Here is a 57,208-nt window from a genome sequence, read left to right as displayed (position 1 = left end):
CGACCTCGTCCGCAACGACATCGGGCGGGTCTGCGCCACCGGTTCCGTGACCGTCCCGGACCTGTGCGTCGTCGAGAAGCACCCGGGGCTCGTCCACCTCGTATCGACCGTGCGGGGCGAACTCGACGCGGACGCCGGCTGGCCGGAGCTGCTCGCCGCGGCCTTCCCGCCCGGCTCGGTCACCGGCGCACCGAAGTCCAGCGCCCTGCGGATCATCGACGCCCTGGAGACGGCGCCCCGCGGCCCGTACTGCGGGGGCATCGGCTGGGTCGACGCCGACCGGGGCACCGGAGAGCTGGCCGTCGGGATCCGCACCTTCTGGATCGACCGGCCCTCGGGCGAGCTGAGGTTCGGCACCGGCGCCGGCATCACCTGGGGCTCGGACCCCGAGGCGGAGTGGCGGGAGACCGAACTGAAGGCAGCCCGGCTGCTCGCGGTAGCGTCGGGAACGTACGAGGCGAGTGGGAGGACCCTTACGTGAAGATCTGGCTCGACGGCGGACTGCAGGACATCGACTCCGCCCGTGTCTCCGTCCTCGACCACGGGCTGACCGTGGGCGACGGCATCTTCGAGACCGTCAAGACCGTCGACGGGCGGCCGTTCGCGCTCACCCGCCACCTCGACCGGCTCACCCGCTCGGCGCGCGGCCTCGGGCTGCCCGAGCCCGACCACGACGAGGTGCGCCGCGCCTGCTCCGCCGTCCTCGACGCCAACCCGGTGCCGCTCGGCCGGCTGCGCGTCACGTACACCGGCGGTGTCTCCCCGCTCGGCTCCGACCGGGGCGACCACGGCACCACCCTCGTCGTCGCCCTCGGTGAGACCTCCCGGCGCGCCGACTCCACCGCCGTGATCACCGTCCCGTGGACCCGCAACGAGCGCGGCGCCCTCACCGGCCTGAAGACCACCTCGTACGCGGAGAACGTCGTCGCGCTCGCCCGCGCCCACGAACAGGGCGCGAGCGAGGCCCTGTTCGCCAACACGGTCGGGCGGCTCTGCGAGGGCACGGGCTCCAACGTCTTCGTCGTCCTCGACGGCGAGATCCACACCCCGCCGGTCGCCTCCGGCTGCCTCGCCGGCATCACCCGCGCGCTCGTCGTCGAATGGACCGGCGCCCGTGAGACGGACCTCCCGCTGGACGTCCTGGAGAGCGCCGACGAGATCTTCCTGACGTCGAGCCTGCGGGACGTGCAGGGCGTGCACCGCGTCGACGGCCGTGAACTGCCCGGCGCGCCCGGCCCGGTCACCGCCAAGGCCATGCGGATCTTCGACGAGCGGTCCGGGAACGACCTCGATCCGTAGAACCGGGCGATATTCGGCGGACATGGGGCGGTGAGACGGGTAGAACACCCGTGATGACCACCACCCTGCGGCCCATCGAGCCGCTCCAGTACGCAGCCGACGGGTCCCGTTCGCGCCGCTACCAGGTGTGCGTGAACAGCCGTCCCGTCGGCGAAATACACCTCGGCACCCGCCCTGAGCCCAGCTCCTCGGCCGCCCGGATCCTGGACCTGCGGATCGACGAACCGGACCGTCGGCGCGGCCGGGCCACGGTGGCCGCGCTGGCCGCCGAGGAAGTGGCCCGAGGCTGGGGCTGCCGACGGATCGAGGCGTCCGTCCCGGCCGGCGCGGAGCCCGCCCTGCGGCTCGCAGAGACCCTCGGCTACGTCCTGCGCAACCGCCACATGCGCAAGCCCCTCGACGGCGCCCCGCCCGAACTGCCGGAGGGCAGCCGGGCGCGCCCCATGACCGAGGCCGAGTTCGGCCCCTGGAAGGAGGCGGGGCTCGACGGCTACGCGCAGGACCTGGCCACCCACGGGGTGCCCGAGACGGAGGCGTACGCGCGTGCCGCCGAGGGCTACGAGCGGTGCCTGCCCCACGGACCGGCCTCCCCGAACAACGTGTGCAGCGTGCTGGAGCACGAGGGCACCAGGGTCGGCACCCTCTGGGTGTGGCTGACCGCCGACGCCGCCTGGGTCTACGACGTGGAGGCGGACGCCGCGCACCGGGGCAGGGGGCACGGCCGTTCGCTCATGCTGCTGGCCGAGGCCCAGGCCATGGCGGCCGGCCGCACCGTCCTCGTGCTCAACGTCTTCGCGGGGAACGTCCGCGCCGAATGCCTCTACGAGTCCCTCGGCTACGAGACGACCACCTACCACTTGTCCAAGCCGCTGCTCTGAGGAGGGTGCGGGGCGCGCGTTCGCGGGCGGCGGTGCCGGGTCTCAGGCGCTCTCGGCCAGCAGACGGTCGGCGATCTCCTCGACGCGCTCGCGCAGTCCTTCCTGGCTCTTGCCGCCGTCGAGGCGTTCGCCGCCGATGACGTACGTCGGGGTGCCGGTCACACCGATCGCCTTGCCCTCGGCCTGGTCGGCGTCCACGATCAGGATGTGCCGGCCGTCGATCAGTGCGGTGTCGAACTCCTCGGCGTCCAGCCCCAGTTCGCGGGCCGCCTCCACCAGGAACGGCTCACCGGCACGGTCCAGCTGCTCCACCCGGCCCAGTACGGCCTCGACGTACGGCCACGCCTGCCCCTGCTCCGCGGCCTCCTCGGCGGCCTGCGCGGCGGCGAAGGCGTGCTTGTGCTTCTCCAGCGGGAAGTGCCGCAGCCGGATGTCGAGCCGGTCGCCGTAGCGGGCCCGCAGCGCCCGGAGGTCGTCGAGGGCCTGGCGGCAGTCGGGACACTGGAGTTCGCACCAGACGTCCAGGACGACGGACGACGGTACGGGGGAGGAGTCGCTCATGCGATCAGTCTTCCAGCCCGGGACCGCACCGGCCCAATCGACCGTCCTCATGCCGGCTGCCCCACCCGCCGCGCACCGGTCCGTCCGGCCCGGTCGGGCCGCCCTCGCCGGTGGCGACCCCGAGACGACCCGGAGATCTCCCTGAGGTCTCCCCGGACCATGGCATATCGGGCGCGGGGCGGTGCAGGATGGAAGGGACGGACCGATCCGCCCGACCGCGCTGCGCCTTGGAGGACCCGATGATTGCCGAGACAGTTTGCGCCGCCGTCTCAGCGGCCGGCCTGGGCCTCGCCGCGATCACGGCGTACCGGAAGCGATTCCTCAGGGCGACGCGCATCGCGGCCTACGCGCTCGTTCCCATCGGCCTGGTGATGACCGGAGTCGTCGAGTGGGTGGCGGACACCGCGTTCAGCCCGACCGCGTGGGCCGGCTTCGGAGTGCTGGGCGCCGCCTGGTTCCTCTTCATGACCACACGCGCGGTGGAGCGACGCCGGGGCGACACCGGCAAGGACCGCAAGGCGGCCAAGGCGTCCCGCACGGAGGCGATAGCCCCGGCCGCCTCGGCGCCCTCCTTGGGCGGTAGCGCCCGCCCGGCGGGCCGCCCCACCACCGGATCCCGGCCGACGAGCCCCGGCGCGTCCGCCGCGGACGACTTCAGCGACATCGAGGCGATCCTGAAGAAGCACGGCATCTGACCACACGCCCCGCATCAGCCGCCCTTCACCGATACAGAACGCATCGGACTGAAACGACACAGTAGGTCCACCGGTGACGCCGAAGTGATCACGATCGCTCCGGAGGTTGTGGATATTGGCGAACTCTCCGTCATTCCGGGTCGGTTGATCGCGCGGAGGGCCTCCGCTGCGTCATCATCGCCGCGAGATGCTGGATACAACAGAACAGAGCGACACCACCGCCCCGCCCGAGGAGCGGCGAGGTTGTCTCTTCGCGCTTTCCCAGCCGCCGCTGATGATCTTCCTTGCGGTGATCGGCTGCCTGCTGCTCATGGCGTCACTGCACGACCTGCTGATGCTCTGAGCCGTAAACGGAGCCCCTGACGTCACCCGTCGAGGGCTCCGTAAGCCCCAGCAACACCCGTCACGGCCTTGGCCCGCCACAGGTCACTCCCCGGTGTCTCCTCAGCCCGCGGCTTCCTTGCGGCGCGCCCGGTACGCGGCCACGTGCAGGCGGTTACCGCAGGTACGGCTGTCGCAGTAGCGGCGCGAGCGGTTGCGGGAGAGATCGACGAAGGCGCGCCGGCAGTCCGGGGCCTCACAGCGGCGCAGCCGCTCCTCTTCCCCCGCGACGACGAAGAAGGCGAGCGCCATGCCGCAGTCGGCCGCGAGATGGTCGGCGACGGACGCGCCGGGCGCGAAGTAGTGCACATGCCAGTCGTAGCCGTCGTGGTTCGTGAGCCGGGGCGTCGTGCCCGCCGCGGCGACGAGGTCGTTGATGACGGAGGCGGCCGAGCCGGGGTCCGGCGCCGAGAAGACCTCGGCGAACCTGCCGCGTACCTTGCGCACGGCGGCGAGGTCGAACTCCGACAGTGCGCCGACATCGCTGATGTCGTGCTCCTGTACGAAGGCGGCGAGCGACGCGACGTCCGTGAGCCCGTCCGCCGCCGTGTCGTTCTCCGGTGCGGTGTTCACCAGATCCACCACGGTGTCGAGGGCACACCGGGTGTCGTGGGTGATCAACACGTTTCGCTCCCTGGCCTGCGAGGGTCGGGCAGCCGCCCGCCGATGCTGGCCGATGGTAACGGCTCCCCGCGCCGGACGGACCGGACGGACCGGCCCGGAGCCCGGGAAACCGCGGGGGCGTGGTCAGCGGGGGCGCCGGAGCCGAAGTGACCGGAAGGGATGCGCCCGGCGGGTGACCGACCACGCTCCGTCACCCGGCGCATACGGACGCCGCCGCGCGGAGACCCGCTGCGACGGCGTCGATCGGTCGGCCTGAGCCGTATGCGGTTGTCCTGGCCCGAGCCGTCTCCCCGAGTGGACGGCGCCGGGCGGCTCTGTGGGGTCTCGGTCTAGCTCTCCGCCAGGATGTGCGAGAGCTCCTGATCGAGGTCGAAGTGCCGATGTTCCGTGCCGGGTGGCACGGCGGCGTCTGTGCGCTTCAGGAAGGACTCCAGAGCTCGCGCCGGGGCTTCGAGCAGTGCCTCGCCCTCCGGAGAGCTCAGGGCGATGCAGACGACGCCCTGACCGTGACTGCGCGACGGCCAGACACGGACGTCGCCGGTGCCGGTGGGCCGGTGAAGGCCCTCGGCGAGGAGGTCGCGGGCGAACACCCACTCGACCGTTTCCTCCGCTCCGGTGTGGAAGGTGGCGTGCACGGCGTAGGGATCGGCCGTGTCATACCGCAGTCCCGCGGGTACAGGCAGTGAGGACTCGCTCGACACAACGAGGCGCAGGTGCAGCTCGCAGCTGACCGTGGTGTTCATAAGCGCCAAGGCCTTTCGCTCAGTGTGCGCTCGGGGATTCGCACGTCGGCGAAATCGACATGCCACCTACGGTGCCGTTGTAAACCCCTCTGGGAGTTTTGCGTCGCTTTTGGTAGCTCATCCGGCCGAGTCCGACTTCATCCGGTACGGCCATTCCGGTGACCGGTTTCTCTCCGGTAGGGTTTGGCCGTATGGACACGGGGAGTAACGGAACGGGGGAGGTCGCGGTGGCGGCCGACGGATCGAACAGAGAGACGGACGTAGCGAACAGCGAGGCCGATGTGGCCAAGAAGGAAGCGCCGCTCGGGTCCCGTGCGCCGGAATTCGTCAAGGCGCGCCGGATGCTGCACCTCAGCTGGCAGGTGGCCGTCTTCATCATCGGCCTCGCGGTGGTCGTGGCCGGCGTGATCATGCTTCCCCTTCCGGGCCCCGGCTGGGTCGTGATCTTCGGCGGCATGGCGATCTGGGCGACCGAGTTCGTATGGGCCCAGCTGGTGCTCCGCTGGACCAAGCGCAAGGTCACCGAGGCGACCCAGCGCGCCCTCGACCCCCGGGTCCGTCGCCGGAACCTCATCCTGACGTCGATCGGCCTGGTGATCGTGGCCGTTCTCATGGGGGTCTACCTCTGGAAGTTCGGCTTCGAGATGCCCTGGAACATCAAGAACCAGTAGGCGCGGGCCGGACCTTCGCCGAGCGCCGGCACCGCGTCCGAGGCACCCCCTGACATGGGGTAATGTTCTTCCTGCGCCCGGGCGATTAGCTCAGTGGGAGAGCGCTTCGTTCACACCGAAGAGGTCACTGGTTCGAACCCAGTATCGCCCACCAGTCGAAACGACCTGGTCCACGGACACCCCGTGGACCAGGTCGTTTCGCATGTACGGACCAATGCGCGCGTGATGGCGTGGCGCCGCGTGCCGATTGGTTCCAGGGGGGAGGGTCAGTCGGGGGGCAGGGGCAGGGGCAGGGGGCCACAAGCCGCAGGTCCGGGGCCGAGGGGCAGGGGCCACAGGTCAGCAGTCGAGGACCGGAGGCTGCCGGCCAGGGGCGCGGAGGCTGGATGCCTGGACCGGCGACCGTGTCCAGGTGTCCAGGTGTCCAGGTGTCCAGGTGCCCAGGAGGGCCCCGGGCTGGCGGGGAGGCCGGATCCGAGGTCCGGAGCCACGTGCGGCCCCGCCCTCCCCCACTCACCCCACCCCAGCCCTCTCTCACCCCCAACATTTGGCTGTTTTCAGCCCTCCGGCGCCGCCCACTCCCCTCGCCGCCACCCGCCCAACGGCCCTCACCCACAGTCAGATCGCGCAGTCGCCAGGGCCTGAGCCGTCTCTCCCGGCGTGGCGCCGCCTGACTCCTTTCGGCCTGTCTGCGGCTCCGGCCGACAGTCCGTCTCGCGTTCGACGGGTCGGCCGCAACTCGCCGACCTGCACGTTTACTTGACGAGAGGTCACCGCAGCCGCCGCGCGGCCCCGCGCGGCGACCCCTCCGCTTTCCATCAATTCCTGTCCGAATCATTGACGTCTCCTGAGGGGCTCCGTACCTTGTGCCAGCAAGCGCTTACTTGAAACGATTCATGAGGCGGACGCAGCGTCGCGGGGAGGCCCAACCATGCACCAGGACAAGAATGTTGAGAGGCGGACTGTCCTCAAGGCGGCCGGAGTCTCACTGGCCGTCGCGGGGCTCGGGGCGACGGCCACGGCCTGTGGTGGCGGCAGCGGGTCGGGGGACGGGACGGTGACGATCCGTTACGCCTGGTGGGGTGCCGAGGACCGGGCGGAGCGCATCAAGAAGACCATCGCGCTATTCGAGAAGAAGTACCCGAAGATCAAGGTGAAGACCGACTTCCAGGTGTATCCGGACTTCTGGAAGAAGTTCAACACCCAGGCCTCCGGTGGAAATCCGCCGGACGTCTTCCAGAATGCCATCGGCTTTCTGCGGAAATACGATGCGAAGAATGTGCTGCTCGATCTCAACGCACAGGTCGAGGCGGGCAATCTCTCCCTGGACGGCTTCCGGGCCGGCCTGGAGAAGTTCGGCGAGGTCGACGGAAAGCTGCTCGGAGTCCCCGTCGGTTCCAACTCCATGGCCCTGGTGATCGACAAGCCCGTCTACACCAAGTCCGGGGTGAAGCCGGAACAGGGCTGGACCTGGGACGACTTCGACGCGGCGATGAAGAAGATCCACGACAGGACCGGACGGGCCGGCGACAGCGGCATGTACGGCGTCATGTACCTCTACGACCTCTACCTGCGTCAGAACGGCAAGGCGTTCTTCACCGAGGACGGCCTCGGCTTCACCGAGGCGGACCTCAAGGAGTGGTGGACGAAGGCGGAGAAGGGCATCAAGCAGGGCCTCTACGCCGACCCCAAGAAGGTCGCCCAGACCAAGCCCAAGTCGGCGGTCGCCGCGGAGCTCGCCGCCGGTGAGTTCACCTGGGACAACTTCACCGTCCGCTACACCTCCGAGGGCAAGAGCGAGTACGGTCTGGCCCCCATCCCGACCACCGACGGCAAGAAGACCGGCCAGTACCTCGGCTCCCTCATGCTCAGCGCGTCCAAGCGCACCCAGCACCCCAAGGAAGTCGCGCAGTTCATCAACTTCATGGTGCACGAGCCCGAGGTCGCCAAGATCATGGGCTACGACCGGGGCGTGCCGGCGACGCAGGCCCAGTACGACGCGTTCAAGCCGACCGACCCCGTCAACAAGGCCATCGCCGAGTACGAGGAGTCCCTCGTCGCGGCCGGTGTCCTGGAGCCCATCACCCCGCACCCGAACGGCGCGGACATCTGCGAGGCCGGGTTCATGCGCATCGCCGAGGAGCTCGCCCTGGGCAAGCGGTCGGTCGACGACGCCGTCAAGCAGTTCTTCACCGAGTCGAAGACGGCTCTCGGCAGCTGATGGGAACCGCCGTGACACACGCCCCTGCGATGGAGGACCTGACCCAGGACTCCGAGCCGCGGCACCGTCCGGCCAAGTCCCCCCGCCCCGCCGCGCTCAAGCGGCGGGGCCGCCGGGAGACCCTGGCCGGCTATCTCTTCATGTCCCCGTGGATCGCCGGGTTCCTGCTGCTGACCGCGGGCCCGATGGTCGCCTCGCTCTACTTCGCCTTCACCGACTACAACCTGTTCGACGCCCCCCAGTGGATCGGCCTCGACAACTTCTCCGAGATGTTCGCCGACCCGCGCTGGCAGAACTCGGTGAAGGTGACGCTCTGGTACGTCGCCGTCGGTACGCCGATCAAGCTGATCGCCGCCCTCGGAGTGGCGCTGCTGCTCGCCCAGAAGCGACGCGGTCAGGCCTTCTACCGGGCCGCCTTCTACGCACCGTCGCTGATCGGCGCCAGCGTCTCCATCGCGATCGTGTGGAAGGCGATCTTCTCGGACGACGCCATCGTCGACCGTACGCAGAAGCTGTTCGGGATCGACGTCGGTGGCTGGACCGGTGACCCCGACCTGATCATCTACAGCCTCGTGGCGCTCACCGTCTGGCAGTTCGGCGCCCCGATGGTGATCTTCCTCGCCGGTCTCAAGCAGGTCCCGCGCGAGCTGTACGAGGCGGCCGAGGTCGACGGGGCGGGGACGTTCCGGCGGTTCTGGAACATCACCCTGCCGATGATCTCCCCGGTCCTGTTCTTCAACGTCCTGCTGGAGACGATCCACTCCTTCCAGATCTTCAGCTCGGCGTACATCGTCGGCGGCGGCGCCGGCGGCAACGCCTGCGGTCCGGCCGACGGTTCGATGGTCTACACCTGTTATCTGTACGTCCAGGGCTTCGAGAACAGTCGGATGGGCCTGGCCTCCGCCATGGCCTGGGTGCTGCTGGTCGCGGTCGCCCTGGTGACGGCGGTGCTGTTCTGGTCCCAGAAGCGCTGGGTGCACTACGAGGAGGGTGCCTGATGAGTGCGCAGGCCACCGAGATCACCCCGGCGCCGACGGCGAAGGGCGGCGCCCTGCGGCGCAAGCTGCCCGGCTCCCTCGCCTGGCACATCGGCTCCCTGCTGATCCTCGCGGTGATCCTCTACCCGGTGATCTGGGTCGTGGGAGGCTCGTTCAAGAACAGTGACGACATCGTCGGCAGCCTGGACCTGTTCCCGAGCGACCCGATCATCTCCAACTACACACGGCTCTCCGAGGGCATCGCCGACATCCCCATCTCCACGTTCTTCCTGAACTCGCTCACGCTCGCCGTGGGCTCGGTGATCGGGATCCTGGTGTCCTGCTCGCTGACCGCTTACGCCTTCGCGAAGATCAAGTTCGCCGGCCGGAACCTGCTGTTCACGCTGATGATCGGCACGCTCCTGCTGCCGTACCACGTCCTGCTCATCCCGCAGTACGTGCTGTTCCGCAACATGGACATGATCAACACCAATGTCCCGCTGCTGCTGCCGAAGTACCTGGCCACGGAGGCGTTCTTCGTCTTCCTGATGGTGCAGTTCATGCGGAACCTGCCCCGGGAGCTCGACGAGGCGGCCCGGCTCGACGGCTGCGGGCACGTCCGGATCTACTGGTCGATCGTGCTGCCGCTGTCCCGGCCCGCGCTCATCACCAGTGCGATCTTCACCTTCATCAACGCCTGGAACGACTTCATGGGTCCGCTGATCTATCTCAACGACCCCGAGAAGTACACGGTCTCGCTCGGGCTGAAGATGTTCGTGGACCAGGACGCCGTGGCCAACTACGGCGGCATGATCGCGATGTCGCTGGTGGCCCTGCTGCCGGTGCTGGCCTTCTTCCTCGCCTTCCAGCGCTATCTGATCGACGGCATGGCCACGTCCGGCCTGAAGGGCTGAGGTGAACCGACCATGGACCGGGCCCGGACGAAGGCCGCCAAGCCCCGCGGGGAGTCCCCGCTCGCCGAACGGTTCGCGCTGTTCGCCGAGTGTCTGCTCACCGGGGTGTGGATCGCGGTGGCCGCGCTGCCGCTCGTGACGTACCCCGCCGCGTTCGCCGCCGGGTCCCGTCATCTGCGCCGCCGCACCGCTCATGTGGGCGGTGGGCTGCGCGAGTTCGTGGCGGACTTCCGGGCGGCGCTGCGGGGCGGATGGCTCGTCGCGCTCGCCGGCTGGGCCGCACTCGCGGCGGTGTGGGTCGACGTCCAGGCCGTACGCGCCGGGATCCCGGGCGGGCCGCTGGTCGGCGCCGTCGGCGTCCTCGCGCTGATCGGCGCCGCCGTCACGATCCTGCGCGCGGCGGCGGTCTGGCAGCCCGGCGCCGCCTGGCGGGTCCTGCTCGCGGCGGCCGGGCGCCGGACGGTGCTCGATCCCGCCGGGTCCTTCCTCGTCGTCGGCGGGCTGGCCGTGGTCGCCTGCTCCGCCTGGTTCACCGCCCCGCTGGCGGTCCCGGTCCTCGGGGCCGTCGCCGCGGCGGCCCTCGCCGTGGAGGAGCGGTACCGGCGCCGCCGCTGACCCCAGGCGGTGCCTCGCACAAGGTCGGCGCCCCGGGCGCCGCACCTCTCTCTGTCATGCCCCTGACCACCCCGCACGCAAGACTTCCCGTACGGAAAGGAAAGGCCATGTCCCCCATCGACCGCAGGTCCCTGCTCAAGGCGGCCGCCGTCGCCGGAGCCGCCGCGCAGTTCAGCTGGGCGCCAGGGAGTACGGCCGCCCAGGCGGCACCGAGAGCCGAGACCGCGGAGGCGGAACCGGTCACCCTGGACTGGCTGGAGGACGGCGGCCTCGGCGCCGCGCCCGGCTCCACCGTGGGCGTGCCCTGGCCCAGGGGCGCGTACGAGAAGGAACAGTCGTTCTCCTTGAAGGACGAGGACGGCAAGGAGATCCCCGTCCAGTCCTGGCCCATCGGCTACTGGCCCGACGGCTCCCTGAAGTGGACCGCGCACGCGGTCGGCGCGGGCGCCGGCTCCGGCAAGCTCACCCTGACCGCGGGCACCCCCGCCGCCCCGGCGAAGAAGGTCACCGTCCATCAGCGCGTCGGCACCATCGACGTCTCGACCGGCGTCATCACCGCCAAGATCGGCAAGAGCGGCTCCACCCTCGTCAAGTCGGTGCTGCGTGGCTCCACCGAGGTCGCCCGCACCGGCCGCCTCGTCCTGCTGCGCCAGCCCGAGATCGAGGACGGCGACCAGGGCACGGTCAAGTACGAGCGCTTCGAGAGCGTCATCGACGAGGTCGAGGTCGAGCAGGAGGGCCCCGTCCGTGCCGTGGTCCGCATCGACGGCAAGCACCGCAAGGGCGGCCGCAGCCGGCTCCCCTTCTCGATCCGTCTCTACTTCTACGCGGGCGCCGAATCGTTCCGCATGGTCCACACCATCACCTTCGACGGCACCCAGGAGCCCGGGAAGGCCAGCGGCGACTTCATCCGCGGTATCGGCGTCCGCTTCAAGGTCCCGATGCGCGACGCCGCGTACGACCGGCACATCCGCATCGGCGGCGAGGGCACCGGTCTGCTCCGCGAGGCCGTCAAGGGCGTCACCGGACTGCGCCGGGACCCCGGCTCGGCCGTGCGCACCGCCCAGTTCGAGGGCAAGAAGCTGCCGGACCCGTCCACGTGGGACCAGCGGGTCACCACCCGCCTGCAGTACATCCCCGAATGGGGCGACTACACCCTCTCCCAGCTCTCCGCCGACGGCTTCTCGGTCCGCAAGCGGACGAAGAAGGGCCACGGCTGGATCCCGGCGGGCGGCGGCCGGCGGGCCAGCGGCTTCGGGTACGTCGGCGGGGCGAGCGGGGGATTCGCCGTCGGCCTCAGGGACTTCTGGGAGAAGTTCCCCGCGCAGCTCGACATCCGGGACGCCCACACCGACGAGGCCGAGGTCACCATGTGGCTGTGGTCTCCCGAGGCGCAGCCCATGGACCTGCGCTTCTACCACGACGGCATGGGCCAGGACACCTACCCCGAGCAGCTCGAAGGTCTCAACATCACCTACGAGGACTACGAGCCCGGCTTCGGCACCCCCTACGGCATCGCCCGTACCAGCGAACTCCTCTTCTGGGCCCATGAGTCGACGCCCGCCGCCGACGACATGGCCAGGCAGGTCGAGGCCGTCCGCACACCCCCGCAGCTCGCCGCGCCGCCCCAGCAACTCGTCAGGGCCGGTGTCTTCGGCAGGCTGTTCTCCCGGCCGGACCGCTCCACCGCCGCCAAGGCGAAGATCGAGGACCACCTCGACTTCCTCTTCACCTACTACAAGGACCAGGTGGAGATGCGCCGTTGGTACGGCTTCTGGGACTACGGCGACATCATGCACAGCTACGACCCGAGCCGCCACCAGTGGTGCTACGACGTCGGCGGCTACGCCTGGGACAACTCCGAGCTCTCGCCCGACCTGTGGCTGTGGTTCGCGTACATGCGTTCCGGCCGCGCCGACATCTTCCGCTTCGCGGAGGCCATGACCCGCCACACCGGCGAGGTCGACGTCTACCACCTCGGCAAGTGGGCCGGCCTCGGCACCCGCCATGGCGTCCAGCACTACGCCGACAGCGCCAAGCAGCAGCGCATCGCCAACACCACCTACCGCCGCTACTACTATTTCCTCACCGCCGACGAACGCGTCGGCGACCTCATGCACGCCAACGTCGACTCCGACGAGACGTTCCTCGTCCTCGACCCCATCCGCAAGATCCGCACCGAGCCGTACACCCCCGACCGCAACGCCCTGTCGATCGGCTTCGGCACGGACTGGTCGGGCCTGGTCTCCGCGTGGCTGACGGAGTGGGAACGGCGCGGGCCGAAGTGGGAGAAGGCCAGGGCGCGCGTGCTGTCGACCATGGAGACCATCGCCGCCCAGCCCAACGGCTTCGTCCAGGGCACCGGGCTGTACGACCTGGACACCGGGGAGTTCGCGGTCGCGGAGAAGCCGGTCGTCGGGGTCTCGCACCTGTCGGCGATGTTCGGCCTGGTCGAGATGTGCGCGGAACTCATCGACCAGATCGACATGCCCAAGTTCAAGGAGGCATGGCTGGACTACTGCCGCTACTTCAACGCCACGAAGGCCGAGCAGGCCGCCCGCTACGGCTCGAACTTCGGCACGCTGCTCCTCTTCCAGGGGCACTCACGGCAGGACGCCTACGCGGCCGTGCAGTTGGGCGACGACAAGCTCGCCGCCCGCGCGTGGCGGCAGTTCTACAACAGCGCCGACACCTGGGACTACAAGGAGTCCACCGACTGGTCCACGAAGAAGGTCGAGGGGCCGACGGGGCTCGTCCCCGGCAGCGAGGCCGCGTGGGTGTCCACCAACGCGACCGCGCTGTACGGGCTGGCAGCCATCCAGAACCTGGCGCTCGTCGGCGACAAGATGCCGTGACGCTCCGCTGAGGGGCCGGGGGTTACGGGGGCGCCTCGGGGGTGGGGAACTGCGGGTCCGCTGTGGCCGGTCGCGCAGTTCCCCGCGCCCCTGAGGGGCGCGGGGGCTCGGGGATCGTCAGGTCATCTTCCCGAGGGCGTCCCGCACCCGGCGGGCGTCGCTCAGGCGCTGCTCGTACGTGGCGCCCGCCGCCAGCAGGATCAGGCCGGCCAGGGCCGGAGGCGCCCAGCGGGGGAGGGCGTCGACCACCTGGGCGATGTACGGGGCCAGTTCGTGCAGGGTCACCAGCGTGAGGGTGGCGCCGCCGAGCAGGAGCGGGGCCTGGAGACGGTGGCGGGCTCCGACGAAGGTGAGGGCCAGCGCCGCCGTGCCGAGCAGCAGGGGGCGCAGCCAGTGCGCGTCGCCCCAGGCCGCCGCGAGGCTCGGCAGCAGGGTGGCCGCGAGGCCCGGCCCGTACGCCGTCCAGGACGAGGCCGCCGGGTCACGACGGCGCCGGAGGAGGCCGACGGCCAGCGCCGGGACGGTCACCGGGAGCGTGTACGCCTCCGGGGACCCGACCTCCCAGGCCGCCAGCCGCACCCAGCCGGCCAGCACCAGGAGCACGGCGGCCGCGTAGCCGACGTAGCGTCGCTCCTGGCGTACGGCGGTCCCCGCCGCGATGACGCCGCAGAGCGCCAGGGTCAGGGCCAGCATGGGGGCGTCGGTGACGGAGAGGGCGACGGCCAGGAGGCCCGCCGCGGCGCCGGTCGCCTCGACCGGGACGGTCATGGGGGAGGCGCCGAGGCGCGCCGCGAGCAGCGCGGCGATGGCCGGCACCACCAGGACCAGCAGGGCCGTGTGCCGCGGCTCCCAGCCGGCCGACGCGCCGATCGCGCAGGTCAGCGCGGTGCCGTGGACGAGCGCGGCGGGCGCGGTGAGCGGACCGAGGTCCGTGCGCCAGGCGGCCAGGGCGAACAGGACGGTCGAGGCGGCGAGCACCGTGAGCGTCGCGGACTCGGTCGCGAGCGCCGCCGACGCCAGGGCCCCCGACGTGACGAGGGCCAGCAGCGCGGCCGTGAGCGCCGCCGGGTCCTGGAGGCGCTTGCCGGCGGCCGGCCGTACACGGGCCGCCACCATCAGCGCCGCCACCGCCACGGCTCCCTGGGCCACCAGCCCCGCCGTGTACGGGAGTTCGAGTACGGCCGGGAGCACCAGGCCCGTCGCCCAGCCCAGCACGAGCGCGCCCACCAGGGCGGGGGTGCGCCACGCGGTCGCACGCCCGGCCAGGGCCAGCACCCCGGCGAGCACGGCCAGGACGAGGGGGACCGTCGCGGTGAGCGGCGGCCACGGGGCGCCCACCGTCACCACGGCCCGGGCGTCGTCGGGAGCGCCGGACCAGATCCGCTCGACCCAGCCGGCCGGGCCCAGCAAGGTGACGACGACCGTCGGGAAGGCGGTGAGGGCGGCGATGGCCTGGACAACCGCGGAGGACAGGGCGAGACCTCGCCGTACCGGATCGGGGACACGGGTCCGGACGACCGCCAACAGGGCGACACCGCACAGCAGGTAGCCGGGGACCGTCCACACGTCCGGCAGCACGGACCGCAGGACCCCGCCGAGCGCCGCGACCATCAGCAGACCGCCGGTCAGGGCGGTACCGAGGGCCGGGCCCGGCTTCGGCGCGAACCGGGCGACGGCCAGGGCGGTCGCGGCGGCGAGGGCGAGGAGCGCCGCCGCACGGGCGGCGGCGCCCGGACCCGCGGCGGACCACGAGAGCCACCCGGCCGCCAGAACACCCCAGGCGCCCCAGCCGAACGCGCCCACGAGAGCGACGATCCGGACGGGCGTCATCCGCGTCCGGAGCGCGACCGCGCTGTCCGCCGCGGCCGTCACCAGCACGACGGTCGTGACCGTCTCCGCACCCGCGCCCAGCGCCGACACCCAGAGCAGCAGCGGCAGTTGCGCGGCGACCAGGGCGAAGGGCAACGGCAGACGGAGAGCGACACGCAGGGCTCCCGCCCCCGCGACCGCCGAGGGCCTGTCCTCCGCGTCACCGGCGGTCGAACGGTCCTGCGAGCCGTGTACAGCCGGCGGGACCGCCGCGCCCACGGCCAGGCCGTACGCCGCCCAGGTCGCCGCCAGCACCGCCGAGGCGGCCGCCGCGAACCCCGTGCCGCCGGTCCCCGGGAGGACCACCTCGTGCAGGGCGTACGCGTCGAGCACCGTCAGAGCCATGCCGAGGCCGGCCACCGCCTCCGCGGTCGAGCGCAGCCCCCGCCGCAGGAGCGCCACGGGCGTGGCGAGGGCGGCGAGGGTCACCCCACCCAGGACCAGCGAACGGCCGGCGATCCCCATGTGCCCCCAGCTGACCAGAGTGAACGCGATCGCCGCGACGGTCAGCAGGACCCCGCCGAGGACCAGCAGCACATTCTGGACACCGGGTGCCGTCGCCTCGGGGCCCCGGGCCGGCGGACGCGCCGAAGGGTGAGAGGGCCCGGCGGCCTGGGCGTACATCGCGTTGACCAGCCAGGCGCGGCGGGTCAGCAGAACGGCGCGGCGGGCGTCGAGCTGCCGCAACTCTGTGTCGAGGAGGCGCAACTCCTCGGCCGGGGACGGAAAATGCGTCATGTTCCGCAGTGTGGTCCGGGTCACGCGCCGAGGACATGAGCGCACATACTCAGGGCGGTACTCAGATCCAGCCACCATCAGCCCGGTACGAGGTCCACCGGCGGGCACAATCCGAGCATGGACTGGTGCCTCTACCGCTTCCGCAGCCTCTGGCCCCTGCCCGCGCCGCCCTCCACCGTGTACGACGCGCTCCAGCGGGCCGAGGATTATCCGCGCTGGTGGCCCCAGGTGCGCGAGGTGACCCCGGCCGACGACACCAGCGGCACCCTGCGCATCCGCTCCGTCCTGCCGTACGACCTCGTCATCACCGCGCGCGAGGTACGGCGCGATCCGGCCACCGGGATCCTGGAGATCGAGATGAGCGGGGACCTCGACGGCTGGGCCCGCTGGACGCTCACCGCCGACGGGACCGGCACCCTCGCCCGCTACGACCAGGAGGTCGATGTCACCAAGCCCCTGATGCGCCGGCTCGCCGTGCCCGGCCGGCCCCTGTTCCGCGCCAACCACGCGCTGATGATGCGGGCGGGACGCCGAGGGCTCGCCGCGTACCTCGCGGCCGACGGACAAGCGGTTTGAACCAGAGCCGTCTGGACCTGTATTGTTCAGTCCGTTCCCGGGCGATTAGCTCAGTGGGAGAGCGCTTCGTTCACACCGAAGAGGTCACTGGTTCGAACCCAGTATCGCCCACCCGGAAAAGAACCGGTCCGACACAGTCGGGCCGGTTCTTTGTTGTGCCACTGCTTCTCCGCTGTGCCGCCGGCACCGGCGCGCCCTCGGCCGGTGGTTCTGCCGCTCACGCCGCAGCGGCCAGCCCCGGACGCAGGGGCCACGCCGGATCCACCGCCTCCTCCGAGCCGCTGCGCGCGAACCACGCCTGAAGGCCGCGGGCCTGCGCCGCGTGCCACACCGCCTGGAGCGTGTGCAGCTCGGCGGGGGAGAGACGGGCCAGCCTCGTGGCGAAACGACGCCCCACGGCCCGTACGACGTCCATCGCCGCCTGCGCGTCGGCCGCCGCGTCATGCGCGCCGTCCAGCACGACCTCGTAGTGCGCGCACAGATCGGTCAGGGTGCGGCGGCCCTTGCGGTAGCGGTCCAGGTGCTTGTCCAGGACCCGGGGATCGAGCACTCGCAGCGGCGTCGCCTCGAACCACTGGTCGAGCGACGATGCGCGGTGACGCCTCAACTCCCGGTCCAGCAACGTCAGATCGAACGGCGCGTTCATCACCACCAGCGGGCGGCCACGCGACGCCTGCTCGGCCAGCACCCTGGCTATCTCCTCCATCACCGGTGACGGCCAGCGCCCCTCGCGCTGCAACCGCTCGTCCGTCAGCCCGTGCACCGCCGTCGCCCCGGCCGGGACCGGCACCCCCGGATTCACCAGCCACCGGGTCACCCGGGGGCGGGTGCCGGGCGCGTCCTGGACGACGACGGCGGCCGACACGATCCGGTCGGTCTCGACGTCCACACCCGTGGTCTCCGTGTCGAACGCCGCCAAGGGCCCCTCGTACCAACACGTCATGCGTACTCAACTCCTCGTTCACCCGGAGCAGCTGACGCCCCGTCTTCTGCCCGTTTGGTGATACCCGGGCTGTTTGCGCCGTACGCCGGAAGGAGACAACAGAAGTACGGGTCTGCGCAGTTCAGGGGCTCGGCACGGGGAAGGACCTGTAGGGGAAGGCTGTTGGTCATGGCCATAGCGCAGCCCGAGCGGGGCGGGCTGCTGCCCGAGCACGCGGAGTCACACCGCGGCTCCCTCGCCACCACCGCCTGCATGGAGACACTGCAGGTGGGTTATCTGCACGCGGTGGCCGCCGCGGCCGGCTGCTCCCTGTCCCAGCCCTTTCCGGACAACGGCATCGACTGGCACGTCAGCCACGGCTCACCCGGGCACACGGTCGACGACGAGGTCACCATCAAAGTGCAGCTCAAGGCCACCTACCAGGTCGCCCCCAACCCCTCCGGCCGCACCTTCTCCTTCACGCTCGACAACGACCACCTGGCGAAGCTCGCCCGCACACCCGTCACGGTGCACAAGATCCTCGTCGTGATGATCGTCCCGAGATCGCGGGAGCAGTGGCTGCGGGCCGGCCACGACCGCCTCGACCTGCGGCACTGCTGCTACTGGATCAACCTCGCCGGACACCCGATCACCGGGCGGCACCGCACGACCGTGCGCATACCGACCTCGCGCATCTTCGACGACCGAGCGCTCTGCGAGATCATGACGCGGGTCGGAACGGGAGGCAGACCGTGACCCACGGGCCCATCGACCAGCCCCTCCGCCCGGTACGGCCCCACCCCGTCGACCCCGTCCTGACCCAGCCGCCCGACCCCGCCCGCGTGGATCCCGCCGTGCTCGGCGCCCTGCTGCTCCGGCACGGCTGGCAGCGGCGCGGCGGCGCCGCCGGACGCTACGGCCGCTGGACCCCACCGGGCCCCGGCGGACGGGGCATGAGCCTGCTCGTCCCGGAGAACCGGGCCTTCCCCGACAGCGACGACCTGCTCGGCGAGGCGCTGACAGCCCTCTTCCGCAGCGGATCGCCGGCCGCACGCGACGTCCTGGTCGGCCTCGCCGTCCCCAGCGACGAGATCCGCTGGTGGCGTGACGTACCGACCGGACCCGTGGGAACCGCCTCCTGGGCAGTCGAGGACCAACTCCGCTCCGCCGCCCGCCAGATGCTCCTCGCGGCGGCCCTCGCCACCCGCGCGCGAGCCGGCTACCACGGCGCCCGCCACCGCCTGCCCGCCGCCGCCCTCCTCGACGGGGTGCTCGTCGGTGCCGCGCCCGGCGGCCGCAGCCTCACCGCCTTCGTGCCCGTCACCACCGGGCGCCCCCTCGCCGTACGCCTCCAACAGGCCCTGTACGCCACCCGCGAGGCCATCGACTACCAGCGCGCCACCGGCGGCATGGACGCCTTCGACGGCGCCGTGGAGGCCGGGGTGTCCCACGAGCTGACCGAGGCCCTCGTCGCCCTCGTCCGCGGCACCGAGGGCGCCCGCGTCGCCGTCGAGTGGGCGCCCGCCGCCGGGGTCCCCGAGGGCGGGTCGACCCCGCCCGAACCCGTCGAGTTCTCACCCGGCGACCTGCCCGTGCTGCGCGAGGCCGGAGCCCGCTACCTCCGCGAGGAACCCTCCGTGCCGGTCCGCCTCACGGGGGCCGTGGTCCGGATGCGCCGGTCCGCCGCGCGTGGCGAGGGAACCGTACGGCTGCGCGTCCTCGCCGGGGCCGAGGTCCCGCACGTCCGTATGACCCTCGACGAGGAGGCGTACCGGATCGCGGGGCACGCCCATCTCGTCGGGCTGCCCGTACGGGTCCACGGACGGCTGGAGAGCCGGGGCGGCTTCCGCCGGCTCACCGACGCGGGCGGCGTCGCACCCGTGGAGGTCGACGAGGCGGAGCGGGACCGCCTGATGAAGTCGCTCCAGGAGACGGCGGAGATCACGGCCTTCTTCGAGGAGGCGTGCGGAGGGGAGTGAGAGCCCCGGCGTACGGGTGCTCGGCGCCCCTCGCCGGGTCGCGGGGACCGGTGAGGGCGTAACCCTTTCGCAGAGGGCACCCCCGGCTCGGTACGATTCCTGTCTGCGTACGCGGACGCGTGCGCGACCACCATCAGGCAGGAGAGACCGGTGTCAGACGTCCGTGTGATCATCCAACGCGATTCCGAGCGGGAAGAGCGCGTGGTGACGACGGGCACTACGGCCGCCGACCTCTTCTCCGGTGAGCGCGCCATCGTCGCGGCCCGCGTGGCCGGTGAACTGAAGGACCTGGCGTACGAGGTGCGGGACGGCGAGACCGTCGAGGGCGTCGACATCTCCTCCGAGGACGGCCTGAACATCCTGCGCCACTCCACCGCGCACGTCATGGCCCAGGCCGTCCAGGAGCTGTTCCCGGAGGCCAAGCTGGGCATCGGACCGCCGGTCCGCGACGGCTTCTACTACGACTTCGACGTCGAGAAGCCGTTCACGCCCGAGGATCTCAAGGCCATCGAGAAGAAGATGCAGGAGATCCAGAAGCGCGGCCAGCGCTTCTCCCGCCGCGTCGTCACCGACGAGGCCGCCCGCGAGGAGCTCGCGGCCGAGCCGTACAAGCTGGAACTGATCGGCCTCAAGGGCTCGGCCTCCTCCGACGACGGCGCGGACGTCGAGGTCGGCTCCGGCGAGCTGACGATCTACGACAACCTCGACGCCAAGACCGGTGACCTGTGCTGGAAGGACCTCTGCCGCGGTCCGCACCTGCCCACCACCCGGAACATCCCGGCGTTCAAGCTGATGCGCAACGCCGCCGCGTACTGGCGCGGCAGTGAGAAGAACCCCATGCTCCAGCGCATCTACGGCACCGCCTGGCCCTCGAAGGAGGAGCTGAAGGCGCACCTCGACTTCCTCGCCGAGGCCGAGAAGCGCGACCACCGCAAGCTGGGCAACGAACTCGACCTGTTCTCCATCCCGGACGAGATCGGCTCCGGACTCGCCGTCTTCCACCCCAAGGGCGGCATCATCCGCAGGGTCATGGAGGACTACTCGCGGCGCCGCCACGAGGAGGAGGGCTACGAGTTCGTCTACACCCCGCACGCCACGAAGGGGAAGCTCTTCGAGGTCTCGGGCCACCTGGACTGGTACGCCGACGGCATGTACCCGCCCATGCAGCTCGACGAGGGCGTGGACTACTACCTCAAGCCCATGAACTGCCCGATGCACAACCTGATCTTCGACGCCCGCGGCCGCTCCTACCGTGAACTGCCGCTGCGCCTTTTCGAGTTCGGGACCGTGTACCGGTACGAGAAGTCCGGCGTCGTGCACGGGCTGACCCGGGCCCGCGGCTTCACCCAGGACGACGCGCACATCTACTGCACCCGCGAGCAGATGGCGGACGAGCTCGACAAGACGCTCACCTTCGTCCTGAACCTCCTGCGGGACTACGGCCTCACCGACTTCTACCTGGAGCTGTCCACCAAGGACCCGGAGAAGTTCGTCGGCTCCGACGAGGCGTGGGAGGAGGCCACCGAGACCCTGCGCCAGGTGGCCGAGAAGCAGGGCCTGCCGCTGGTGCCGGACCCGGGCGGCGCCGCCTTCTACGGCCCGAAGATCTCCGTGCAGGCCCGCGACGCCATCGGCCGCACCTGGCAGATGTCGACGGTCCAGCTCGACTTCAACCTGCCGGAGCGCTTCGACCTGGAGTACACCGGCCCGGACGGCTCCAAGCAGCGCCCCGTCATGATCCACCGCGCGCTGTTCGGTTCCATCGAGCGCTTCTTCGCGGTGCTCCTGGAGCACTACGCGGGCGCGTTCCCGGCGTGGCTGGCGCCCGTCCAGGCGGTCGGGATCCCGATCGGCGACGCGCACGTCGAGTACCTGCAGAGCTTCGCCGCGGAGGCGAAGAAGAAGGGGCTGCGCGTCGAGGTCGACGCGTCCTCCGACCGTATGCAGAAGAAGATCAGGAACGCGCAGAAGCAGAAGGTGCCGTTCATGGTCATCGTGGGCGACGAGGACATGAACGCGGGCACGGTGTCGTTCCGCTACCGGGACGGCTCGCAGGAGAACGGCATCCCGCGTGACGAGGCGCTGGCGAAGCTCGCCGACGTGGTGGAGCGCCGCGTCCAGGTGTGAGCCGCCCTCGCGGCTGAGCGCGTGAGAAGGAGGCCCCCGGGGGGTTCGGATCCCCGGGGGCCTCCGCTCGTCCGTCCCGCCCCGCCACCCGGCGACACGCCGGGAACGGACGAAGCCATATGCTGCACTGCATGACGAGTGAGCCGGAACAGCAGATCGGAGTGGGAACGCAGGACGCGTTCCAGCGCCTGTGGACGCCCCACCGGATGGCCTACATCCAGGGCGAGAACAAGCCGACCGGTCCGGGGGCCGACGACGGCTGCCCGTTCTGCTCCATCCCGGCCAAGTCGGACGAGGACGGCCTGATCATCCGGCGCGGGGAGCATGTGTACGCGGTGCTCAACCTCTACCCGTACAACGGCGGCCACCTCATGGTCGTCCCGTACCGGCACGTCGCCGACTACACGGACCTCACCCTCCCGGAGACGGCCGAGCTGGCCGAACTGACCAAGCAGGCCATGACCGCCCTGCGCACCGCTTCCGGCGCGCACGGCTTCAACATCGGCATGAACCAGGGCACGGTCGCCGGCGCGGGCATCGCGGCGCACCTGCACCAGCACATCGTGCCCCGTTGGGGCGGCGACACGAACTTCATGCCGGTGGTGGGCCACACGAAGGTGCTGCCGCAGCTCCTGGCCGACACGAGGAAGATGCTGGCGGAGGCCTGGCCCAGCGTGTGAGGCCGCCTCACTGTCTGCCGGGTGCCTGATCGCCGACGGGTGCGGGTCAGCTGTGGCTGATCGCGCAGTTCCCCGCGCCCCTGAAAAGCCTGGGGCTACGCCCCCAGGCTTTTCATCTGAAGGCCGGGCCGCAGGCCCAAGCCTTCAGGGGCGCGGGGAACTGCGCGAGCAACCACACACCACCCGCACCCGCCAACGAACAGGCACCCCCGAGCGATTAGGCGCCCCGCCCAAGCCGGCGCAGCGCTCACGCGTCGTAGACGTCCGCCTTACGCGGCGTAGGATCCTGCACCGCCCCGCTGAGGAACGCCGAGCGGGAGCCGAACTTCTCCGTGTCCACGCCGTTCTCCGCCAGCACCTTGATCGCGGCGTTGTGGACGACCCGCAGGACCGGTGTCGCGGCGCGCAGCGCGTCGTCGGCCATGAACCGGTGCCGCCACGGCTGGTCCGCCCAGGCGTGCCGCAGACCGAACGGCTCCGGCAGGCCGATGGAGCCGCCGAGCCAGTTGAGCAGCGGCGGGTACCAGGTCAGCGGGGCGCGCGCGGTGAGCCGTACGACCTCGTCGGCGTCGACGAGGGGGAGCTTGACCTTGCGGGTCTCCCAGAACCTGACCGACTTCTGGACTTCCTTCTCCTTGGCCGCGGGACCCGTCGTGAACAGTCCGTGCACCGGACCCAGGGCGTGCCCGGTCACCTCGATGCGGAGCGTCTGGTGCAGGACGGTGACCGTCACCAGCATGGTGATGATCAACTGTCCGTCCCAGAGCGTCCATTGCACACCCAGGTAGTGCCGGTTGCCGCTGCCGAAGTGCTGCTTGTTGCAGATCTCCTGTATGGCGTGCGTCTTGTACTGGTACGCCTCCACGTCGGTGCCGTCGGGCCGTGCCACGGCGGCGGCGCCCTCACCGATGGGGCTGACGATCCAGTGCTTGATGGAAGGGGCCGTGAAACCACCCGTGTTGAGGGGGGTGCGCTCCAGCATCCGCAGCTGGTCGTGGATGGCCCGTATGACGTCCCAGCTGCGGAACGGGTGGATCTCCTTGCCGGACTCGGCGGGCACCAGGTCCTCGGCGAGCTGCCAGCTGCCCCAGCGGGTGCCCATGCCCAGGATGCCCTTGGGGCCGGCGTAGAAGACGAGGTTGGAGCGCTGCTCGGCGCTGAGCCGGGCGAGTTCCTTGCGCAGCTGCTCCGCCTTGGTCTCGCCGGGGCTGCCGGGCACCGCCTCGGGGACCTTGGCGCCGATACCGCCGCCGGACAGCAGACCGGACCAGCGGTCCCGCAGGTCCTGGGCGGTGCGTTCGCAGATCTGCTTGGCCCAGAACCAGCCGACGACCGGCAGCACCACGCACGCGCGGGCGTACCAGGCCCAGAACCCGTCGAACGGCATCCTGAGCAGGAAGATCACGGCGAGGGCGCCCACGGCGACGAGCAGGGTGGTGCCGAGGGCACCGGCCCGCTTGTCCTCACGCTTGGAGATCGTCGTGCGGATCTGGAAGACCAGCAGCCACAGCAGCAGGCCGGGCAGGAAGAGCAGGCCGCACAGGACCATCACCGCCGAGAGCCAGTTGTCGCGCTCCCGGCGGATGTTGGTCGCCGCCAGGCAGTGCTCGACGACGACCTGCGGCTCCATGCCGAAGGACTGGATGAGCGGTTTGCGGCCCGCGCCGACCATCCGGTCCCGCACCGCGAGGGAGAACGCCTCCCCGAGGTTCGGCCGGAAGATCGTGGCCCACTTGCGGCCCGGTTTCACCGAGGACTTGTGCCACTCGTTGTTGGCCTTGAGGATCTCGTCGACCTCGTTGTCCCGGTAGGCCGCGGACGCCAGGGCGTACGTCGCCGCCGTCTGTCCCGCGGTGCCTGTCAGCGGGACCTGTGCCCCGGGAGTGAAATCGAATTCGTCCGCCACCGCCGCCCCCATCGCCGCACACTCGCTCCTGCGGCTCTTCCCGACTTCCGTGCTCCGCACACCTGTTGATCAGGTCATCACCCGATCCGGAGCTGATCAAGCCACACTTGTCGATCAGGTGATCAGCGTATCCGTAGCCACGGACATCGCGCGGCGCGAAGAACGGACATTCACGGAACCCACCTGGCCCTGCCCTCCCGCGCGGGCGGACGGAGCCCCGGCATCCGTCGGCGGGCGGCCGCAGCCGCCCGCCGACAGGCCGGCAGTCCCTTCCGTCGAACCCGAACCGTCAGTTCGCCCTCAGTTCTCCTTCGCCCGTTCGCGAAGCCGCTCGGCCACCTGGGGCGGCATCGGCTCGTGCCGGGTGTAGCGGCGGCCGAAACGCGCGGTGCCGTGGGAGAGCGAGCGCAGATCGACGGCGTACCGGTCGATCTCGATCTCGGGGACCTCGGCGCGCACCAGGGTGCGTCCGCCGCCCGCCTGCTCCGTGCCCACGACCCGGCCGCGCCGTCCCGACAGGTCGCTCATGACCGGGCCCACGTACTCGTCGCCGACCAGCACCGACACCTCGGCCACCGGCTCCAGCAGATGGATCTTCGCGTCGGAGGCCGCCTCGCGCAGCGCCAGCGCGCCCGCCGTCTGGAACGCGGCGTCGGAGGAGTCCACCGAGTGCGCCTTGCCGTCCCGCAGCGTGATCCGCACGTCGATGAGCGGATAGCCGGCCGCGACCCCCTTGGCGGCCTGCGCCCGTACGCCCTTCTCGACGGACGGGATGAACTGCCGGGGCACCGCCCCGCCGACCACCTTGTCCACGAACTCGATGCCCGAGCCGCCGGGCAGCGGCTCCACGTCGATCTCGCAGATGGCGTACTGCCCGTGCCCGCCGGACTGCTTCACATGGCGGCCCCGCCCGGCCGACTTGCCGGCGAACGTCTCCCGCAGGGAGACCCTGTGCGGGACGACGTCGACCTGGACGCCGTACCGGCTGCGCAGCCGCTCCAGCGCCACGTCGGCGTGCGCCTCGCCCAGGCACCAGAGCACCACCTGATGGGTGTCCGGGTTCTGTTCGAGCCGCATCGTCGGGTCCTCGGCGACCAGCCGGGAGAGGCCCTGGGAGAGCTTGTCCTCGTCGGCCTTGCTGTGTGCCTGGATCGCGAGCGGCAGCAGCGGGTCGGGCATCTCCCACGGCTCCATGAGCAGCGGGTCGTCCTTCGACGACAGGGTGTCGCCGGTCTCCGCGCGGTTCAGCTTCGCCACACACGCCAGGTCGCCCGCGATGCAGTGCGTGAGCGTCCGCTGCTGCTTGCCGAAGGGTGCCGACAGGGCGCCGATCCGCTCGTCGACGTCGTGGTCCTCGTGTCCGCGGTCGGCGAGCCCGTGCCCCGAGACATGCACCGTCTCGTCGGGGTGCAGCGTCCCGGAGAAGACCCGCACCAGCGAGATACGGCCCACATAGGGGTCGCTGGCCGTCTTCACGACCTCGGCGACCAGGGGGCCGTCCGGATCGCAGGCCGCACCGATCTCCCGCGGCGCGCCCTCCGGCGTCGTGACCGACGGGGCCTCGCGCTCCAGAGGCGTGGGGAAGCCGCCGGTGATCAGCTCCAGCAGCTCGACGGTGCCGATGCCCTGCCGGGCGCCGTCGGCGGCGGGCGCCGCCGCCAGCACGGGGTGGAAGACACCGCGGGCGACGGCCCGTTCCAGATCGTCGATGAGCGTCTTGAGGTCGATCTCCTCCCCGCCGAGGTAGCGGTCCATGAGGGTCTCGTCCTCGCTCTCCGAGATGATCCCCTCGATCAGCCGGTTGCGGGCCTCCTCGATGTCCGGCAGTTGCTCGGGGCCCGGCTCGGACTCCTTGCGCTCCCCGGACGCGTAGTCGAACAGCTTCTGCGACAGCAGGCCGATCAGCCCGGTCACGGGCGCGTGCCCGTCCGGGTTCTGCGGGCCGTGCAGGGGCAGGTAGAGCGGCAGCACGGCGTCGGGGTCGTCCCCGCCGAACGTCTCCGCGCAGATCCGCGTCATCTCCTCGAAGTCCGCCCGCGCGGCCTCCAGATGCGTGATCACGATCGCCCGCGGCATGCCGACCGCCGCGCACTCCTCCCACACCGTGCGGGTCGAGCCGTCGACGCCGTCGGAGGCCGAGACGACGAAGAGGGCCGCGTCCGCCGCTCGCAGACCGGCCCTGAGTTCCCCGACGAAGTCGGCGTATCCGGGGGTGTCCAGAAGATTGACCTTGTACCCGCCCCATTCCACGGGTACCAGGGAGAGCTGCACCGAGCGTTGCTGCCGGTGCTCGATCTCGTCGTAGTCGGAGACGGTGCCGCCGTCCTCCACACGGCCCGCCCGGTTCACGGCTCCCGCGGTCAGCGCGAGAGCCTCCACCAGAGTCGTCTTGCCCGATCCGGAGTGGCCGACCAGCACCACATTCCGTACGGACGCGGGGTGGTCGGCCGCCGTAGCCCTGCCGGCGGCCCCGGGGTGTGCGTTCGCCTTGTCGCCCATGGTCCTGCCTCCCGTGCACGGTGAGGTCACTGTGGGCGCGGACACGCGAGGGCCGCGTGCGGTGGCGGCTCCGGCGACGCCCGCGGTCCTTCGAGCTTTCCACTCCCGTCACGGTGCGTCCATACGACGGACGTGATCCCTCCTCCCGAGCAGGTGGGGCGCGGTGACGGTCGGCCGCGCCCCCGCCGCGCCACCGGTGCGTTCAGGACAGGACACGGCAGGCCGATGCCCGACGGCCACCCGCGCACGCCCGTGGCTACGATGGGCCAGCCGACGGCCAGCAGGGGCCGCCCGGCGACACCGACCCTCGGGAAGGCCATGCTGAACAAGTACGCGCGTGCATTCTTCACGCGTGTCCTCACACCGTTCGCCGCGTTTCTGATCCGCAGGGGCGTCAGCCCCGACACGGTCACGCTCCTCGGCACCGCCGGAGTGATCGCGGGCGCGCTGGTCTTCTACCCCCGGGGCGAGTTCTTCTGGGGCACCGTCGTCATCACGCTGTTCGTGTTCTCGGACCTCGTCGACGGCAACATGGCCCGCCAGATGGGCCGTTCCAGCCGCTGGGGCGCCTTCCTCGACTCCACGCTCGACCGCGTCGCCGACGGCGCGATCTTCGGCGGTTTCGCCCTGTGGTACGCGGGCGGCGGCAACGACAACGTGCTGTGCGCGGTGTCGATCTTCTGCCTGGCCAGCGGCCAGGTCGTGTCGTACACCAAGGCGCGCGGCGAGTCGATCGGTCTGCCGGTGGCGGTCAACGGCCTCGTGGAGCGCGCCGAGCGCCTGGTGATCTCGCTGGTCGCCGCCGGTCTCTCGGGGCTCCACACATTCGGCGTGCCCGGCATCGAGGTCCTGCTGCCGATCGCCCTGTGGATCGTCGCCGTCGGCAGCCTCGTCACGCTGATCCAGCGCGTGGTCACCGTGCGTCGTGAGTCCGCCGAGGCGGAGGCCGCGGCCGCGGCGGACACGGCTCCGGGGGACTCCGCGCGCAACAGCGAGGCGACCTCGTGAGCGGTTTGCAGGAGCGCCTCACCGACGGGCTGTACGGCCTCGGCTGGGGCACCGTGAAGAAGCTGCCGGAACCCGTCGCCGTCCGCCTCGGCACCACGATCGCCGACACCACCTGGAAGCGGCGCGGCCCGCTCGTCCGCCGCCTGGAGTCCAACTACGCGCGCGTGGTGCCGGACGCGAGCCCCGAGCGGCTCGCCGAGCTGTCCCGCGCGGGCATGCGGTCGTATCTGCGCTACTGGATGGAGTCCTTCCGGCTCCCCGCCTGGAGCGAGCAGCGGATAAGGACCGGCTTCGCCCCCGAGGACCTCCACCATCTGACCGACGGCTTCGCCGGCGGCCAGGGCGTCATCCTCGCCCTGCCCCACCTCGCCAACTGGGACCTCGCCGGCGCCTGGGTGACCACCGAGCTGAAGACGCCGTTCACGACGGTCGCCGAACGCCTCAAGCCCGAATCCCTGTACGACCGCTTCGTCGCCTACCGCGAGGGGCTCGGCATGGAGGTCCTGCCGCACAACGGCGGCACCGCCTTCGGCACGCTGGCCCGGCGGCTGCGCGACGGCGGCCTGGTCTGCCTGGTCGCCGACCGCGACCTGTCCGCCTCGGGCGTCGAGGTCGACTTCTTCGGCGAACCGACCCGGATGCCCGCCGGACCGGCCCTCCTCGCCCAGCAGACCGGCGCCCTGCTCCTGCCGGTCACGCTCTGGTACGACGACTCGCCCGTCATGCAGGGACGGGTCCATCCCCCGATCGAGGTACCCCAGTCAGGTACCCGCGCCGAGAAGACGTCTGTCATGACACAGGCGCTGGCCGATGCCTTCGCCACCGGCATCGCCGACCACCCGGAGGACTGGCACATGCTCCAGCGCTTGTGGCTCGCGGACCTCGATCCCGCGAAGGATCCTGGGAGGACCTCCAAGGAGTCCTCCGAGGACCCCGAGAAGGGACGCCCGTGAGGATCGGCATCGTCTGTCCCTACTCCTGGGACGTACCCGGGGGAGTCCAGTTCCACATCCGCGACCTGGCCGACCATCTCATCCGCCTCGGCCACGAGGTGTCCGTCCTGGCCCCCGCCGACGACGACACGCCCCTGCCGCCGTACGTGGTCTCCGCGGGCCGCGCGGTCCCGGTTCCCTACAACGGCTCGGTGGCCCGCCTGAACTTCGGGTTCCTGTCGGCGGCCCGGGTGCGGCGCTGGCTGCACGAGGGCACGTTCGACGTGATCCACATCCATGAGCCGGCCTCACCGTCGCTCGGTCTGCTCGCCTGCTGGGCGGCCCAGGGTCCGATCGTCGCCACGTTCCACACCTCCAACCCGCGGTCGCGGGCGATGATCGCCGCGTACCCGATCCTCCAGCCCGCGCTGGAGAAGATCAGCGCGCGCATCGCGGTGAGCGAGTACGCCCGCCGCACCCTCGTCGAACACCTCGGCGGCGACGCGGTCGTCATCCCGAACGGCGTCGACGTCGACTTCTTCGCCCGCGCCAAGCCCGAGCCCGACTGGCAGGGTGACACGCTCGGCTTCATCGGCCGTATCGACGAGCCCCGCAAGGGCCTGCCCGTCCTGATGAAGGCGCTGCCGAGGATCCTCGCCGAGCGTCCGCAGACCAGGCTGCTGGTCGCCGGGCGCGGGGACGAGGAGGAGGCCGTGGCCTCGCTGCCCGAGGAGCTGCGTGCGCGCGTGGAGTTCCTCGGCATGGTCAGCGACGAGGACAAGGCACGTTTCCTGCGCAGTGTCGATGTGTACGTCGCCCCCAACACCGGCGGCGAGAGCTTCGGCATCATCCTCGTCGAGGCCATGTCGGCGGGCGCCCCGGTGCTCGCCTCCGACCTCGACGCGTTCGCCCAGGTCCTCGACCAGGGCGCCGCGGGTGAGCTGTTCGCCAACGAGGACGCCGACGCGCTCGCCACCGCCGCCGTACGCCTCCTCGCCGACCCCGCCCGCCGCGCCGAGCTCCGCGAACGGGGCAGCGCCCACGTCCGCCGCTTCGACTGGTCGACGGTCGGCGCGGACATCCTCGGCGTCTACGAGACGGTCACCGAGGGCGCGGCGTCGGTGGCGGCGGACGAACGGATCGGCCTGCGGGCCCGGCTGGGTCTGGCCAGGGACTGAGAAGGGCCGGGCTCCGGCACGCCGGCCGGGCGGGAGCAGGGGCCGTGCCGCCCCGGTGGGCAACCCCCGGGCGGCGGTGCGGGCCGGGTGCCGTGAAGGCCGGGCCTCGGGTGGGTCCGGCGGTCGCGCCCGGCACCGGTAGCCTTGCGGCCCGTGACTTCGACACTCATCTGGATCGCGGTCGTCCTCTTCGCGATCGGCCTCTACCTGAGCTGGACGGCGGGGCGCCTCGACCGTCTGCACGCGCGGATCGACGCCGCCCGTGCCGCGCTCGACGCGCAGCTGCTGCGCCGTGCCTCGGTCGCCCAGGAGCTGGCCACCTCCGGGGTGCTGGACCCGGCCGCCTCCATCGTGCTCTACGAGGCGGCGCACGCCGCGCGGCAGGCCGAGGAGGAGCAGCGCGAGGTCGCCGAGAGCGAGCTGAGCCAGGCGCTGCGTGCCGTGTTCGGCGAGGCGCAGCAGGTGGAGGCGGTACGGGAGGCGCCCGGGGGAGAGGACGCCGCGAACGAGCTGGCCCAGGCCGTCCGCCGGGTCCCCATGGCCCGCCGCTTCCACAACGACGCCGTGCGCGCGGCCCGCGCCCTGCGCCGCCACCGCAAGGTCCGCTGGTTCCGTCTCGCCGGCCACGCGCCCTTCCCGCTGGCCTTCGAGATGGACGACGAGCCCCCGGCCGCCCTGGCCGACCGACCGACCACCTGACGACGCGGCGCGGGGGCGGTGACGGGGGCCGAGGCCAAGCCAAGGGGCCGCAAACCTGCTGGTCAGAGGCGCGGTACGCCACCGGGCGAACAGCGGGACCAGCCGCACCAGTCGCACATCCCGGCCGCCCCGAGCGGCTCCGCGAACCCCAGCCCTGGCGGACTCCCGGTGGAAAACGATCCACCGCCTCCCCATTGGCCCTTGCAGTGGCCTGTGCCCCTCCCGTTTCCTCGGTGATTGCAGAAACCCTCTTCCACCGAGCGAGGTCGAACCCGTGTCCAGCTTGCCCAACTCCGCCGCCCAGACCCCCGAGACCGGCACCGCCCGCGTGAAGCGCGGCATGGCCGAGCAGCTCAAGGGCGGTGTGATCATGGACGTCGTCACCCCGGAGCAGGCGAAGATCGCCGAGGACGCGGGCGCGGTCGCGGTCATGGCCCTGGAGCGGGTCCCGGCCGATATCCGCAAGGACGGCGGCGTCGCCCGGATGTCCGACCCGGACATGATCGAGGGCATCATCGAGGCCGTCTCGATCCCGGTCATGGCCAAGTCCCGCATCGGCCACTTCGTCGAGGCCCAGGTCCTCCAGTCCCTCGGCGTCGACTACATCGACGAGTCCGAGGTCCTCACCCCGGCCGACGAGGTCAACCACTCCGACAAGTGGGCCTTCACCACCCCCTTCGTCTGCGGCGCCACCAACCTCGGCGAGGCCCTGCGCCGTATCGCCGAGGGCGCGGCCATGATCCGCTCCAAGGGCGAGGCCGGCACCGGCAACGTCGTCGAGGCCGTCCGCCACCTGCGCCAGATCAAGAACGAGATCGCCAAGCTGCGCGGCTTCGACAACAACGAGCTGTACGCCGCCGCCAAGGAGCTGCGCGCCCCGTACGAGCTGGTCAAGGAGGTCGCCGAGCTGGGCAAGCTCCCGGTCGTCCTCTTCTCCGCCGGTGGTGTCGCCACCCCCGCCGACGCCGCACTGATGCGCCAGCTGGGCGCCGAGGGCGTCTTCGTCGGCTCCGGCATCTTCAAGTCCGGCGACCCGGCCAAGCGCGCCGCCGCCATCGTGAAGGCCACCACCTTCTACGACGACCCGAAGATCATCGCGGACGCCTCCCGCAACCTGGGCGAGGCCATGGTCGGCATCAACTGCGACACCCTCCCCGAGGCCGAGCGCTACGCGAACCGGGGCTGGTAAGCACCCATGAGCAACACCCCCGTCATAGGCGTCCTGGCTCTCCAGGGTGACGTACGGGAGCACCTCATCGCCCTGGCCGCGGCGGACGCCGTGGCCAGGCCGGTGCGGCGCCCCGAGGAACTCGCCGAGGTGGACGGTCTCGTCATCCCCGGCGGCGAGTCCACCACCATCTCCAAACTGGCCGTCCTCTTCGGCCTCATGGAGCCCCTGCGCACACGTGTCCGCTCCGGACTGCCCGTGTACGGCACCTGCGCCGGCCTGATCATGCTCGCCGACAAGATCCTCGACCCGCGCTCGGGCCAGGAGACCATCGGCGGCATCGACATGATCGTGCGCCGCAACGCCTTCGGGCGTCAGAACGAGTCCTTCGAGGCGGCGGTCGACGTCAAGGGTGTCGAGGGCGATCCCGTGGAGGGCGTCTTCATCCGCGCCCCCTGGGTCGAGTCCGTGGGCGCCGAGACCGAGGTGCTCGCCGAGCACGAGGGCCACATCGTCGCCGTACGCCAGGGCAACGCCCTCGCCACGTCGTTCCACCCGGAGCTGACCGGCGACCACCGGCTGCACGCGCTGTTCGTCGACATGGTGCGCGCGAACCAGGTGGCGGAGTCCTTGTAGGATCTCTGGGGTTCGTTGCAGAGATGGGTTACGCGAAGGAGACAGGCAGATGTCCGGCCACTCTAAATGGGCTACGACGAAGCACAAGAAGGCCGTGATCGACGCCAAGCGCGGCAAGCTCTTCGCGAAGCTCATCAAGAACATCGAGGTCGCGGCCCGGATGGGCGGCGTCGACGTCGAGGGCAACCCGACTCTCTACGACGCCATCCAGAAGGCGAAGAAGCAGTCGGTCCCGAACAAGAACATCGACTCCGCGGTCAAGCGCGGCGGCGGTCTCGAGGCCGGTGGCGCCGACTACGAGACGATCATGTACGAGGGCTACGGTCCGAACGGTGTCGCGGTGCTCATCGAGTGCCTCACCGACAACCGCAACCGCGCCGCCTCCGACGTCCGCGTCGCCATGACCCGCAACGGCGGCTCGATGGCCGACCCGGGTTCCGTGTCGTACCTCTTCAACCGCAAGGGCGTCGTGATCGTCCCCAAGGGCGAGCTGTCCGAGGACGACGTCCTGGAGGTCGTGCTCGACGCGGGCGCCGAGGAGGTCAACGACCTGGGTGAGTCCTTCGAGGTGCTCAGCGAGGCCACCGACCTGGTCGCGGTCCGCACCTCCCTCCAGGACGCCGGGATCGACTACGACTCCGCCGAGGCCAACTTCGTCCCGACCATGCAGGTCGAGCTGGACGAGGAGGGCGCCAAGAAGATCTTCAAGCTGATCGACGCCCTCGAGGACAGCGACGACGTCCAGAACGTCTTCGCCAACTTCGACGTCAGCGACGACGTGATGGCCAAGGTCGACGCGTAGCGCTGCCGCGAACCGAGCGGATCGGGCGGGCCGGTGGGACACACCCACCGGCCCGCCGCCGTTGTCGGTGGCAGCAGATAGCCTGCACAAACTGGGGGCACCTCCCAGCGGTAGCTGGGGGAGATCGAGTGGGAGGGGGCGTGGTGCGTGTACTCGGGGTGGACCCCGGACTGACGCGGTGCGGTGTCGGTGTGGTCGAGGGCGTCGCCGGACGGCCGCTCACCATGCTCGGCGTCGGTGTCGTCCGTACGCCCTCGGATGCCGAGTTGGGCCACCGCCTCGTCGCGATCGAGCAGGGCATCGAGCAGTGGCTCGACGAGCACCGCCCCGAATTCGTCGCAGTGGAGCGGGTGTTCAGCCAGCACAACGTCCGCACGGTCATGGGCACCGCCCAGGCCAGCGCCGTCGCCATGCTGTGCGCGGCCCGCCGCGGCATCCCGGTCGCCCTGCACACCCCCAGCGAGGTCAAGGCCGCCGTCACCGGCAGCGGCCGCGCCGACAAGGCCCAGGTCGGTGCCATGGTCACCCGTCTGCTGCGGCTCGACGCGCCCCCGAAGCCGGCGGACGCCGCCGACGCCCTCGCCCTCGCCATCTGCCACATCTGGCGGGCCCCCGCTCAGAACCGCCTCCAGCAGGCCGTGGCCCTGCACGCATCGAAAGGCCGTACGTCATGATCGCCTTCGTCAGCGGCCCGGTCGCCGCCCTGGCTCCGGACTCCGCGGTGGTCGAGGTCGGTGGGATCGGCATCGCGGTCCAGTGCACGCCGAACACGTTGTCCGGGCTCCGCACGGGTCAGCCGGCCAAGCTCGCCACCTCCCTGGTCGTCCGTGAGGACTCCCTCACGCTGTACGGCTTCGTCGACGACGACGAGCGCCAGGTCTTCGAACTGCTCCAGACCGCGAGCGGCGTCGGCCCCCGCCTCGCCCAGGCGATGCTGGCCGTGCACACCCCCGACGCCCTGCGCCGGGCCGTGTCGACCGGCGACGAGAAGGCGCTGATCGCCGTCCCCGGCATCGGCAAGAAGGGCGCCCAGAAGCTGCTGTTGGAACTGAAGGACCGCCTCGGCGAACCGATCGGCGCCCCCGCGATCGGCGCCCCGGTCACCCAGGGCTGGCGCGACCAGCTGCACGCGGCCCTGATCGGCCTCGGCTACGCGACCCGTGAGGCCGACGAGGCCGTGTCGGCCGTCGCCCCCCAGGCCGAGGCCGCCGAAGGCACGCCCCAGGTGGGCCAGTTGCTCAAGGCCGCCCTCCAGACTCTGAACAGAGCCCGCTGACCGCCCTGTTGCGCGACCGCCCTGTTGAAGCGCCCGTACATCACTGGACGGGCCGCCGCCCCCCTTCCGCTCCATCCGACCGCGACCCGCGAGGCACACGCAATGAACTGGGACGACACGACCGACGACACCGCCCCCGACCGCCTGGTGGGTTCTGTCGCCGACCGTGAGGACCAGGCCGTCGAGGCGGCCCTGCGCCCCAAGGACCTGGACGAGTTCATCGGCCAGGAGAAGGTCCGCGAACAACTCGACCTCGTCCTGCGGGCCGCACGGGCGCGCGGGGCGACGGCCGACCACGTCCTGCTCTCCGGCGCCCCGGGCCTCGGCAAGACCACCCTCTCCATGATCATCGCGGCCGAGATGGGCGCCCCCATCCGCATCACCTCCGGCCCCGCCATCCAGCACGCGGGCGACCTGGCCGCGATCCTCTCCTCCCTCCAGGAGGGCGAGGTCCTCTTCCTCGACGAGATCCACCGCATGTCCCGGCCCGCCGAGGAGATGCTGTACATGGCGATGGAGGACTTCCGGGTCGACGTCATCGTCGGCAAGGGCCCCGGCGCCACCGCCATCCCGCTGGAACTCCCCCCGTTCACCCTGGTCGGCGCCACCACCCGCGCGGGGTTGCTGCCGCCGCCGCTGCGCGACCGCTTCGGCTTCACCGCGCACATGGAGTTCTACGAACCCGCCGAACTGGAACGGGTCATCCACCGCTCAGCGAACCTCCTCGACGTGGAGATCAACCCGGAGGGCGCCGCCGAGATCGCCGGCCGTTCCCGCGGCACGCCCCGTATCGCCAACCGCCTGCTGCGCCGCGTCCGCGACTACGCGCAGGTCAAGGCCGACGGGAACATCACGCGCGAGATCGCCGCCGCGGCCCTCGCCGTCTACGAGGTGGACGCCCGCGGTCTCGACCGTCTCGACCGCGGTGTCCTGGAGGCCCTGCTCAAGCTCTTCGGCGGCGGACCGGTCGGCCTGTCCACCCTCGCCGTCGCCGTGGGGGAGGAGCGCGAGACCGTCGAGGAGGTCGCCGAACCCTTCCTCGTCCGCGAGGGACTGCTCGCCCGTACCCCCCGTGGACGGGTCGCCACCCCCGCCGCCTGGACCCACCTCGGACTCACCCCGCCACGCGGCACGACCGGCGCAAACGGACAACAGGACCTCTTCGGGGCGTGACCGTCTCGTGACGGCGCGGTACTCGCCCGGCAAGGAACCACGGTGACATGCTGTGCGTTGTTCCATCACGGTGGACTCGCTTAGACTCCGCCGATGCCGCCCTTGTCGGCAGCACACATACCCCCAACCATCAGGCCGCTCGCCATCGCGGTCGTGTGAAGGAAGTTCCGACCCGTGAGTCTCGTGACCCTCCTCCCGTTCATCGTGCTCATCGGGGCCATGATCCTGATGACCCGATCGGCCAAGAAGAAGCAGCAGCAGGCCGTCGACATGCGGAACCAGATGCAGCCCGGTTCCGGCGTCCGCACGATCGGGGGCATGTATGCGACGGTCAAGGAGGTCAGCGAGGACACGGTCCTCCTCGACGCCGGGCCGGGCGTCGAGCTGCTGTTCGCGAAGAACGCCATCGGTGCCGTCCTCAGCGACGAGGAGTACAACCGCATCGTCCACGGCATCGAGCACGACCTGAAGTCCGACGTCGTCCCTGACGACGCCTCCTCCCTCACCGAGACCGACGAGCCCTCCGACGACGCTTCCGCCGCTTCCGACGACAAGCCCATCGACCTCGGCAAGAAGGACGTGTCCGACGACGCGACCGACGAGACCGTCGAGGCGAAGGCCGACGAAGCAGAGCCGAAGAAGACAGACGGCGAGTCCGACGCGAAGTAGTCACGTCCCGGGAGCACGGGCGAGAACCGCCCGCGCCCCGGGCACGTGCCGTTCTCGCCCGGATTCCCGACACCAGTCATGGCCGCCCCCGCGCTGACCCCGCGCACGGCGGCCCGAGAGGGAGTACGAGAAGGTGGCAGCACCGAAGAAGGGCCGGAGCGCCAGCGCCCAGAGCAAGCCTGGGCGCGCGCTGGCCCTCATCCTGATCGCCATCGTGGCGCTCACTGGGGGAATGTTTGCCTCCGGACACACCAAGCCGCGTCTCGGCATCGACCTCGCCGGTGGTACGAGCATCACGCTGACGGCGATCAACGAGCCCGGCCAGCCCAACGCGATCAACAAGACCAACATGGACACCGCGGTCGAGATCATGAACCGCCGTGTCAACGGTCTGGGCGTCTCCGAGGCGGAAGTGCAGACCCAGGGCAATGAGAACATCATTGTCAACATCCCCAAGGGCACGGACTCCGAGGAAGCCCGGGACCAGGTCGGCACCACCGCGAAGCTCTACTTCCGCCCCGTCGTGAAGGTCGAGGGCAGCGGAGCCGCGGCCCAACCGACGACCCCGCCGAGCGGTGACGCCAGTGGCAGCGCCTCGCCGAGCCCGTCGAAGTCCGGCGACAAGAACGCGGACAACGGCACCGACAAGGCGACCTCTCCCGAGTCCCCGAGCCCGACGGGCTCCGCGACCTCGCAGGGCCGCGCCGTCACCGACGCGCTGAAGGCCGACCCGACGCCGACCCCGAGCGGCTCCGGCTCCCCGAAGGCCTCCGACAAGGCTTCGCCCACCCCCACCCCGAGTGCCGACAAGGCCACCCAGGACCTGGAAGCGGCGTACGCGAAGCTCGACTGCAGCGACCCCAAGCAGCGGGCCACGGCCGGCAAGGGCAAGAACGACCAGCCCATCATCGCCTGCGGTGAGGAAGCCCCGAACGTCTGGAGCAAGTTCCTGCTCGGCCCGGTCGGCGTCGACGGCACGGAGATCACCAAGGCGCAGGCGATCCTCGACACCCAGAACGCGGGCGGGTGGAAGGTCGTCATGGACTTCGACTCCCAGGGCAGCAAGAAGTTCCTCGACGTCACCACCAAGCTCTCCAGCCAGCCCTCCCCGCAGAACCAGTTCGCGATCGTCCTGGACGACGAGGTGGTCTCGCACCCCGAGGTGAACGGCCCGATCACCGGCGGCAAGGCCGAGATCTCCGGCAGCTTCACCCAGGAAGAGGCCCAGAACCTCTCCAACATGCTGTCGTACGGCGCGCTCCCGCTGACCTTCAAGGAGTCCAGCGTCACCACGGTGGACGCCGCGCTCGGCGGTGAGCAGCTGCACGCCGGTCTGATCGCCGGCGCCATCGGGCTCGCCCTGGTCGTGCTCTACCTGCTCGTGTACTACCGCGGCCTGTCGTTCATCGCGATCGCCTCGCTGCTCGTCTCCGCGGCGCTCACCTACGTGATCATGTCGCTGCTCGGCCCGGCCATCGGCTTCGCGCTGAACCTGCCGGCGGTGTGCGGCGCGATCGTCGCGATCGGTATCACGGCGGACTCGTTCATCGTGTACTTCGAACGCGTCCGGGACGAGATCCGCGAGGGCCGTACGCTCCGTCCGGCCGTCGAGCGCGCCTGGCCGCGTGCCCGACGCACCATCCTGGTCTCCGACTTCGTGTCGTTCCTCGCCGCCGCGGTGCTCTTCGTGGTCACCGTCGGCAAGGTCCAGGGCTTCGCGTTCACGCTCGGCCTGACCACCCTGCTCGACGTCGTCGTGGTGTTCTTCTTCACCAAGCCGCTGCTGACGCTGATGGCCCGCAGGAAGTTCTTCGCAGGCGGCCACCGCTGGTCCGGCCTCGACCCGAAGAGCCTGGGTGTGCAGCCCCCGCTGCGCCGCACGCGCCGTCCCGCCCCCGCCGACCCGAAGGAGGCCTGAGATGTCCAAGCTCGGTGACCTCGGAGCACGACTCCACCGCGGCGAGGTCGGCTACGACTTCGTCGGCAACCGCAAGATCTGGTACGCGGTCTCCATCCTGATCACCATCACGGCCATCCTCGGCCTGGCGGTGCGCGGCATGAACATGGGCATCGAGTTCCAGGGCGGTGCCGTCTTCACCACCCCGAAGACCAGCGTCTCCGCCACCCAGGCGGAGGAGGCCGCGGAGAAGGCGTCCGGCCACGACGCGATCGTGCAGGGACTCGGCACCGGCGCCCTGCGGATCCAGGTCTCCGGTGTGGACACCGGCCAGGCCGACCAGATCAAGCAGGACATCGCCGAGGACCTCAAGCTCGACGCGGACAAGATCAGCGCCGAGCTGGTCGGACCCAGCTGGGGCGACCAGATCGCCAACAAGGCCTGGCAGGGTCTCGCGATCTTCCTGGTGCTGGTGGTGATCTACCTGGCGATCGCGTTCGAGTGGCGCATGGCCGTCGCCGCGTTCGTCGCCCTGATCCACGACATCACCATCACCGTCGGCATCTACGCCCTCGTCGGCTTCGAGGTGACGCCGGGTACGGTGATCGGTCTGCTGACCATCCTCGGTTACTCGCTCTATGACACGGTCGTCGTCTTCGACAGCCTCAAGGAGCAGACGAAGGACATCACCAAGCAGACCCGCTGGACCTACAGCGACATCGCCAACCGCTCGATCAACAGCACCCTGGTGCGGTCCATCAACACCACGGTGGTCGCGCTGCTGCCGGTCGCCGGTCTGCTCTTCATCGGTGGCGGTGTCCTCGGCGCGGGCATGCTCAACGACATCTCGCTGTCGCTGTTCGTCGGTCTCGCGGCCGGCGCGTACTCCTCGATCTTCATCGCCACGCCGCTCGTCGCCGACCTCAAGGAGCGCGAGCCGCAGATGAAGGCCCTGAAGAAGCGGGTCCTCGCCAAGCGCGCCCAGGCGGAGCAGACGGTGGAGACCGCCGCCGACGGCACCCACGGGGACCAGCGCGAGGACGCGACCCCCGCCGTGGTCGGGCCGCGCTCCCAGTCCGGGGCCCGCAGCCGGGGCCGGGGCGGTAAGCGGCGATGACCGACATCAAGGAGCTGCTGCTCAGCCGCATCCGTGATGTCGCGGACTACCCCGAGCCGGGCGTGATGTTCAAGGACATCACCCCGCTGCTGGCCGACCCGGCGGCGTTCACCGCGCTGACGGACGCGCTGGCCGAGGTCACCGTGCGGCACGGCGCCACGAAGATCGTCGGCCTGGAGGCCCGCGGCTTCATCCTGGGCGCCCCGGCCGCCGTCCGGGCCGGCGTCGGCTTCATCCCCGTACGCAAGGCGGGCAAGCTCCCCGGAGCGACGCTCAGCCAGGCGTACGACCTGGAGTACGGCTCCGCCGAGATCGAGGTGCACGCCGAGGACCTCGTCGCGGGCGACCGCGTCATGGTCATCGACGACGTCCTCGCCACCGGCGGCACCGCCGAGGCCTCCCTTCAGCTGATCCGCCGCGCGGGCGCCGATGTGGCGGGCGTCGTGGTGCTGATGGAGCTGGCGTTCCTGGCCGGACGGCAGCGTCTGGAGCCGGCGCTCGGCGGAGCGCCGCTGGAGGCGCTGATCACCGTCTGAGACGGTTCGCGCGACCCCATCCGGAACGGGCGCCCCGGGATTCGTCCCCGGGGCGCCCGTTCCATGTGGGTGCCCCGGTGCTCACGTGGCGCCGACGCCTGACGTGCGGTGACCGACCACGGCGCGCACCCCGAGGCGGGCCCGGAGGAATCCGGCGCCCGCCTCTCGCGTTTCACCGGAGGACGGGTCTCACACTGGCCTGAAGGCGAGGCCGGAGCGCAGGATCGCTACCATGGGTGCTCCGGAGCCTGACCGGGGGACCCGGATCGCGCACGAGGAGCCCTCTTGGCAGACGAGGCCCAGCACCTGACCGCCGCCAAGCCCGAGTCCGCCTCGGGCCCCGCGGCCAAGCCCGCGCAGAACGCGACGCAGGCGACAAACCCCGCGCAGGGCTCCGTCGAGCACGCCCAGTCCGCGCCCGCCGACAAGGCCGCCGAGCCGTCGCGCCCCAAGCCCGCCCCCGCCGACTCCGGCCGGACGGGCGCGGACAAGGCGCCCGAGCGCCCCGCACCCACCCCGGCGCCCCCGGCCCGCTCCGCCGCCCCCGGCCAGCCAGCCCGCTCCGGCTCCTCCAACCGCGTCCGCGCCCGGCTCGCCCGGCTCGGCGTGCAGCGCTCCAACCCGTACAACCCGGTCCTGGAGCCGCTGCTGCGGATCGTGCGCAGCAACGACCCGAAGATCGAGACGTCGACGCTCCGCCAGATCGAGAAGGCCTACCAGGTCGCCGAGCGCTGGCACCGGGGCCAGAAGCGCAAGAGCGGCGACCCGTACATCACCCACCCCCTCGCGGTGACCACGATCCTCGCCGAGCTGGGCATGGATCCGGCCACCTTGATGGCGGGCCTGCTGCACGACACGGTCGAGGACACCGAGTACGGCCTCGACCAGCTCCGCCGCGACTTCGGTGACTCCGTCGCCCTCCTCGTCGACGGCGTCACCAAGCTGGACAAGGTCAAGTTCGGCGAGGCCGCCCAGGCCGAGACCGTGCGCAAGATGGTCGTCGCCATGGCCAAGGACCCCCGCGTCCTGGTCATCAAGCTCGCCGACCGCCTGCACAACATGCGCACGATGCGCTATCTCAAGCGCGAGAAGCAGGAGAAGAAGGCGCGCGAGACCCTGGAGATCTACGCGCCGCTCGCCCACCGCCTGGGCATGAACACCATCAAGTGGGAGCTGGAGGACCTCGCCTTCGCGATCCTCTACCCCAAGATGTACGACGAGATCGTCCGCCTCGTCGCCGAGCGTGCCCCCAAGCGCGACGAGTACCTCGCCATAGTGACCGACGAGGTGCAGCAGGACCTGCGCGCGGCCCGGATCAAGGCGACCGTCACCGGCCGCCCCAAGCACTACTACAGCGTCTACCAGAAGATGATCGTCCGCGGCCGTGACTTCGCGGAGATCTACGACCTGGTCGGCATCCGCGTCCTGGTGGACACCGTCCGCGACTGCTACGCGGCCCTGGGCACCGTCCACGCCCGCTGGAACCCGGTTCCGGGGCGGTTCAAGGACTACATCGCGATGCCCAAGTTCAACATGTACCAGTCGCTGCACACGACGGTCATCGGGCCCAACGGCAAGCCCGTCGAACTCCAGATCCGCACGTTCGACATGCACCGCCGCGCCGAGTACGGCATCGCCGCGCACTGGAAGTACAAGCAGGAGGCCGTCGCCGGCGCCTCCAAGGTGCGCACGGACGCCCCCCGGAGCACCGGCAAGGACGACCACCTCAACGACATGGCGTGGCTGCGCCAGCTGCTGGACTGGCAGAAGGAGACCGAGGACCCGGGCGAGTTCCTGGAGTCCCTGCGCTTCGACCTGTCCCGCAACGAGGTCTTCGTCTTCACCCCGAAGGGCGACGTCATAGCGCTGCCGGCCAGTGCCACGCCCGTCGACTTCGCGTACGCGGTGCACACCGAGGTCGGCCACCGCACCATAGGCGCCCGCGTCAACGGCCGCCTGGTGCCCCTGGAGTCCACCCTCGACAACGGCGACCTGGTGGAGGTCTTCACCTCCAAGGCGGCCGGCGCGGGCCCCTCCCGCGACTGGCTGGGCTTCGTGAAGTCGCCCCGCGCCCGCAACAAGATCCGCGCCTGGTTCTCCAAGGAGCGCCGCGACGAGGCCATCGAACAGGGCAAGGACGCCATCGTCCGCGCCATGCGCAAGCAGAACCTGCCGATCCAGCGCATCCTCACCGGCGACTCCCTGGTCACCCTCGCGCACGAGATGCGCTACCCGGACATCTCCGCCCTGTACGCCGCCATAGGCGAGGGCCATGTCTCCGCGCAGAGCGTCGTGCAGAAGCTCGTCCAGGCACTCGGCGGCGAGGAGGCGGCCACCGAGGAGATCGACGAGTCGGTACCGCCCACCCGCAACCGCCGCAAGCGGCGCGGCAGCAACGACCCCGGTGTCGTCGTCAAGGGCGTCGACGACGTCTGGGTCAAGCTGGCCCGTTGCTGCACCCCCGTCCCCGGCGACCCCATCATCGGCTTCGTCACCCGCGGCAGCGGCGTCTCGGTCCACCGCAACGACTGCGTCAACGTCGAGTCGCTGTCCCGGGAACCCGAGCGCATCCTCGAGGTCGAGTGGGCACCCACCCAGTCCTCGGTCTTCCTCGTCGCCATACAGGTCGAGGCCCTGGACCGCTCCCGGCTGCTGTCGGACGTCACCCGCGTCCTGTCCGACCAGCACGTCAACATCCTGTCGGCGGCCGTCCAGACCTCCCGCGACCGCGTCGCCACCTCCCGCTTCACCTTCGAGATGGGCGACCCGAAGCACCTGGGCCACGTCCTGAAGGCCGTCAGGGGAGTGGAGGGCGTCTACGACGTGTACCGGGTGACGTCGGCACGCAGGCCCGGCTGACCCGAGCGGACCGGAAACGAGTGAGGGGCTCCCGTACGGTGCGTACGGGAGCCCCTCACTCGTCGTCGAGCACGCGGCGTCAGCCGCCGAACTCCTGCAGACCCTTCAGCGCCTGGTCCAGCAGCGCCTGGCGGCCGTCCAGCTCACGCTGGAGCTTGTCGGCCTTGGCGTTGTTGCCCTGGGCGCGGGCCTGCTCGATCTGGCCCTTCAGCTTGTCCACGGCGGCCTGGAGCTGGCCCGTGAGACCGGCCGCGCGAGCGCGGGCCTCCGGGTTCGTCCGGCGCCACTCCGCTTCCTCGGCCTCCTGGATGGCCCGCTCGACCGCGTGCATCCGGCCCTCCACCTTCGGGCGGGCGTCGCGCGGCACATGGCCGATGGCCTCCCACCGCTCGTTGACCGCGCGGAAGGCCGCACGGGCCGCCTTCAGGTCGGTCACCGGAAGGATCTTCTCCGCCTCGCCGGCCAGCTCCTCCTTGAGCTTGAGGTTCTCCGACTGCTCGGCGTCACGCTCGGCGAACACCGAGCTGCGGGCGGCGAAGAACACGTCCTGGGCGCCGCGGAAGCGGTTCCACAGGTCGTCCTCGTGCTCGCGCTGGGCGCGGCCCGCCGCCTTCCAGTCGGCCATCAGCTCGCGGTAGCGCGCGGCCGTGGGGCCCCAGTCCGTCGAGTTCGACAGCGCCTCGGCCTCGGCGACCAGCTTCTCCTTCGTCTTGCGGGCCTCCTCGCGCTGCGCGTCGAGCTGCGCGAAGTGGGCCTTGCGGCGCTTGGAGAACGCCGACCGGGCGTGCGAGAAGCGGTGCCAGAGCTCGTCGTCGGACTTCCGGTCGAGCCGCGGCAGGCCCTTCCAGGTGTCCACCAGGGCGCGCAGCCGCTCACCGGCCGCCCGCCACTGGTCCGACTGCGCCAGCTCCTCCGCCTCGGTGACCAGCGCCTCCTTGGCGTGCCGCGCCTCGTCGGACTGCTTCGCCCGCTGCTGCTTGCGCTCCTCACGGCGCGCCTCGACGGTCTCGACGAGCTTGTCCAGCCGCACCTTGAGCGCGTCCAGGTCACCGACCGCGTGATGCGCGTCCACCTGCTCGCGAATGTGGTCGATCGCGGCCTGGGCGTCCTTCGCCGACAGGTCGGTGGTCTTCACCCGCTTCTCGAGGAGGCCGATTTCGACGACCAGGCCCTCGTACTTGCGCTCGAAGTAGGCCAGCGCCTCCTCGGGGGAGCCGGCCTGCCAGGAACCGACGACCTGCTCGCCGTCGGCCGTACGCACGTACACGGTCCCCGTCTCGTCGACGCGGCCCCACGGGTCGCTGCTCACAGCGCCTCCTCCACATGATGCCTGCGGGGGGCCTTGGCTCCCCCGGGCATCGTCCACAGTTTCGTCACGGCCAACATAGGCGACCAGCGGGTTGCCTGTCCGCATCCCGCGCGACCGGATTTTCGCTGTTGGCGGTCAGGACTTCTTGACAGTCGCCTTGTTGATCACCACGGTCGCGTTGGGCGTCCCATCACCCATGCCCGTGTTCTCACCCGCGTCGGCGATCTTCTTCAGGACCTTCATGCCGTCCTTGGTGACCGTGCCGAACGGGGTGTAGTTGGCCGGCAGCGGGCTGTCCTGGAACACCAGGAAGAACTGGCTGCCGCCGCTGTTCTTGCCCTCCCCGGTCTGAGCGTTGAACTGGTTCGCCATCGCGACCGTGCCCGCCGGGTACGAGTTGCCCTTCAGGCGCGCGTCCTTCAGGTTCTCGTCCGGGATCGTGTAGCCGGGGCCGCCCATGCCGGTGCCCTTCGGGTCACCGCACTGGAGCACGTAGATGCCCTGCGTGGTGAGACGGTGGCACTTGGTGTGGTCCAGGTAGCCCTTGTTCACCAGGAAGTCGAACGAGTTGACGGTGTGCGGGGCCTTCGCCGCGTCCATCGTTATCCCGATGGCACCGCAGGTCGTCTGCAGGTCCATCGTGTACGTCGCGGTCTTGTCGATGGTGATCGCGGGTTCCTTCTTGAAGGTGAGTTCCTTCACCTTGCCCGCGGCCGGCTTCTCGCACGGATCCGGCGCCTTGCTGGGCTTGGGGCTGGGCGACACCTCCGAGCTCGCGTTCTCCTTCTTGCCGTCGTCCTTCAGGACCCCGGTCGTGTACAGCGCGAGGCTGCCGACCAGGATCACGCCGAGAACCGAGGCGATCACGGCGTTGCGGACATGTGCCTTGCGCCGGGCCTGGGTACGCCGCTGCTGCTGCCGCAAGAACTTCTCCCGGGCGAGCTGACGCCGCCGCTGCTCCTGGCTGACCACCGGGTTCTCTCCCTATGCGTCTCGTACGTCGACGGGTCCGTCGTGCGTCTCGTGAGCCGACTGATTGTGTGTGACCCGTACCGTATATGGGTTCGCTGAGGAAACGGCAGCGCCGGTAGGCTCTGATCCACAGCAACCCACCCCTCGTACGACACAAGAAGGACGATCGTGCTCATTGCCGGGTTCCCCGCCGGGGCCTGGGGGACCAACTGTTATCTGGTCGCCCCCGCCGCCGGTGAGGAGTGCGTGATCATCGACCCGGGCCACCAGGCCACCCAGGGAGTCGAGGAGACGCTGAAGAAGCATCGGCTCAAGCCCGTCGCCGTCGTCCTCACCCACGGCCACCTCGACCATGTGGCCTCGGTCGTCCCGGTCTGCGGCGCGCACGACGTACCGGCGTGGATCCACCCCGAGGACCGGTACATGATGAGTGACCCCGAGAAGGCGCTCGGCCGCTCCATCGGCATGCCGCTCATGGGCGAGCTGACCATCGGCGAGCCCGGCGACGTCAAGGAGCTGACCGACGGCTCGAAGCTGGAGCTGGCCGGTCTGGAGCTGTCCGTCGCGCACGCGCCCGGCCATACCAAGGGGTCGGTGACCTTCCGGATGCCCGAGACCACGGAGATCCCCTCCGTGTTCTTCTCCGGGGATCTGCTGTTCGCCGGCTCCATCGGACGCACCGACCTGCCCGGCGGTGACATGGCCGAGATGCTCGACTCGCTGGCCCGCGTGTGCCTGCCGCTCGACGACTCGACCGTGGTGCTGTCCGGCCACGGCCCCCAGACGACCATCGGCCAGGAGCGCGCCACGAACCCGTATCTGCGGCAGATGGCGGCCGGAGGCCGCCAAGAACGCGGAACGGGTCCGACGACCCCTCCCCGACGAGGAATGTGACGAGAGACCTTCCGTGAGCACCTTCCAGGCCCCCAAGGGCACGTACGACCTGCTGCCCCCGGACAGCGCCAAGTACCTGGCCGTCCGCGAGGCCATCGCCGCGCCGCTGCGCAACTCCGGCTACGGCTACATCGAGACGCCCGGCTTCGAGAGCGTCGAGCTGTTCGCGCGCGGTGTCGGGGAGTCCACCGACATCGTGACCAAGGAGATGTACGCCTTCGAGACCAAGGGCGGCACCAAGCTGGCCCTGCGCCCGGAGGGAACCGCCTCCGTGCTGCGCGCGGCCCTGGAGGCCAACCTGCACAAGGCGGGCAACCTCCCGGTCAAGCTCTGGTACTCGGGCTCCTACTACCGCTACGAACGCCCCCAGAAGGGCCGCTACCGCCACTTCTCCCAGGTCGGTGCCGAGGCCATCGGCGCCGAGGACCCGGCGCTGGACGCCGAGCTGATCATCCTGGCCGACCAGGCGTACCGCTCGCTCGGCCTGAGGAACTTCCGCATCCTGCTGAACAGCCTCGGCGACAAGGAGTGCCGTCCCGTCTACCGGGCCGCGCTGCAGGACTTCCTGCGCGGCCTGGACCTCGACGAGGACACGCTGCGCCGGGCGGACATCAACCCGCTCCGCGTCCTCGACGACAAGCGCGAGTCGGTGCAGAAGCAGCTCGGTGACGCCCCGCTGCTGCGTGACTACCTGTGCGACGGCTGCAAGGCGTACCACGAGGAGGTGCGCGAGCTGATCACGGCGGCGGGCGTCTCCTTCGAGGACGACCCCAAGCTGGTCCGCGGCCTGGACTACTACACGCGCACGACCTTCGAGTTCGTCCACGACGGCCTCGGCTCCCAGTCCGCGGTGGGCGGCGGCGGCCGCTACGACGGTCTGTCCGAGATGATCGGCGGCCCCGCGCTGCCGTCCGTCGGCTGGGCCCTCGGCGTCGACCGCACGGTCCTCGCCCTGGAAGCGGAGGGCGTCGAGCTCGAACTCCCCTCCTCCACCAGCGTGTTCGCCGTCCCGCTCGGCGAGGAGGCCCGCAGGGTCCTGTTCGCCAAGGTCACCGAGTTGCGCAAGGTGGGCATCGCGGCCGACTTCTCGTACGGCGGGAAGGGCCTCAAGGGCGCGATGAAGAACGCCAACCGCAGCGGCGCCCGCTACACGATCGTCGCGGGGGAGCGGGACCTCGCCGAAGGTGTCGTCCAGCTCAAGGACATGGAGTCCGGCGAGCAGGTGGCGATCGGCGTGAACGAGATCGTGGCCGAGCTGGAAGCCCGACTGGGCTGAGTCAAGCCGATGCCGCCCCCGTCGCCCGATCAGGGCGACGGGGGCGACATTTATGTCCAGCGAACGGTGGACGCGCGAGGGTGTACGGCACAATGACCGTGCCCCAGAGGCCCCTTCGACCCTACGGATACGACGTGATGAGCAAGACGACAGTCAGGGACGTCTCCACAGAACCCGAACACCACGACGCCCCGCGCACGGTGGGCGCCGGCCGTGCCTTCGCGTTCATGCTGGTGCTCACCGGCGCGGCCGGACTGCTCGCCGCGTGGGTCATCACGATCGACAAGTTCAAGATCCTCGAAGCCAAGGTCGCGGGCGAGACGTTCACGCCCGGGTGCAGCCTCAACCCGGTCGTCTCCTGCGGCAGCGTCATGGAGAGCAAGCAGGCCTCCGTCTTCGGCTTCCCCAACCCGATGCTCGGCCTCGTCGCCTACGGCATCGTCATCTGCGTCGGCATGAGCCTGCTCGCCCGCGCCCGCTTCCCCCGCTGGTACTGGCTGACCCTCAACGGCGGCACCCTCTTCGGCGTCGCCTTCTGCACCTGGCTGCAGTTCCAGTCCCTGTACCGGATCAACGCGCTGTGCCTGTGGTGCTCGCTGGCCTGGGTCGCGACGATCACCATGTTCTGGTACGTGACCTCGTTCAACGTCCGCCACGACTTCCTGCCCGCCCCCGGCTGGCTGAAGCGGTTCCTCGGCGAGTTCACCTGGGTCCTGCCGGTCACCCACGTGGGCGTCATCGGCATGCTGATCCTGACCCGGTGGGGCGCCAACCTCTGGGCCTGACGCGGTCGCGGCGGGGAGTGTCGTACCTCTGACGTAGGCTCCGGAAGTGTGGAGCCCGATCTGTTCACCGCCGCCGCCGAAGAACGCCAGGAGAAGGACCCGGCCGCCAGCCCCCTGGCCGTGCGGATGCGTCCGCGCACCCTCGACGAGGTCGTGGGCCAGCAGCATCTGCTGAAGCCCGGCTCACCCCTGCGCAGACTGGTCGGCGAGTCCGGCGGCGGACCCGCCGGGCCCTCCTCGGTGATCCTCTGGGGCCCGCCCGGCACGGGCAAGACGACCCTCGCGTACGTCGTCTCCAAGGCCACCAACAAGCGTTTCGTGGAGCTCTCCGCGATCACCGCCGGCGTCAAGGAGGTCCGCGCGGTCATCGACGGCGCCCGCCGTGCCACCGGCGGCTTCGGCAAGGAGACCGTCCTCTTCCTCGACGAGATCCACCGCTTCAGCAAGGCCCAGCAGGACTCCCTCCTCCCGGCCGTCGAGAACCGCTGGGTCACCCTGATCGCCGCGACCACGGAGAACCCGTACTTCTCGGTGATCTCCCCCCTGCTCTCCCGCTCCCTGCTCCTCACCCTCGAACCCCTCACCGACGACGACGTGCGCGGCCTCCTCCAGCGGGCCCTCACCGACGAACGCGGCCTCAAGGGCGCCGTCACCCTCCCCGAGGACACCGAGGCCCACCTCCTGCGCATCGCCGGCGGCGACGCCCGGCGCGCCCTGACCGCCCTGGAGGCCGCGGCCGGCGCCGCCCTCGACAAGGGGGAGGAGGAGATCGGCCTGACGACCCTGGAGGAGACCGTCGACCGGGCCGCCGTGAAGTACGACCGCGACGGCGACCAGCACTACGACGTGGCCAGCGCCCTCATCAAGTCCATCCGCGGCTCCGACGTCGACGCCGCGCTGCACTACCTGGCCCGCATGATCGAGGCCGGCGAGGACCCCCGCTTCATCGCCCGCCGCCTGATGATCTCCGCCAGCGAGGACATCGGCCTCGCCGACCCGAACGCCCTGTCCATAGCCGTCGCCGCCGCCCAGGCCGTCGCCATGATCGGCTTCCCGGAGGCGGCGCTCACCCTCAGCCACGCCACCATCGCCCTGGCCCTCGCCCCCAAGTCGAACGCCGCGACCACCGCCATCGGCGCCGCCCTGGAGGACGTCCGCAAGGGGCTGGCCGGCCCGGTGCCGCCCCACCTGCGGGACGGCCACTACAAGGGCGCGGCCAAGCTCGGCCACGCCCAGGGATATGTGTACCCGCACGACCTGCCCGAGGGGATCGCCGCCCAGCAGTACGCGCCGGACGCCCTCAAGGACCGCGCCTACTACACCCCGACCCGCCACGGGGCTGAGGCCCGGTACGCGGACGCCGTGGAGTGGACCAGGAAGCGCCTCGGTCGTAAGCAGTCATGAACCCCCTGTAGACTGCCCTTCAGTGCTGCGTCCCGTGTCCGGCTCCGGTCGGCGCCTCAGGCGGGACATCCAGCCGGATCCTCGGATCCAGGAGCGTCGCGCACCGTCGTAGGTGTCGCGGGCCGCCCACCACCACCCGGATTCCCGGGACCGGTCGGTGGGCCGTTCGTGTGCTGCACGTATGTGCCCAGACCAGGGAGCGGCTGCCCGGAAGTCCCTCGTGGATTTGACGGGAATCCCCGGCTGCGGATGCGACCTCCCGTAACCCTGAGGCAGCCGAACACAGGAAAAGGAAGAACAGTGGCGAACCAGTCCCGCCCCAAGGTCAAGAAGTCGCGTGCCCTCGGCATCGCGCTGACCCCGAAGGCCGTCAAGTACTTCGAGGCCCGTCCCTACCCGCCGGGCGAGCACGGCCGCGGCCGCAAGCAGAACTCGGACTACAAGGTCCGTCTGCTCGAGAAGCAGCGTCTGCGCGCGCAGTACGACGTGTCCGAGCGCCAGCTCGTCCGCGCCTACGAGCGTGCCTCCAAGGTCCAGGGCAAGACCGGTGAGGCCCTGATCATCGAGCTCGAGCGCCGTCTCGACGCGCTGGTCCTGCGTTCGGGCATCGCCCGCACGATCTACCAGGCCCGCCAGATGGTCGTCCACGGCCACATCGAGGTCAACGGCCAGAAGGTCGACAAGCCGTCCTTCCGCGTCAAGCCGGACGACGTCGTCATGGTCCGTGAGCGCAGCCGTCAGAAGCCGCTGTTCGAGGTCGCCCGCGAGGGTGGCTTCGCCGCGGACGGTGAGACCCCGCGCTACCTCCAGGTGAACCTCAAGGCCCTGGCGTTCCGCCTGGACCGCGAGCCCAACCGCAAGGAAGTCCCGGTCATCTGCGACGAGCAGCTCGTCGTCGAGTACTACGCCCGTTGATCCTTCGACGGACGTAGTACGGACCACGCGTCAGCCCGTCGTCCTCCCGCCTCTTCCGGCGGGCGGGACGGCGGGCTCTCGCCTTCTGCGGTGGGCGTTAATGGGGTTCGGAGTGACCGTCCCGGCGCGATAGGCTCGGGACACGACTTCTCGATGTTCAGGCATGTCTCAGGGAGCGGGTGGCACACAGTGTCCGGTGGAGAGGTGGCCGGGATCCTGGTGGCCGTCTTCTGGGCGATCCTGGTCTCCTTCCTCGCCGTCGCGCTGGCGAGGCTGGCCCAGACGCTCAAGGCGACCACCAAACTGGTCGCGGACGTGACCGACCAGGCCGTGCCCCTGCTCGCCGACGCCTCCACCGCCGTCCGCTCCGCGCAGACCCAGATCGACCGGGTCGACGCCATCGCGTCCGACGTCCAGGAGGTCACGTCGAACGCCTCGGCGCTCTCCACCACCGTCGCCTCCACCTTCGGCGGCCCCCTCGTCAAGGTCGCCGCCTTCGGCTACGGCGTGCGCCGGGCCCTCGGCGGCCGCCGCGAGGGCGAGGCGCCCGGGGACCAGCGGCGTACGGTGATCGTGGGCCGCACGGTCCCGGGGGCCCGTCGGAGCAAGCGCAGCACCCGTGGAAAGAAGGACTGACCGAGCGATGTTCCGCCGTACGTTCTGGTTCACCACCGGTGTCGCCGCCGGAGTGTGGGCGACCACCAAGGTCAACCGCAAGCTGAAGCAGCTCACGCCCGAACACCTCGCCACCCAGGCGGCGAACAAGGCGATCGAGGCGGGCCACAAGCTCAAGGACCGGGCGGTCGGCTTCGCGCTCGACGTCCGCGACAACATGGCCCAGCGGGAGGCCGAACTGGGCGAGGCCCTCGGTATCGAGGCCAACCCCGATCGCCTTCCGGAACTCCCGGCCCCCCGGCGCGTCGTCGCCATCGAGAACAGCAACACCCCGAAGTACAGCAGGAATCCGAGGTACGTCGACAACTCGTCGTACCCGTACAACCGGAATGAGGACCACTGATGGAGTCGGCCGAGATTCGTCGCCGCTGGTTGAGCTTCTTCGAGGAGCGCGGTCACACCGTTGTCCCTTCGGCGTCGCTCATCGCGGACGACCCGACTCTGCTCCTGGTCAACGCGGGCATGGTCCCCTTCAAGCCGTACTTCCTCGGTGAGGTCAAGCCCCCCTTCGCCCGCGCCACCAGCGTGCAGAAGTGCGTCCGTACGCCGGACATCGAAGAGGTCGGCAAGACCACCCGGCACGGCACGTTCTTCCAGATGTGCGGCAACTTCTCCTTCGGCGACTACTTCAAGGAAGGCGCCATCAAGCACGCCTGGGAGCTGCTCACCAGCCCCCAGGACAAGGGTGGTTACGGCCTGGAGCCGGAGAAGCTCTGGATCACCGTCTACAAGGACGACGACGAGGCCGAGCGCATCTGGCACGAGCAGATCGGCGTGCCCAAGGAGCGCATCCAGCGCCTCGGCATGAAGGACAACTACTGGTCCATGGGCGTCCCCGGCCCGTGCGGCCCGTGCTCCGAGATCAACTACGACCGCGGCCCCGAGTTCGGCGTCGAGGGCGGCCCGGCCGTCAACGACGAGCGGTACGTGGAGATCTGGAACCTGGTCTTCATGCAGTACGAGCGCGGCGAGGGCACCTCGAAGGAGGACTTCGAGATCCTCGGCGAGCTGCCCAGCAAGAACATCGACACGGGCCTCGGCCTGGAGCGCCTCGCCATGATTCTGCAGGGCGTGCAGAACATGTACGAGATCGACACCTCCATGGCCGTCATCGACAAGGCCACCGAGCTCACCGGCGTCCGCTACGGCGACGCCAAGGACTCCGACGTCTCCCTGCGCGTGGTCACCGACCACATCCGCACCGCCGTGATGCTCATCGGTGACGGCGTCACCCCCGGCAACGAGGGCCGTGGCTACGTCCTGCGCCGCATCATGCGCCGCGCCATCCGCAACATGCGTCTCCTCGGCGCCACCGGCCCGGTCGTCCAGGACCTCATCGACGTCGTCATCGGCATGATGGGCCAGCAGTACCCGGAGCTCGTCACCGACCGCAAGCGCATCGAGACGGTGGCCCTCGCCGAGGAGGCCGCCTTCCTCAAGGCCCTCAAGGGCGGCACCAACATCCTCGACACCGCCGTCACCGAGACCAAGCAGGCCGGCGGCCAGGTCCTCTCCGGCGACAAGGCGTTCCTGCTCCACGACACCTGGGGCTTCCCGATCGACCTCACCCTGGAGATGGCCGCCGAGCAGGGCCTGTCCGTGGACGAGGACGGCTTCCGCCGCCTGATGAAGGAGCAGCGGGACCGCGCCAAGGCCGACGCCAAGGCCAAGAAGACCGGCCACGCCGACCTCGGCGCCTACCGCGAGATCGCCGACAACGCCGGCGAGACCGAATTCATCGGCTACGACAGCACCCAGGGCGAGTCCACGGTCGTCGGCATCCTCGTCGACGGTGTCTCCTCGCCCGCCGCCACCGAGGGCGACGAGGTCGAGATCGTCCTCGACCGCACCCCGTTCTACGCCGAGGGCGGCGGCCAGATCGGCGACACCGGCCGGATCAGGATCGACTCCGGTGCCGTCGTCGAGATCCGCGACTGCCAGAAGCCGGTCCCGGGTGTCTACGTCCACAAGGGCGTCGTCCAGGTCGGCGAGGTGACCGTCGGCGCCAAGGCCCAGGCCTCCATCGATGCCCGCCGCCGCACGGCCATCGCCCGCGCCCACTCCGCCACCCACCTCACCCACCAGGCCCTGCGCGACGCCCTCGGCCCGACGGCCGCCCAGGCCGGTTCCGAGAACCAGCCCGGCCGCTTCCGCTTCGACTTCGGTTCCCCGTCCGCCGTACCGACGGCCGTGATGACCGATGTCGAGCAGAAGATCAACGAGGTGCTGGCCCGCGATCTCGACGTGCGCGCCGATGTCATGGGCATCGACGAGGCCAAGAAGCAGGGCGCCATCGCCGAGTTCGGCGAGAAGTACGGCGAGCGCGTGCGCGTCGTGACCATCGGCGACTTCTCCAAGGAGCTGTGCGGCGGCACGCACGTGCACAACACCTCTCAGCTCGGCCTGGTCAAGCTGCTGGGCGAGTCCTCGATCGGTTCCGGTGTGCGCCGTATCGAGGCCCTCGTCGGTGTCGACGCCTACAACTTCCTCGCCCGCGAGCACACGGTCGTCGCCCAGCTCCAGGAGCTGATCAAGGGCCGTCCGGAGGAGCTCCCGGAGAAGGTCTCCGCCATGCTCGGCAAGCTGAAGGACGCCGAGAAGGAGATCGAGAAGTTCCGCGCCGAGAAGGTGCTGCAGGCCGCCGCCGGGCTCGCCGAGTCCGCCAAGGACGTTCGCGGTGTCGCGCTGGTGACCGGTCAGGTCCCGGACGGCACGACCGCCGACGATCTCCGCAAGCTGGTGCTCGACGTGCGCGGACGCATCCAGGGCGGTCGGGCCGCCGTGGTCGCCCTGTTCACCACGGCGAACGGCAAGCCGCTGACGGTCATCGCCACCAACGAGGCCGCCCGTGAGCGGGGTCTGAAGGCCGGCGACCTGGTCCGCACGGCCGCCAAGACCCTCGGCGGCGGTGGCGGCGGCAAGCCGGACGTCGCCCAGGGCGGCGGCCAGAACCCGGCCGCCATCGGTGAGGCCGTGGACGCGGTGGAGCGCCTGGTCGCCGAGACGGCCAAGTGAGCACCACGGATCACACGAGCGAAGGTGACGGCCCGGCCCTGCGCCGCGGCCGTCGCCTCGCGATCGACGTCGGGGACGCCCGTATCGGGGTCGCCTCCTGCGACCCCGACGGGATCCTCGCCACCCCCGTCGAGACGGTTCCCGGACGCGATGTCCCGGCGGCACAGAGGCGATTGAGACAACTGGTCGACGAATACGTACCTATCGAAGTAATCGTCGGGCTGCCACGCTCTCTGAAAGGCGGAGAGGGTCCGGCGGCCGTCAAGGTACGGGGTTTCGCCCAGGAGTTGGCCCGCATGATCGCGCCCGTTCCGGTCAGGCTCATCGACGAGAGGATGACCACGGTGACGGCCGGTCAAGGGCTGCGTGCCTCGGGTGTGAAATCCAAAAAAGGCAGGTCGGTCATCGACCAGGCAGCGGCCGTGATCATCCTGCAACAGGCGTTGGAATCCGAACGGATGTCAGGCAAAGCTCCGGGCGAGGGCGTCGAAGTGGTCATCTGATCGCGATACGGTAACGTTCCGCGCGATGCGGTGGCCTTCGAACAGCCACCGCACAGAAAGAGGCGGGGACGACAGCCGAGCCACAGGCCCCGCGTGACCGCCGCCTCGCGGCTCTAGGGGATCGATGACTGAGTATGGCCGGGGCCCGGGCTCCGAACCGTGGCATCCGGACGACCCGTTGTACGGGGACGGCGGATGGGGCGGGCAGCAGGCCCAGGCAGGCCAGCAGGCCCCCTACGACGGCCAGCCACACCAGCACTACCCCGAGCAGCAGCAGTACCAGCAGTACGCCGACGGCAACGGCAACGGTGGTTGGGGCAACGGCCAGCAGGACGCCTACGCCCAGCAGCAGTACCAGCAGGAGTACGGCGACCCGGGACAGCAGCAGTACGCCGGCCAGCACCAGCAGCAGTACCCCGGCCATGACCAGCAGCACTACGGCCAGGCCGACGGCGGCTGGGCGAACGGCTCGCACCCGCACGCGCAGGGCGCCTACACCCCCGACCCCTCCGACCCGTACGGACAGCAGCAGGCGGCGGCCTACGGCGGCGGTCAGCAGGACTTCTACGCCACGCCCGACGCGTATCAGCCGCCGGAGCCGCCGTCCCGTCGTGCCGCGGAACCGGCACCCGCGCCGACGGCACCGGCTGCGCCCGAGCGCGAGGAGCAGCAGGCCGGCGAGCGCACCGACTGGGACCCCGGACCGGACCAGGGCGAGCTCGCGTTCTTCGCGGGTGGCGCGGGTGGCGCGGGTGGCGCGGGTGGCGCGGGTGGCGCGGATGACGAGGACGACGAAGCCGAGGAGCGCGGCAGCCGGAGCGAACGCAAAGGGCGCGGGGGCAAGTCCGGGAAGTCGGGCAAGGGCGGCAAGAAGCGCCGTAGCGGCATCGCCTGCCTGGTGGTCGTCGTGGTCCTCGGCGGTGGTTTCGCGGGCGTCAGCTATTTCGGGTACCAGTTCTACCAAAGCCGTTTCGGCGAGGCTCCCGATTACGCGGGATCCGGCACGAACGAGACGGTCACGATCACGGTCGACAAGGGCGAATTCGGCTCGGTGATCGGGCAGAAGCTGAAGGACGCGGGGGTCGTCGAAAGCGTGGAAGCGTTCACCACCGCGCTGGCGAACGATCCCTCGAAGCCGCAGATCCAGGTGGGCGTCTACGTCCTCAAGAAGGAGATGTCCGCCAAGAGTGCCCTCGCCCTGATGCTCGACCCCAAGAGCCAGAACAACTTCACCGTCCAGGAAGGTCTCCGGAACGCCCAGGTCTACGTCCTGATCGACAAGGAACTCGGGATCAAGAAGGGCACCACCGCCGACGTCGCCGAGAAGGAGTGGTCGAAGCTCGGGCTTCCCAAGTGGGCGAACGACAACAAGGACATCAAGGATCCGCTGGAAGGATTCCTCTACCCGTCCACCTATCCGGTGGCCAAGGGGATGAAGCCCAAGGACGTCCTGAAGGAAATGGTCGACCTCGCGAAGGCGAAGTACGAGCAGTTCGACCTGGAAGGCAAGGCGAAGGGCCTCAAGCTGGAGAGTCCGCTCCAGGTGGTCACGGTGGCGAGCCTGGTCCAGGCCGAGGGCAACAACAAGAAGGACTTCCGGAAGATCGCGCGGGTCGTCTACAACCGCCTTGAGCCGACCAACCAGGAGACCTTCGGTCTCCTCGACTTCGACTCCACGGTGAACTACCTGCGCGGTGAATCCAAGCTGGCGACGGGGTCGGTCGACTCGCTGCGCCGGATCAACGACCCGTACAACACGTACAAGATCAAGGGGCTGCCGCCCGGGCCGATCGGGAACCCCGGTGACGAGGCGATCGAGGGAGCCCTCGATCCCGCCAAGGGTGGCTGGTACTACTTCGTCTCCATCAACGAGGACGAGACGTTGTTCGCCGTGACCAACGAAGAGCACAACCGGAACCGCAGGAAGTACCAGGAAGCGCAGAACGCACAATGAGCCGCACCACCAGCAAGCACCGTGCCGCCGTGCTCGGTTCGCCGATCGCTCACTCGCTCTCTCCCGTCCTGCACCGGGCCGCTTACGCCGAACTCGGGCTCACCGACTGGACGTACGACAGGTTCGAGGTCGACGAGGAGGCGCTGCCCGCGTTCGTCGAGCAGCTCGGGCCGGAGTGGGCGGGGCTGTCGCTGACGATGCCGCTGAAGCGGGCCGTCATGCCGCTGCTGGACGAGATCAGCGAGACGGCGAGATCGGTGGAGGCGGTCAACACGCTGGTGTTCGGCGAGGACGGGCGGCGGATCGGTGACAACACCGACATCCCCGGCATGGTCGCCGCCCTGCGGGAGCGGGGAATCGAGCAGGTCGAGTCCGCCGCGATCCTCGGCGCCGGGGCCACCGCGTCGTCCGCGCTGGCCGCGCTCGCGCGGATCTGCACCGGTGAGGTCGTGGCGTACGTGCGCAGTGACGCCCGGGCCGCCGAGATGCGGCAGTGGGGCGAGTGGCTGGACGTCGAGGTGCGGACGGCGGACTGGGCGGACGCCGAGCAGGCGCTGAGCGCTCCGCTGGTGATCGCCACGACGCCGGCCGGGGCCACGGACGCCCTGTCCGGGGCCGTACCGGAGCGGCCGACGACGCTGTTCGACGTGCTGTACCACCCCTGGCCCACGGAGCTGGCGGCGCGCTGGTCCGCGTACGGCGGTGCCGTGGTCAGCGGACTCGACCTGCTGGTCCACCAGGCGGTTCTCCAGGTCGAGCAGATGACCGGCTGCAAGGCTGCCCCGGTGGGCGCGATGCGGCAGGCGGGCGAGCGGGCGCTGGCCGA

At 70.4% G+C, this 57,208-nt stretch carries 51 protein-coding genes and 2 tRNA genes (1 of these 53 cut by a window edge); 44 read left to right on the top strand and 9 right to left on the bottom strand.

The features are described 5' to 3' along the window. The 3 genes in view from SMA5143A_RS09830 to SMA5143A_RS09820 are tightly spaced (at most 53 nt apart) and all read left to right on the top strand, a layout consistent with a single transcriptional unit that may run on beyond the window. Nucleotides 1-481: the end of a chorismate-binding protein gene (locus SMA5143A_RS09830; RefSeq protein ID WP_107462501.1), read on the top strand. 563 nt of this gene lie to the left of the window's left edge; only the last 481 of its 1,044 coding nucleotides appear in the window; its start codon lies beyond the left edge, outside the window; the stop codon is at nt 479-481. Next, nucleotides 478-1,299 (top strand): aminotransferase class IV, encoded by an 822-nt coding sequence (locus tag SMA5143A_RS09825; RefSeq protein ID WP_107462500.1) that lies wholly within the window; start codon nt 478-480, stop codon nt 1,297-1,299. Before SMA5143A_RS09830 ends, SMA5143A_RS09825 begins: the two co-directional genes overlap by 4 nt. Nucleotides 1,300-1,352: 53 nt before the next feature. Beyond that, the gene (locus tag SMA5143A_RS09820; RefSeq protein WP_107462499.1) at nt 1,353-2,177 is read left to right on the top strand and encodes a GNAT family N-acetyltransferase; all 825 of its coding nucleotides are present in this window, start codon (nt 1,353-1,355) and stop codon (nt 2,175-2,177) included. Nucleotides 2,178-2,219: 42 nt separating this feature from the next. Here the strand turns inward: SMA5143A_RS09820 and SMA5143A_RS09815 are convergent, their stop codons facing one another. Then, nucleotides 2,220-2,738, bottom strand: coding sequence for a DsbA family protein (locus tag SMA5143A_RS09815; protein ID WP_107462498.1), 519 nt, complete (start codon nt 2,736-2,738; stop codon nt 2,220-2,222). A 239-nt stretch (nt 2,739-2,977) separates the two neighbouring features. Here SMA5143A_RS09815 and SMA5143A_RS09810 point away from each other — a divergent pair, with 239 nt between their 5' ends. Beyond that, nucleotides 2,978-3,433 (top strand): hypothetical protein, encoded by a 456-nt coding sequence (locus SMA5143A_RS09810; protein ID WP_107462508.1) that lies wholly within the window; start codon nt 2,978-2,980, stop codon nt 3,431-3,433. A gap of 187 nt (nt 3,434-3,620) precedes the next feature. Continuing rightward, on the top strand, nt 3,621-3,776 hold the full coding sequence (locus SMA5143A_RS42945) for a hypothetical protein (RefSeq protein WP_167738881.1): 156 nt from the start codon (nt 3,621-3,623) through the stop codon (nt 3,774-3,776). A 101-nt stretch (nt 3,777-3,877) separates the two neighbouring features. Here the strand turns inward: SMA5143A_RS42945 and SMA5143A_RS09805 are convergent, their stop codons facing one another. Together SMA5143A_RS09805 and SMA5143A_RS09800 are read right to left on the bottom strand one after the other, a co-directional pair. Beyond that, nucleotides 3,878-4,438, bottom strand: coding sequence for a CGNR zinc finger domain-containing protein (locus tag SMA5143A_RS09805; protein WP_107462497.1), 561 nt, complete (start codon nt 4,436-4,438; stop codon nt 3,878-3,880). Between the two features lie 329 nt (nt 4,439-4,767). Next, a complete protein-coding gene (locus tag SMA5143A_RS09800; protein ID WP_004002642.1) occupies nt 4,768-5,181 on the bottom strand; it encodes an SsgA family sporulation/cell division regulator in 414 nt (137 codons plus the stop codon). A 191-nt stretch (nt 5,182-5,372) separates the two neighbouring features. Here SMA5143A_RS09800 and SMA5143A_RS09795 point away from each other — a divergent pair, with 191 nt between their 5' ends. From SMA5143A_RS09795 to SMA5143A_RS09765, 7 genes are all read left to right on the top strand, one after another. Continuing rightward, on the top strand, nt 5,373-5,852 hold the full coding sequence (locus tag SMA5143A_RS09795) for a TIGR02611 family protein (protein ID WP_099965515.1): 480 nt from the start codon (nt 5,373-5,375) through the stop codon (nt 5,850-5,852). A 79-nt stretch (nt 5,853-5,931) separates the two neighbouring features. Next, a tRNA-Val gene (locus SMA5143A_RS09790) sits at nt 5,932-6,006 on the top strand. A 777-nt stretch (nt 6,007-6,783) separates the two neighbouring features. Continuing rightward, on the top strand, nt 6,784-8,073 hold the full coding sequence (locus SMA5143A_RS09785; protein ID WP_107462496.1) for an ABC transporter substrate-binding protein: 1,290 nt from the start codon (nt 6,784-6,786) through the stop codon (nt 8,071-8,073). Then, complete coding sequence (locus SMA5143A_RS09780) at nt 8,073-9,071, top strand: carbohydrate ABC transporter permease (protein ID WP_180303598.1); 999 nt, start codon at nt 8,073-8,075, stop codon at nt 9,069-9,071. The genes SMA5143A_RS09785 and SMA5143A_RS09780 overlap by 1 nt, the downstream gene beginning before the upstream one ends. Beyond that, on the top strand, nt 9,071-9,964 hold the full coding sequence (locus SMA5143A_RS09775; protein WP_107462495.1) for a carbohydrate ABC transporter permease: 894 nt from the start codon (nt 9,071-9,073) through the stop codon (nt 9,962-9,964). The genes SMA5143A_RS09780 and SMA5143A_RS09775 overlap by 1 nt, the downstream gene beginning before the upstream one ends. A 12-nt stretch (nt 9,965-9,976) precedes the next feature. Next, nucleotides 9,977-10,579, top strand: a complete 603-nt coding sequence (locus SMA5143A_RS09770; protein WP_107462494.1) for a hypothetical protein — start codon at nt 9,977-9,979, stop codon at nt 10,577-10,579. A gap of 107 nt (nt 10,580-10,686) precedes the next feature. Further along, complete coding sequence (locus SMA5143A_RS09765; RefSeq protein ID WP_107462493.1) at nt 10,687-13,434, top strand: exo-rhamnogalacturonan lyase family protein; 2,748 nt, start codon at nt 10,687-10,689, stop codon at nt 13,432-13,434. 117 nt (nt 13,435-13,551) lie between these two features. Here the strand turns inward: SMA5143A_RS09765 and SMA5143A_RS09760 are convergent, their stop codons facing one another. Then, nucleotides 13,552-16,041, bottom strand: a complete 2,490-nt coding sequence (locus SMA5143A_RS09760; RefSeq protein WP_107462507.1) for an SCO7613 C-terminal domain-containing membrane protein — start codon at nt 16,039-16,041, stop codon at nt 13,552-13,554. Nucleotides 16,042-16,158: 117 nt separating this feature from the next. On the opposite strand from SMA5143A_RS09760, the gene SMA5143A_RS09755 reads away from it, so the two are divergent. Beyond that, entirely contained in the window at nt 16,159-16,617 is a 459-nt protein-coding gene (locus SMA5143A_RS09755) for an SRPBCC family protein (RefSeq protein ID WP_107462492.1), read from the top strand. A 39-nt stretch (nt 16,618-16,656) separates the two neighbouring features. Next, a tRNA-Val gene (locus SMA5143A_RS09750) sits at nt 16,657-16,728 on the top strand. A gap of 106 nt (nt 16,729-16,834) precedes the next feature. Here the strand turns inward: SMA5143A_RS09750 and SMA5143A_RS09745 are convergent. Continuing rightward, nucleotides 16,835-17,560 carry a 3'-5' exonuclease gene (locus SMA5143A_RS09745; protein WP_107462491.1) on the bottom strand — a complete coding sequence of 242 codons (726 nt, stop codon included), beginning with the start codon at nt 17,558-17,560 and terminating at the stop codon, nt 16,835-16,837. 168 nt (nt 17,561-17,728) lie between these two features. Here SMA5143A_RS09745 and SMA5143A_RS09740 point away from each other — a divergent pair, with 168 nt between their 5' ends. The 4 genes from SMA5143A_RS09740 (at nt 17,729) to SMA5143A_RS09725 (ending at nt 22,325) form a co-directional block, all read left to right on the top strand. Next, nucleotides 17,729-18,295, top strand: a complete 567-nt coding sequence (locus tag SMA5143A_RS09740; RefSeq protein WP_055541061.1) for a DUF4365 domain-containing protein — start codon at nt 17,729-17,731, stop codon at nt 18,293-18,295. After that, nucleotides 18,292-19,518 carry a hypothetical protein gene (locus SMA5143A_RS09735; RefSeq protein ID WP_107462490.1) on the top strand — a complete coding sequence of 409 codons (1,227 nt, stop codon included), beginning with the start codon at nt 18,292-18,294 and terminating at the stop codon, nt 19,516-19,518. The genes SMA5143A_RS09740 and SMA5143A_RS09735 overlap by 4 nt, the downstream gene beginning before the upstream one ends. 150 nt (nt 19,519-19,668) lie before the next feature. After that, nucleotides 19,669-21,645, top strand: coding sequence for a threonine--tRNA ligase (gene thrS / locus SMA5143A_RS09730; protein ID WP_107462489.1), 1,977 nt, complete (start codon nt 19,669-19,671; stop codon nt 21,643-21,645). 119 nt (nt 21,646-21,764) lie between these two features. Then, entirely contained in the window at nt 21,765-22,325 is a 561-nt protein-coding gene (locus tag SMA5143A_RS09725) for an HIT family protein (protein ID WP_107462488.1), read from the top strand. A gap of 247 nt (nt 22,326-22,572) precedes the next feature. Here SMA5143A_RS09725 and SMA5143A_RS09720 read toward each other — a convergent pair whose 3' ends face one another. Together SMA5143A_RS09720 and SMA5143A_RS09715 are read right to left on the bottom strand one after the other, a co-directional pair. Next, nucleotides 22,573-24,243 carry a hypothetical protein gene (locus SMA5143A_RS09720; RefSeq protein ID WP_107462487.1) on the bottom strand — a complete coding sequence of 557 codons (1,671 nt, stop codon included), beginning with the start codon at nt 24,241-24,243 and terminating at the stop codon, nt 22,573-22,575. A 288-nt stretch (nt 24,244-24,531) separates the two neighbouring features. After that, nucleotides 24,532-26,730 carry an elongation factor G-like protein EF-G2 gene (locus SMA5143A_RS09715; protein ID WP_107462486.1) on the bottom strand — a complete coding sequence of 733 codons (2,199 nt, stop codon included), beginning with the start codon at nt 26,728-26,730 and terminating at the stop codon, nt 24,532-24,534. Between the two features lie 261 nt (nt 26,731-26,991). Between SMA5143A_RS09715 and pgsA the strand changes: the two genes are divergently transcribed. The 15 genes from pgsA to SMA5143A_RS09635 all read left to right on the top strand — a co-directional run bounded on the left by pgsA (nt 26,992) and on the right by SMA5143A_RS09635 (nt 42,680). Further along, a complete protein-coding gene (gene pgsA, locus SMA5143A_RS09710) occupies nt 26,992-27,738 on the top strand; it encodes a phosphatidylinositol phosphate synthase (RefSeq protein ID WP_107462506.1) in 747 nt (248 codons plus the stop codon). Then, nucleotides 27,735-28,691 (top strand): phosphatidylinositol mannoside acyltransferase, encoded by a 957-nt coding sequence (locus SMA5143A_RS09705; RefSeq protein WP_107462485.1) that lies wholly within the window; start codon nt 27,735-27,737, stop codon nt 28,689-28,691. The genes pgsA and SMA5143A_RS09705 overlap by 4 nt, the downstream gene beginning before the upstream one ends. Further along, on the top strand, nt 28,688-29,848 hold the full coding sequence (locus tag SMA5143A_RS09700; RefSeq protein WP_107462484.1) for a glycosyltransferase family 4 protein: 1,161 nt from the start codon (nt 28,688-28,690) through the stop codon (nt 29,846-29,848). The genes SMA5143A_RS09705 and SMA5143A_RS09700 overlap by 4 nt, the downstream gene beginning before the upstream one ends. A 153-nt stretch (nt 29,849-30,001) precedes the next feature. Continuing rightward, nucleotides 30,002-30,547: a hypothetical protein gene (locus SMA5143A_RS09695; protein ID WP_055521858.1), complete on the top strand. Its 546-nt coding sequence runs from the start codon at nt 30,002-30,004 to the stop codon at nt 30,545-30,547. A 283-nt stretch (nt 30,548-30,830) separates the two neighbouring features. After that, the gene (gene pdxS, locus SMA5143A_RS09690) at nt 30,831-31,736 is read left to right on the top strand and encodes a pyridoxal 5'-phosphate synthase lyase subunit PdxS (RefSeq protein WP_272170223.1); all 906 of its coding nucleotides are present in this window, start codon (nt 30,831-30,833) and stop codon (nt 31,734-31,736) included. A 6-nt stretch (nt 31,737-31,742) separates the two neighbouring features. Further along, a complete protein-coding gene (pdxT, locus tag SMA5143A_RS09685) occupies nt 31,743-32,351 on the top strand; it encodes a pyridoxal 5'-phosphate synthase glutaminase subunit PdxT (RefSeq protein ID WP_107462483.1) in 609 nt (202 codons plus the stop codon). Between the two features lie 49 nt (nt 32,352-32,400). Next, on the top strand, nt 32,401-33,153 hold the full coding sequence (locus tag SMA5143A_RS09680) for a YebC/PmpR family DNA-binding transcriptional regulator (protein WP_107462482.1): 753 nt from the start codon (nt 32,401-32,403) through the stop codon (nt 33,151-33,153). A gap of 143 nt (nt 33,154-33,296) precedes the next feature. Beyond that, nucleotides 33,297-33,827 (top strand): crossover junction endodeoxyribonuclease RuvC, encoded by a 531-nt coding sequence (ruvC, locus tag SMA5143A_RS09675; protein ID WP_107462505.1) that lies wholly within the window; start codon nt 33,297-33,299, stop codon nt 33,825-33,827. Beyond that, the gene (ruvA, locus tag SMA5143A_RS09670; protein ID WP_107462481.1) at nt 33,824-34,429 is read left to right on the top strand and encodes a Holliday junction branch migration protein RuvA; all 606 of its coding nucleotides are present in this window, start codon (nt 33,824-33,826) and stop codon (nt 34,427-34,429) included. Before ruvC ends, ruvA begins: the two co-directional genes overlap by 4 nt. Nucleotides 34,430-34,531: 102 nt before the next feature. After that, nucleotides 34,532-35,602: a Holliday junction branch migration DNA helicase RuvB gene (gene ruvB, locus SMA5143A_RS09665; RefSeq protein ID WP_107462480.1), complete on the top strand. Its 1,071-nt coding sequence runs from the start codon at nt 34,532-34,534 to the stop codon at nt 35,600-35,602. Between the two features lie 174 nt (nt 35,603-35,776). Beyond that, nucleotides 35,777-36,271 carry a preprotein translocase subunit YajC gene (yajC, locus tag SMA5143A_RS09660; protein ID WP_055714942.1) on the top strand — a complete coding sequence of 165 codons (495 nt, stop codon included), beginning with the start codon at nt 35,777-35,779 and terminating at the stop codon, nt 36,269-36,271. 133 nt (nt 36,272-36,404) lie between these two features. Beyond that, nucleotides 36,405-38,189 carry a protein translocase subunit SecD gene (secD, locus tag SMA5143A_RS09655; RefSeq protein ID WP_107462479.1) on the top strand — a complete coding sequence of 595 codons (1,785 nt, stop codon included), beginning with the start codon at nt 36,405-36,407 and terminating at the stop codon, nt 38,187-38,189. A gap of 1 nt (nt 38,190) precedes the next feature. Beyond that, nucleotides 38,191-39,285 (top strand): protein translocase subunit SecF, encoded by a 1,095-nt coding sequence (secF, locus tag SMA5143A_RS09650; RefSeq protein ID WP_107462478.1) that lies wholly within the window; start codon nt 38,191-38,193, stop codon nt 39,283-39,285. Further along, complete coding sequence (locus tag SMA5143A_RS09645; RefSeq protein WP_099965497.1) at nt 39,282-39,821, top strand: adenine phosphoribosyltransferase; 540 nt, start codon at nt 39,282-39,284, stop codon at nt 39,819-39,821. The genes secF and SMA5143A_RS09645 overlap by 4 nt, the downstream gene beginning before the upstream one ends. A 285-nt stretch (nt 39,822-40,106) precedes the next feature. Next, a complete protein-coding gene (locus SMA5143A_RS09635) occupies nt 40,107-42,680 on the top strand; it encodes a RelA/SpoT family protein (RefSeq protein ID WP_107462477.1) in 2,574 nt (857 codons plus the stop codon). A 79-nt stretch (nt 42,681-42,759) separates the two neighbouring features. Here SMA5143A_RS09635 and SMA5143A_RS09630 read toward each other — a convergent pair whose 3' ends face one another. After that, nucleotides 42,760-43,989, bottom strand: a complete 1,230-nt coding sequence (locus tag SMA5143A_RS09630) for a DUF349 domain-containing protein (RefSeq protein ID WP_107462476.1) — start codon at nt 43,987-43,989, stop codon at nt 42,760-42,762. A 135-nt stretch (nt 43,990-44,124) separates the two neighbouring features. After that, the gene (locus SMA5143A_RS09625) at nt 44,125-44,961 is read right to left on the bottom strand and encodes a peptidylprolyl isomerase (RefSeq protein WP_107462475.1); all 837 of its coding nucleotides are present in this window, start codon (nt 44,959-44,961) and stop codon (nt 44,125-44,127) included. A gap of 168 nt (nt 44,962-45,129) precedes the next feature. On the opposite strand from SMA5143A_RS09625, the gene SMA5143A_RS09620 reads away from it, so the two are divergent. The 11 genes from SMA5143A_RS09620 to SMA5143A_RS09565 form a co-directional block, all read left to right on the top strand. Then, complete coding sequence (locus SMA5143A_RS09620) at nt 45,130-45,855, top strand: MBL fold metallo-hydrolase (RefSeq protein ID WP_107462474.1); 726 nt, start codon at nt 45,130-45,132, stop codon at nt 45,853-45,855. 13 nt (nt 45,856-45,868) lie between these two features. Continuing rightward, the gene (hisS, locus tag SMA5143A_RS09615) at nt 45,869-47,131 is read left to right on the top strand and encodes a histidine--tRNA ligase (protein ID WP_107462473.1); all 1,263 of its coding nucleotides are present in this window, start codon (nt 45,869-45,871) and stop codon (nt 47,129-47,131) included. A 137-nt stretch (nt 47,132-47,268) separates the two neighbouring features. Next, entirely contained in the window at nt 47,269-47,916 is a 648-nt protein-coding gene (locus SMA5143A_RS09610) for a vitamin K epoxide reductase family protein (protein WP_107462472.1), read from the top strand. A 48-nt stretch (nt 47,917-47,964) separates the two neighbouring features. Continuing rightward, complete coding sequence (locus tag SMA5143A_RS09605) at nt 47,965-49,320, top strand: replication-associated recombination protein A (RefSeq protein ID WP_107462471.1); 1,356 nt, start codon at nt 47,965-47,967, stop codon at nt 49,318-49,320. A 300-nt stretch (nt 49,321-49,620) separates the two neighbouring features. Next, nucleotides 49,621-50,235, top strand: a complete 615-nt coding sequence (rpsD, locus tag SMA5143A_RS09600; protein WP_055516776.1) for a 30S ribosomal protein S4 — start codon at nt 49,621-49,623, stop codon at nt 50,233-50,235. A 153-nt stretch (nt 50,236-50,388) separates the two neighbouring features. Then, the gene (locus SMA5143A_RS09595; RefSeq protein ID WP_107462470.1) at nt 50,389-50,871 is read left to right on the top strand and encodes a DUF948 domain-containing protein; all 483 of its coding nucleotides are present in this window, start codon (nt 50,389-50,391) and stop codon (nt 50,869-50,871) included. Nucleotides 50,872-50,878: 7 nt separating this feature from the next. Then, complete coding sequence (locus SMA5143A_RS09590) at nt 50,879-51,253, top strand: hypothetical protein (RefSeq protein ID WP_107462469.1); 375 nt, start codon at nt 50,879-50,881, stop codon at nt 51,251-51,253. After that, on the top strand, nt 51,253-53,925 hold the full coding sequence (alaS, locus tag SMA5143A_RS09585) for an alanine--tRNA ligase (protein WP_107462468.1): 2,673 nt from the start codon (nt 51,253-51,255) through the stop codon (nt 53,923-53,925). The genes SMA5143A_RS09590 and alaS overlap by 1 nt, the downstream gene beginning before the upstream one ends. Then, the gene (gene ruvX, locus SMA5143A_RS09580; protein WP_045557237.1) at nt 53,922-54,428 is read left to right on the top strand and encodes a Holliday junction resolvase RuvX; all 507 of its coding nucleotides are present in this window, start codon (nt 53,922-53,924) and stop codon (nt 54,426-54,428) included. Before alaS ends, ruvX begins: the two co-directional genes overlap by 4 nt. Before the next feature lie 124 nt (nt 54,429-54,552). After that, on the top strand, nt 54,553-56,382 hold the full coding sequence (gene mltG / locus SMA5143A_RS09570; RefSeq protein WP_107462467.1) for an endolytic transglycosylase MltG: 1,830 nt from the start codon (nt 54,553-54,555) through the stop codon (nt 56,380-56,382). Continuing rightward, nucleotides 56,379-57,208 (top strand): shikimate dehydrogenase (locus tag SMA5143A_RS09565; RefSeq protein WP_107462466.1); only part of this gene is annotated, 830 nt, incomplete at its 3' end. The genes mltG and SMA5143A_RS09565, both read left to right, overlap by 4 nt.

Source organism: Streptomyces sp. MA5143a, assembly GCF_900290235.1.
Lineage (GTDB): Bacteria > Actinomycetota > Actinomycetes > Streptomycetales > Streptomycetaceae > Streptomyces.
Note: the sequence above shows the minus strand (reverse complement) of the source record. Positions and strands in the feature narration are given on the sequence as shown.

What these genes read in the sequence shown, in the direction of transcription:
- SMA5143A_RS09820 (WP_107462499.1), top strand. Translation starts at nt 1,353, where the DNA reads ATGACCACCACCCTGCGGCCCATCGAGCCGCTCCAGTACGCAGCCGAC.
- SMA5143A_RS09815 (WP_107462498.1), bottom strand. Translation starts at nt 2,738, where the DNA reads ATGAGCGACTCCTCCCCCGTACCGTCGTCCGTCGTCCTGGACGTCTGG.
- SMA5143A_RS09810 (WP_107462508.1), top strand. Translation starts at nt 2,978, where the DNA reads ATGATTGCCGAGACAGTTTGCGCCGCCGTCTCAGCGGCCGGCCTGGGC.
- SMA5143A_RS42945 (WP_167738881.1), top strand. Translation starts at nt 3,621, where the DNA reads ATGCTGGATACAACAGAACAGAGCGACACCACCGCCCCGCCCGAGGAG.
- SMA5143A_RS09800 (WP_004002642.1), bottom strand. Translation starts at nt 5,181, where the DNA reads ATGAACACCACGGTCAGCTGCGAGCTGCACCTGCGCCTCGTTGTGTCG.
- SMA5143A_RS09795 (WP_099965515.1), top strand. Translation starts at nt 5,373, where the DNA reads ATGGACACGGGGAGTAACGGAACGGGGGAGGTCGCGGTGGCGGCCGAC.
- SMA5143A_RS09785 (WP_107462496.1), top strand. Translation starts at nt 6,784, where the DNA reads ATGCACCAGGACAAGAATGTTGAGAGGCGGACTGTCCTCAAGGCGGCC.
- SMA5143A_RS09780 (WP_180303598.1), top strand. Translation starts at nt 8,073, where the DNA reads ATGGGAACCGCCGTGACACACGCCCCTGCGATGGAGGACCTGACCCAG.
- SMA5143A_RS09775 (WP_107462495.1), top strand. Translation starts at nt 9,071, where the DNA reads ATGAGTGCGCAGGCCACCGAGATCACCCCGGCGCCGACGGCGAAGGGC.
- SMA5143A_RS09770 (WP_107462494.1), top strand. Translation starts at nt 9,977, where the DNA reads ATGGACCGGGCCCGGACGAAGGCCGCCAAGCCCCGCGGGGAGTCCCCG.
- SMA5143A_RS09765 (WP_107462493.1), top strand. Translation starts at nt 10,687, where the DNA reads ATGTCCCCCATCGACCGCAGGTCCCTGCTCAAGGCGGCCGCCGTCGCC.
- SMA5143A_RS09760 (WP_107462507.1), bottom strand. Translation starts at nt 16,041, where the DNA reads ATGACGCATTTTCCGTCCCCGGCCGAGGAGTTGCGCCTCCTCGACACA.
- SMA5143A_RS09755 (WP_107462492.1), top strand. Translation starts at nt 16,159, where the DNA reads ATGGACTGGTGCCTCTACCGCTTCCGCAGCCTCTGGCCCCTGCCCGCG.
- SMA5143A_RS09745 (WP_107462491.1), bottom strand. Translation starts at nt 17,560, where the DNA reads ATGACGTGTTGGTACGAGGGGCCCTTGGCGGCGTTCGACACGGAGACC.
- SMA5143A_RS09740 (WP_055541061.1), top strand. Translation starts at nt 17,729, where the DNA reads ATGGCCATAGCGCAGCCCGAGCGGGGCGGGCTGCTGCCCGAGCACGCG.
- SMA5143A_RS09725 (WP_107462488.1), top strand. Translation starts at nt 21,765, where the DNA reads ATGCTGCACTGCATGACGAGTGAGCCGGAACAGCAGATCGGAGTGGGA.
- SMA5143A_RS09720 (WP_107462487.1), bottom strand. Translation starts at nt 24,243, where the DNA reads ATGGGGGCGGCGGTGGCGGACGAATTCGATTTCACTCCCGGGGCACAG.
- SMA5143A_RS09715 (WP_107462486.1), bottom strand. Translation starts at nt 26,730, where the DNA reads ATGGGCGACAAGGCGAACGCACACCCCGGGGCCGCCGGCAGGGCTACG.
- pgsA (WP_107462506.1), top strand. Translation starts at nt 26,992, where the DNA reads ATGGGCCAGCCGACGGCCAGCAGGGGCCGCCCGGCGACACCGACCCTC.
- pdxT (WP_107462483.1), top strand. Translation starts at nt 31,743, where the DNA reads ATGAGCAACACCCCCGTCATAGGCGTCCTGGCTCTCCAGGGTGACGTA.
- SMA5143A_RS09680 (WP_107462482.1), top strand. Translation starts at nt 32,401, where the DNA reads ATGTCCGGCCACTCTAAATGGGCTACGACGAAGCACAAGAAGGCCGTG.
- ruvA (WP_107462481.1), top strand. Translation starts at nt 33,824, where the DNA reads ATGATCGCCTTCGTCAGCGGCCCGGTCGCCGCCCTGGCTCCGGACTCC.
- ruvB (WP_107462480.1), top strand. Translation starts at nt 34,532, where the DNA reads ATGAACTGGGACGACACGACCGACGACACCGCCCCCGACCGCCTGGTG.
- secF (WP_107462478.1), top strand. Translation starts at nt 38,191, where the DNA reads ATGTCCAAGCTCGGTGACCTCGGAGCACGACTCCACCGCGGCGAGGTC.
- SMA5143A_RS09645 (WP_099965497.1), top strand. Translation starts at nt 39,282, where the DNA reads ATGACCGACATCAAGGAGCTGCTGCTCAGCCGCATCCGTGATGTCGCG.
- SMA5143A_RS09610 (WP_107462472.1), top strand. Translation starts at nt 47,269, where the DNA reads ATGAGCAAGACGACAGTCAGGGACGTCTCCACAGAACCCGAACACCAC.
- SMA5143A_RS09595 (WP_107462470.1), top strand. Translation starts at nt 50,389, where the DNA reads ATGTTCAGGCATGTCTCAGGGAGCGGGTGGCACACAGTGTCCGGTGGA.
- SMA5143A_RS09590 (WP_107462469.1), top strand. Translation starts at nt 50,879, where the DNA reads ATGTTCCGCCGTACGTTCTGGTTCACCACCGGTGTCGCCGCCGGAGTG.
- alaS (WP_107462468.1), top strand. Translation starts at nt 51,253, where the DNA reads ATGGAGTCGGCCGAGATTCGTCGCCGCTGGTTGAGCTTCTTCGAGGAG.
- mltG (WP_107462467.1), top strand. Translation starts at nt 54,553, where the DNA reads ATGACTGAGTATGGCCGGGGCCCGGGCTCCGAACCGTGGCATCCGGAC.